A 57,671-nucleotide genomic window follows, 5' to 3' on the forward strand; every position below is an offset into this window, starting at 1 on the left:
CTTCGCCCCATATTCTACATCTTCTACAACCTTATTCCATTCAGCGGTTGTCTGTCACGAAAGAAAAAGGTTCAAAACCTACGAAAACAAGCGAATTTAAGAGAATAACGATTCTCCATAGAGGGAGGATAGTTCCAATATGTGGTATTGTAAATTAGACAGATTAATCGAACCTGATTGCTTTTATAAAAGGAGTAGAAGGCGATAAAAGGAGGGACGGCGGTACGAAACTGGCTTCAGTGAGATCGGAAAATCAAAATCAATGATAAAGGGGATAAAATACAGTGGATGTGCAAGAACTATTTATTGCTATTTTGTGTGGTATTTTTGTTTTGGCCGTTGGGATCATATTATATAGAATCCGTCAAAGTAGACAGCGGCAAGCACTGGATCAAATGTACACAGCGATAGACGCACTGGCTACAGTTGATCTAAGTCTGAGACGATATGTCAACGAAAACCCAGGAAGTAACGTAATAGAGAGTGACATTATTCATTCAGCTTCAAAATACTTGCCTCGGGAAGATGTAGAGTTTTTGAATGCTGTACATATGAAGTCCTCTGATGAAATCCGTCAATTTATAACTAACAGGATTCACCCCCAAGTTTTTAAATTAATTGATACTCGGGATAAATTGCAGCTAAAAGTCCATGGGTCTCGGGGAACTATAGTGTAACAATGAGACAGCAGCTGGCGTACAACGATCGGTTGTTTTTTTATAGAACGAAAGGGCAGGATAGTTCCAATATGTCGTACAATAATTTGTACTAAACAACTCGATTAGCTAAAATCAAAGGAGAGTATATAAGAAGTGAAAAGAAATAAAATGTATGCAAAATTTGTGGCATTTGCCACGGGAATTTGTTTCATTGTATTAATTTGGCTTTGTTGCTCTCGTTTTCACGGAAGTGAAGATAAAATACAAAGAGCAGCAGTGATGGTAGAAAACTATCTATTAGCAGACACGAAATACACTAATAAAGATATTAATAAAATAGTGGGAGCATATACTTGGATAAGTAAAGATTGTAAGTACGGGCATTGGTAACATTTACGGACGAACCTTTGACTCAATATAGTTACTCAGTTTGTCCTGGGAAAGTTATTCAAGATGGTTATATCGGTCAAGATCCAAAACATCTAGAGTAAATGAAAATATACTAAAGATGTATACTTGAATCATTCAACTATTGGGAAATGATAGTTGAATAGCCAAACTGAATGAAGTGCGCAACTTTGTTACGTTAACGGGCAGGATAGTCCAACCCCGTCACGAATATTATTGAAAGGAAAATGAGTTAATGGGAGGAAAAGTATGGGTCCAAGACTTGAAACAAATGGTTTAAACTCCGAGATTGTTTGAGCCTCCGGATGCAAAAACAGTTCATTCCTTAGCTGGAGACGAAACCGTTGCACGGACAACCTTATCAATTCTTTACCCATACCCTGATGGTGCTGAAGCTTGGATAGAACGTATTTGCAACGCATTCCAGAGGGGGATATATATTCATTCGCGATGGTTAAAAAAGAAACTGAAATGCTTATTGATGTGTAAGTTTACGTGTTGCCAAAAGTGAAAAACAGGCGGAGTTAGCCTACTGGGTAGGGAATCCTTTTTGGAGGCAAGAGTATGCCACGGAAACTGCAAGGAAGGTAGTTAAATTCGGACTTGACGAGTTGAACTCGTATTTTTGCTGCAGCAATGAAGAACAATGCAAAAAGGGACACACGCTGAGTTTTTGGCATCCGTGGGCATCTATCAAAACCTTATGCGATCAGTATGAAATTGTTCGTTACAGGTTTACCTTGCTGGAATATCCTCTCGCCTTCTGTCGGATTCCCGGATCCGCTCGAAAAAGAGCGTGAAGGTCTTTCAATTACTATCCTACGAGGAGGGTTATGATGAAAAAGACAATTTTGTTACTTACACTCGTCGTTGTTCTCCTTGGCATTAGCCTCGCTTATTCAATACGATTAAATGTTTTGTACAAAGATGATGACTTTCAAGGAATGATTCTTCGGAAAATGGATCAATCTTCTTTGAGTAGAATGAATACACTCTATGAGAGATTTCTAAATCATAAAGATGATTACTTAATGATTATAGGTCCTAATATAGATAGTGGGCCAATAATAACGAATATCAATTCAAATGGTAAGGATATTGTATGGATAAATGATACTTCTAGAGATGTATTCACAAATGGAAGCGTGGAAGTATATAAGTGTAGACAATTAAACAAATCTGAGGAGAAATCAGGAACTATTTTTTCTGTTTCAAAATGTCAGGGATATTCAGAAGATGAAATAAAGGGATCGATAGAATTTCCAAAAAGTAAATAACAACTTAACTGTCCCAAATATGGTTTTGTCTGTCGAGCGAGGCTATAAGTAAGAAGGACAATATTATGCTTATAGGTTGAGTGTCACGGAAGCATAGAAAATAAGTATAATGTGAAATGAAGCAGGGAGCCGTTCTGACGGCTTCCCCCTTCAAATCTTGACTTCTAGTCACCTTTTATGGACATTATTCGGACAACGTACGCCGTCATTCTTCGGATTTGCATCAGTCGTGGCAACGAGACTCCAAGGAAAACAGTAACAGACTTTTTTAGAGAGTTCTTCCCTAAGGGACCTGAATTTGCACAGTTACCGATCGGAGTTAGCCAGTGCCCTCCACCTCGCCCACAACTGATCCAAGAGATGTTGCCTAGGTAGTCCTTTCACCAATGGTTGGTGGACAAGGTGTCTTATAAAATAATAAAGCCGCGTAATCGCGGCTTTATTACGTTATTCGACATCCTTAATTTTTTTCTTTACTTCATCATAAGATTCGTTTTCCAATTCCTTAAATTCTTTTATTTTGTCGAACATAGGTTTGACCTTTTTATCTACATTAACTCTTAAGTAAGCTGCACGAGGATGCACGTCTATATACTTGCCTATTGTCTTATTGAAATACAAGTTAAAGATTAGTTCATCTCCGATTTTCAGTTCTGGACGGAGGCCAATTTCATCTTCCGATATATACATTATAATTTCCTGATTATCAAGCTGGCCTTTTAATACCTCCGACACAGAAATAGTGTAGTTTGTTCCCGTACGGGTATGAGTTGCCTTTCCACCCTGTGCTTCGGTTGCTGCTCTCTCCGGAGTTCCTTCGATTAGTGGAATTTCTTCTTGAACGTTTTCAATATTAATAATTTTCCCTTTGGTAATCAATGCTGAGTGACTAACCAAATCTTTTAAGTCTCTAGGATCTGTGATTTTGATCAATCTGCCGCTAGTGGTTTCCACAATATGAGATTCTGCTGGCGGCACTTCCACCGCCGTAGTTTTAATATTTGACAGATCAATGTAACTATAAACAGATATAGCCAATGTTGCACAGGCTATTAAAATATATTTTTTCATCCTTCTTCATCCTTCCTTCGTTTAATATCCATACATGGTTTTTACATCATTTACCTCATGATTTTGTGGTAGGTAACTTTTTCCTAAGCTAAAATAATCGTAGCTCATAATTGAAGGGTCTGTACTTGTATTAGCCGGCGAGTATTGAGCTAAGTGAGAATGGCCTAGAGCAAGAATATGTCCCATCTCGTGGGTCATAGTAAACCGATAAGTAAATGCGGATGCAGAATTAGGGCTCGGATTTAAGTATATGTTTGCCCCTTTGAGCTGTTTTGTGGAAGCGCTCGCTGAAGCGTAGGAATTAATAACATAACTATTTGTATCATATAATTCAGTAACTCCCAAAGTTTCCGTGAACGTCCCATCAGGGTACATTGTATCCCAATATTGCTGAGATGCAGTGACCATATAAGTATTTGGTGAAGTGCCGGTAGTTACAGTTACAAATTCTGCAGGAGCTGCAGAAGAGTGCCAAGCTGAACGAGCATCTTCATAATAGGTTGACCAAGATCCTGAAAGACTTTGTTTATCAATTAAGACTTTTAAACGACCAGTGCTCGAGTTTTTTGGAATCCATCTAAGTTTAATCGTGCTAACGGTAGAGCCGCTTCCTGTAAAATACATTTCGTGGGCAAAAGAATACGTACTTGTTATAAACGCAAAAAGTAAGAAAAATGTCAACGAAAAAATTAGTTTCTTTTTCAAGATATACACACATCCTTCGCCTTATAGTTACAAATTGAATGAAATTGAATCAAAAAATACCTTCCAAAGAGGACCTTATTGTTACAGCTTAAAAATTAGCAAAACAGCAAACCGTTTAATATCTAGTATTCTACCGCAACACCATCCTCCAAATTTTTCAATATTTTCTCTCCCAAATAATATAAAAATTTACATATTAATGGATATAGTTCTAAAGATTCAATTTGAATAGATCAAGCTCATTACAGGAGATTTCGAACAGGCGAAAAATTCAAGAAAGAAACAGGCGACTTAAGAAGAAGCAATCGAATCAATTACAGAATGAAATCGAAGTATGAAAAACTTTATAAACCTTCAGGAAATTCTAAAGATGATATTTCTAAACTAGCAGAAGTCACTTGTCCCAAAGGCTATGGGAAAACAACTCGCACTAGTAATAAAGGATTTAGTCTTAAGAATGCCGGGCTAGGTACTCTTTTATTTGAGGCTTTGGAACTGTCACTGCAATAAAGAGAATACGTAATTCAGGCTCGACGAGGATCTCAAGACGAACGATGGCTACGCAAAGATCGTTCGTGTCACTCCTGGCGTCACAGAATCGAAAGAGCATGTATGGTCTTATTCCTATGATGGCCATATAGCGTTGTTTGTCTTGACCACATTGTGGACATTGTCTTAGCGTCTGAACCGGTAGTAACAGAAATAAAACGGCGCTAAAGGATGTTCAACTACCGGGAGACGTTAGTCCAATAATCAAGTGAGGGGTATCTTTAGTGGAGTTACCAAAGTTTAAATATAATCCAGAACCTATTAAGCTAGAGGTTATTAGGAAAGAAGAGTCAGTATGTCCTGTTTGTAGTAAAGAAAGAGAATATATCTATATTGGACCATTCTATTCAATTGAGGATGTCGAGAATATTTGTCCATGGTGTATAGCTGATGGAAAAGCAGCAGAAAAATATGATGGAGAATTCCAAACTCTGCTTTTTGTGAGGCGGTAGCAAGTCTTGAATATTTAGATGAATTGGTTCATAGAACTCCTGGTTTTCTTGGATTTCAACAAGAACAATGGCTTTCATGTTGTGGAGACTTTTGTGCAATTATAGACTATATTAGCTGGAAGCAAATCAAACAGCTTGTTCAGAAATACCCACAACAAGTTCAAGAGGATTACCAACAACTATTGAATGAATATGGTATGACTGAGGCAGAATTCAACAATTCTGATTATGATTATATACAAGGCTATCTGTTCCAATGTCTTCATTGTTCAAAGCAAAGATTTTATACAGATTGTAGTTAATCCATTAAGCTATCTGGGAACTATAGCTTAACAATGCAACAGCAGCCGACGTATAACGTTTGGTTGCTTTTTTTATTGAGCTAAAGGGGAGGTTAGTTGAAGATGAGAATGGGGTTTTTCTGTCGCATTTGAATCATATTGCGCAGTAACATCGGAGTATCTGGAACGTTAGTGACTAATATTGAACAAGATGTAAAGGTTTAATACGAGTGCAATTAAACCAATAATCCGACTCATTAGCAGTTCCATATAGCTTGATTCTTTATTTTCTTGTAACAGGTAGTTGCGAAGCTTCAAACCGGAGGCTGGGAAAAAAATTATAAAAATTGACAAGACAATAAAAATTGAAGTGAAGATAACCATGACAATTCAACTCCTTTTTAAATAATACGCTTTAATGCTAAACAAGTATCTGGATTTTCTTAATTTTCGACGAAAATGTGCAATAAAAGATAAGATGCTTATTCAACTAATGGGAAACGCTAGTTTAATACATCATGCAGATTAAAACCTCTCCGGAGAAGCAAACTAGATTTAATAGCTTCAAAAGGAGGTTTTTTTTTATTAACTTAAGTGACTTATGGAAGTTGTATGAAGCAGATAAACGTATTCAAGGATTCAGTCCGAAAACACTGAAAGCATACTCGCTTCAACACAAAATGTTGATATTGGAACTAGGCGACCTGGCTGTAACGGAAGTAACGTTAGCAATGCTGAAGGAGTACTTAGCAAAACAAGCAGACAGATTGAAGCCAAGCAGCCTAGGCCATCGTATTAGATTTCTTCGATCTCTTTTTCGTTACGCTTATGAAGAAACGTATCTGACCTCGAATCCCTCTCTCAAACTAAGAGAACCAAAATTAGATAAGCGTATCCCTAAGTTCTTAATTGAGGAAGATGTTATACACTTGAAGATATCATGCCAGTCGCTCAGAGAAAGAGCGCTACTTGAGTTTCTTTACTGTACCGGCTGTCGTGTCGGGGAGGTGGAGAAGATCAACATCGAGGATATGAACTGGGAGAACTGCTCAGCAATTGTTAATGGCAAGGGATCGAAACAGAGAGAAGTTTACTTTACGACAGAGTGCAAGGTATGGTTAAAGAAGTATCTGGCCAGCCGTGAGGATTCATGTAAAGCCTTATTTGTAACCGATACTCGTCCAACTAAACGAATGGCAATTCCTACGATTAGATGGGCATTAAAACGCCTTGCAGATCGTGGAGAGATTGAAGCAAATGTATACCCTCATCGCTTTAGGCATACCTATGCGTGCCAATTACTTGATAATGGTGCCCCTCTGGATTTCATCCAAGGTATGCTCGGCCATGAGAAGGCATCAACGACGCAAATCTACGCACAGCTCCGCGGCGAGCGTAGGAGAGAGCTTTATAAGCGCTTTTTTTAATGCCTATTGGAGGCGGATCCCATCAATAATCCGCCTCTATTCAACTAAAGGGCAGATTACTTTAATAGACCGCAACAAATATAGATGATAAACGTCTAAAATATGGAACTTATTTCTAGTATTCAAAGGGGATACGAAATGTCAAAAAAACCAGTCGGAGCAGCTGCTGTAATTATGGATTCAGAAGGGCGAATTCTTCTAGTAAAACATAACTACGGAAAATACAATTGGGAAGTACCAGGAGGGTTATCCGAGCTTAATGAATCCGCAGAGGAAACTGCAAAACGAGAGGTGTTTGAAGAAACTGGTCTTGAAGTTACCGTCGGTCGCTTAACTGGCGTGTATTATGAACCCACTCACGATATGCATCATTTTGCATTCATCTGTAAGGTTGCCGATAATCAGCAACCACAGCCTGATGCTGCAGAGGTAACAGAATGTAAATATTTCAACGTAGATGATTTGCCGAGACCGATTAGTGACTTCACAATTGCACGTATACAGCAAGCTTTGAATACTGACAATAATCAATTATTCCATACTATCGGACCAAGACAGTGGTTTGAATAGTCCTAGAGAATTTAACTTAATACGAATTGTACGGCAGCTCACACTCACTGGGCTGCCGTTTTCTAAAATTCACTGTACTATGCGACATTACACTAACGGCTACTGCAGCATTTGTTGAATTAAGGGCAGGATAGTCCCAATATACGGTAATATTATCTCGATGCAGAGCATGGGGGGATATTGGTGTTAAAAAGAAAATATGGAGATCGTTCAGACTGGCAACGTGTTTTAGTTAGGGAGTATACTCAATCCTTTATCGAATCGGATAACTTCAATGGTTATGTGACCCTTCTACGAATTGTCAAAGTATCAGACCCACTTTACGTTGAGTATAACGGAGAAGAAATTTGTATTGTTAACGATGGCTATCTATGGCTTCAGCAATTCCCTTCAGGTCGAAATCATTCGGTAACGACAATGTTTGATTCGAAAGGTAATATCGTGCAGTGGTACATAGATATATGTTCTCAGAATGGTGTTAGTGAGAATAATGTGCCTTGGATGGACGATTTGTTTCTGGATTTAATTGTATTACCATCTGGGGAAGTAATTAATAAGGACACAGATGAGCTAGAAGGAGCTCTTATCAGCGGAATCATTAATAAAGCACTTTATGATTTAGCTAAGGAAGAATCAGATATGCTCAGTGAATTAATTAAGCATAATGAGTTTACTTTATTGAAGCTATCAGAAGAACACAAAGAATTTTTGCTCCAAAAGATGTAAAGGTAGGACAATTTATTGAGCTAACGGGAGACTATAGTTCAATCATGAAAGCTGCAGCAGATCGTTAGATCCGCTGCAGCTTTTTCAAGTTTGGAAGGATAAATTCGCAGGTTGCCGAATACACTGATTATCCATTTATAGGTGGCTAGATATGGGAGGTATAAATATGTTTGAAAACTTTGATTTCAGACCAGGAGTTGTTAAATGGAACTCTTATAAATTAAGTCCTGAAGATATAACTGATATTAAATGGTTAAGTGAAGATATGTTTATGGTCGAATATCCAAATGGATACTTAGTTGATGTCGGATGGTATGGCAGGTTTTCAACTCTTAACGGCGTTTTTATTATACATATTATCAAGAACACAGAATGGAGTAACCCAGTATTCAAAGAAGAATATCGGTCAGTAACAGATTTGTATGAAGGAATGAAGATAGCAATTCAAAAAGTAAACCAGTTAATAAAGTAATAGTTGCTTGTAAACCGAATATGGAAGTGGCTTCATATAACACCATATTCACGCATAGGGCATTCTCTGCTCGGTCCTCCGATGATTTCGAGATTGAACTACCATGAAAATTCATTGAAGTAACATCAAAAAAAGACAAAACTAAATAAGGGTGCAGTTCTTTAAATTTTTAAAATCTAGCACCTGGTACATACTTTTCAAAATAAGGATCAGGAGACATCCGAAATAGAAACGGAATATCCCAAGCTTTCAAGTCTACGCACCGAATTTCTAACCACTGCAGCATGTTTATGTCGTTCAAAATAGTCTTCGCCCAAATCCACGTACATTTCTTTTCGGGTTAGTAAGTAATAAGCGATTCTAAGCATGGCATGAGCGACTACAATAGCTGCACGTTTTCTACCTTTCTTAGCGAGTGCTCGTCGATACATGGCACCAAGATAGTTCTTGGATGCGCCTACTGAATGTGCTGCTTCTGTTAAAGCAGCTTTCAAGTATTTGTTTCCTTTCTTACCTTTAGCCGATTTGCGTTTGCCAGCACTCTCGTTATGCCCAGGAACTAATGCTGCCCAAGAACACAAATGAGCTGCGCTAGGAAACTGGTTCTCAATGTTTGTTCCAAGCTCAGCTAATATCTGTTCCGCCATGCGTGGGGCAATACCAGGAATGGAATCTAATCGCTCTATGTCTTCCTGAAAAGAGCTCACTCTCTGGGCTATCTCTTGATCTAACAGCTCAATTTGTTCTGTCAGAAAATCGATGTGGTTTAGAATTGTCTTGATCATTAAACGCTGATGAGGGTTCACATAACCACGCAGAGCAAGTTCTAGTTCCGCTTTTTTCTTTTTCAGTGTACGCTGGGCTAAGTTTGCTAGTGTTTCAGGATCCTCTTCACCTTCTGCAATGGCACGAAGCATATTCTTAGAAGAAACGCCCATAATGTCTGAAACAACGGAACCGAGCTTAATATTTGCTCCTTCTAGAACTTTTTGAATTCGGTTGTGTTGTCTAGCACGCTCTTCAATTATGCTGCGACGGTAACGAACCAACTCTCTAAGTTCTCGTTGGGCGCGGTTTGGAATAAAACTAGCTGTGAGAAGCCCATGACGTAGAAGCTGGGCAATCCATTCTGCATCTTTGACATCGGTTTTACGTCCCGGAAGTGCTTTCATATGTTGAGCATTCACGACTAAAAACGTAATGTCTTCCGATTCTAAGAGGTTTACAATTGGTTTCCAAAATACACCTGTACTTTCCATCGCTACATGCGTACAGCCATGGTCTTTAATCCAGTCTATTAATTGCAATAAAAAGACTGTCTTAGTAGGGAAAGTACAAATCTCCTTTCCTTCGGGAGTCATTACACAAGCAGTGATAGAGTCTTTATGAACATCCATTCCGCATGCACGTTCAATGAGAACATCCATTAAAAATTTCCTCTCTACGGCTCATTTATGGAGCTGGTGCAACAACCAAATTAGGATTAATCTACCATGAGTGCTTCCCGAGGGAGCGACATTCTGTGATGCACCGTGATCGTTGGAGTCAGACTAACGGATGGGCTCTAACGCACCATAGTTTATCGACCTTCTTCTCCCAGCCGTAGTAGCATTATTAACGGCATTTCTATTTTCATTCTCTGTGGTGCAGCGCTGTTTGTGCGCTGCATGGATGGCTAACGGGGAACGATAGCTCCGAAGACATGACGGCGACCATCCAATTATGACCGCTGTTTTTTACCAGCTAATGGACAGCCCACTAAAGATAAGGTCGAAATCTTTGTGTAAATTATGGTTAAATATGGATTATGTTTTTTTAGAACGCATGAAACATTTTAGGCTGGTGATGGAATGTGAAGATGTCTAAACTTGGGGAATTGGCCGTTATTGCTATTGTAGTTGTATCCGTTGTTTTATGCATCCAGTATACCAAAGACACCTACTATGGGGAAGATGGGGTAGTCATAGCAGCTGAAAGTAAACCTAAGCTATATGAGGTGCCGTTAGAGGTTAAAGCAACTATTGCAGAAGTTCATGGGATATTAGATGATTTACTCGGCTGGGGTGCGGATGAGGAGTTTCAATTCACGGTTTCTGATAAAGAACAGTTAAAGGATGCCGTGGACAAATTGGAGGGCGTTCCGCCGCTTTCAAGTGACTTTTTAAGAGAGGATTTACAAAATGCTCAAAACCTTCTCAAGTTCGGTGTCATGCGTGAGGACCTGAAAGCTATTCAGTATGCGTACCGTATTCTAAATGATTTAGATATTGCCTTTAATGATTACTTTGGCACTAAAGTTTGGCACTATTCGCTTGCTGGAGTGGGTAATGGAAAGAATGTAGAGAAGGTAAGAAAATATCTGAATTCCACGGATAATGGATAAAGGATTTCATTTATGTGGTATATGGACTCGTTATACTATGGTTTAATTTTGTTATTTCTTCCTTTTCTTTTGCTCCATTACCCGTTTGTTGTTGAAGTAAAGTTAGTTTGTATTATGATTTCGATATCTTCATTAAATGCTGGAGCATCACTTAAGTATTTGATAAAAGAAGCAAATAATAAGATTCAATTAATTGAAGATAGAATGAAGAGGGATAAATGAGATTGCGGTAATTCACGTTCAAGCTCATCCGGTTCCCTGCTCCCAAAAAGCGCTTAAATTAACCGCTACAACTTCAATAACCTCTTCCACCATTGACTCCAGCGTATGAGTTTGAATCTCCCTGCTCCACTGCAGGGCCGACCCAAATATTCCCCAACTGACCACAACAGCCGTAGCTTCCCGCTTTTCTTGCAGGCCGTTCTGTTTAGGCCCCGATTCTAGCCATTGGAGCAGGAGACGATACAATTCCTTTTGCATGGCGTTTTCCAACAGCGGCTCAAATTGCTTGTCTCCCGGCGTGAGGTACTGTCGAAATCGCACTAGAAATTGAAAGACGGTCTGAACAAGAATATACAAATTATCCTTACTGAAGGCTGCATCGTCCGGCAGTCTTTTTTGCAGAATAAGTTGAAACTTCTCTGTCATCCAATAAGCGAGAAAAGCGAATTTGTCTTCAAAATGCGCATAGAAGGTTGCACGGTTGACGGCCGCTATATTCGCAATGTCGTGAACAGAAATGGAATAGATGTTTCTCTTTTCGTCAAGCAGATCGTTAAAGGCCTGAATTAATAACTGGCGGGTTCTCTTTACACGGGGGTCGCTAGGATTTACCGGCATGCTATACCACTCTTTCTTCGGATTTCAAAAACAAACAAAACGGCGATTGTGTTGGGAATGCAACGAAACCGGCCTTTTGCTGATTGTTGCCGGAGCTCCAACCCTTTATCTTTTACTTATGCGATATATGGTTACATAAATCCGTATAGTTAGCAAATTTTTTTACAGAGAAGAAAGGGTGAGAGTAACATGCTGATCGTTACTGGAGCGAATGGGAGATTAGGCAGAGGCGTGGTCGAGCAGCTGCTTAAACGCCTCCCGGCTGAGCAGATTGGTGTCAGTGTTCGGGATGTGAGCCAGGCGCAGGATTTACAGGAGCGCGGCGTACGTGTTCGTCATGGCGATTTTACTGAAGATGAGAGCTTGCTGAATGCTTTTGAAGGCGCGTCACAAGTTCTCCTTGTTTCAACCGGTATTTTGGGAGATGCGGGGATCCGTCAGCACCAAACCGCGATTGAAACAGCAAAGAAATCCGGTGCCAGACGGGTTCTATACACGAGTCATATGGGCTCTTCTTCGACGTCGTATTTTCCGCCTATGGTTCACCATGGAGCTACAGAAGATTTGCTTAAAGAGTCGGGTATGCGCCACACGTCTCTTCGCAACGGTTTTTACGTCTCTTCATTAGTTGGATTAATAGGCGATGCCGTCAAAACGGGCGAGTTGATGGTTCCCGAGGACGGTCCGATTGCTTGGACAACGCATTCGGATTTGGCCCAAGCTACTGCAGTGATCTTAACCGAGAAGAACTGGGATGGTCCATCTCCGAATCTAACGGCCTCTGAAGCGATCGATATGGAGGGGGTTGCGGCGATGGTATCGGATATCATCGGCCGGCCTATCTATCGTAAGGTCGTAACGGACGAAGCGTATCGGGCGCATCTGACTGCACAAGGTTTTCCGGAAGCGCGCATTGCAATCACCTTAGGTTTATTCCGTGCGAGCCGTAACGGGGACTTTGCGCAAACAAGTAACGCTTTAGCTGACCTGATCGGGCGACCTCCGTTGACGTTGAGAGACTTTTTAAAAGTGTCTTTACGTCTATAGACGCATTGGGGGCTTCTTGAGACGTGTTCCAATGAAGCCGTTTGAAATCTCTTAGAAAGTGCTCAGCTGGATATCGGAGAGATGTAAAAATGCTGAAATGCCATTCGCGCGCGAATGGCATTTCAGCATTTTGTGCATGTTTGGTGTTAGTTTCTTCATTACTATGAGGTGCATGGAGAGGTTCTGAGGCGTAAGCTTGGACACCCCTTACCTAACGATATAACAGAATTTATACAAGTTTAATTAATAAGTAATTGGTGTTTTATTTAATTAACTTATAAACTACAATTCATGCGGTAGTTGCTCATTAAACATGTTAGTTGCATTTCCGTTTGTTGTTACAAAACAGAATGGAGGATAAAACGAGGAGGAAATTGATGATGATCATTTTGTTGCTGGTGCACTTAATCGCGGTTTGTGCCTGGGTAGGCGGTGGAATTTACGAGCGTTTCTTCGTCTTGGGAGCAATCAATCATGCGAAGGGAACGAACTATGAAGTCCGCATGGTACAAATCATGCTTAAAGCTGTACCATATTTTAAAGTTGTTACTGCCTTGCTTATTTTGTCTGGTCTTGCGATGACATTAATTAGCTCTCAGGGATCATTCAACTGGCTCCTTCAATGGAGCTGGCTATCTCTTAAAGTGTATATCATGATTGTGATCATGGTGTTTGGGTATGCCTTTATTAATCCGCTTCTCAACAAAGTCACCGAGCAGATTAAATTGGCCATTGAGCATGATCAAATAGTTAAGGATGAAACGCGCGCTGGTGTCCGCCGAATTGGGGTCTTGCTGGACATCGCTCACCTTGGAGTAATTGTCAACTTGATTCTGGGAGTAACGAAGTTCTTTTGATTATCCGCACCTGATTGGCAACACTATCTTTTTTTTTCTTGAGGTCTAACTACTTACAGGCAAACATTCCATAGCTAAAGTAATAGTCTTTCAGTGAAGCTATTACATGACTAGAAAGGGTACCCATTCATGAGCAAAATAATCATTATTCACGATAAACCTAAAGATATTGAAAATTTCGAGAAACATTATTATAACATTCATATTCCGCTTGCTAAAAAACTCCCGAAGTTGATAGGAGCATCCGTGCATCGTGTCGTTAGCGCCCAGCATACGGACAATGAGCCATACTTGGTTGTGGAGGTTGAATTTAACAACAGCGAGGATCTTCACGCAGCGATGGCAAGCTCGGAAGGGAAAGCGGTTTCCGAAGATGTCAAGAATTTAATTCCTTTTCTGAATCGTCGTCCCGCTATACTTATTTTAGAATAGATATGATTTTCCCTTAATGAAATTACTAGCACTCGTCGCGCGTAGTAAAAAGCAGCCTCTATAGGCTGCTTTTAGTGGTAAGTTTTTTCGGAAAATTCCGCAGCAGGCTTGTAACGGAAGAACTTTAGCTCCATAAGACAGCAAGGCAGCTCACACAGGATGAGCCGCCGCTTTCTTAACGAAAGTTATTTTTTTACCACTGGCACCCAAAATTCACCGTAGAATGTACCCTCGCCGTTATCTTTGCGATAGGTGGCGTTTGGACCGCCGATGTAAGCATAATCAGTGATTTGGGCCAACACTTCGCCAAAAGCCAGGTAAGTCAACTGATCAAACAAAGTTTCCTTTTCACCATTTCCAGCGACTACGATGTACTCGCTCTCCGGAAACTCGATGAGACGCGTTGCGTCCGCCACTAGCTTTCCAGCTTCTACCGCGAAATAATTCCACGGCTTGCCTTGATATACCTCGTTCACCGACCATTCACGATCATCTTTTGCAGCGTCTTTGAGCCTAGCAAACCGCCCGTCAGCCTTGAGTTTGCCCCAAAACTCGGCTTTTTCCTGCTGTAAAGCTGCCATGTCTTGAAAATTGGACTGGATTGAAAAACCGTATGCGGTTAATGTGAATGATTTTTTATGCTCAATTGTATATTCTGCTGCCATGGGAGCTCCTTTCAAATTTCAAAAAGATTAGTTCTCGACTTTTTTCACGCGAAGACACATTTCCCCGTAGAATTCACCGTTTTCAGCTGCTTTGACGAATGTTGAGTTACCGGGACCTACGTATTTGTAGTCTGTTATTTCCTGCAGCATGCCGCCGAAAACTTTGCCTGTGATTTCATCGGCAAGGCTGTCTTTATCAGAGCCCGTGCCCGGCACAACGAGGTAATCGCCAGCGAGGAAATCGAGGACGACCGCGTCTTCCGCATTGAAATCACCCATTACGCCGAAGCCGCGCCAAGCCTTGCCGTCGATCACATAATTGATCTGGTATTCTTGCCCGTCAGCCAGCGCCAGAAGCTCGGCAAGCTTGCCGTTTTCAGTAATTTCAGCCTTTTTCGCTGCCGTTTTTGCCGCATTGCCTGCCCAATCGTTGAAGTCCTCAAATGAAACACCGAAAGCCGTCATTTTGTAGTTTTCCGAGATTGTTTTGATGGAATAGTTAGACATTTTTATTATCTCCTTTGTGTGTTTGCTTTTACAAGATTGATTCTATTGGCCGAATGTATCAAAAAATGATACTTTTTTGATACAATAAAATCATGAAGAAAACAGAGCGAGTAAACCTAATCATGCGCTATATCAATAACCGCGCGCATTTTACGATTGCCGAGATTCAGCGGGAGTTCAAGATTTCCCGCGCCACGGCGATCCGCGACATTAACGAGATTCAAGCGATGGGTTTTCCACTGACGACGGAGCTGGGGCGGGGTGGAGGCTACCATGTCCTGAAAAATCAGTATTTGCCCGCAGCGCGTTTCACGCCGGATGAGCTGAAGGCGATTTTTATCAGTTTTATCGCTTCGAAAAACTCGCAGCTGCCCTATCTGCAAAATCGCCGCTCCATCACTGAAAAACTTATCGGCATCGCTTCGCAAACGCAGCAAGACGAGCTAATCGAGCTAAATCATATTTTGCTATTTGAAAATACGAATCCTGCTAATCCGAATCTTTTGGAGCTCGACGATGCAGCGCCTGCAGAGTTAAACCAATTGATTTCGCTTGCCGTGCGAGATAAGCATTTGCGCGTGACGTATGAGCCGAGTCCTGGCCGGCCGCAATTGCTGGACGTTTTTTTGCTTCATATTTTCAACTCGAACGCCCAGTGGCTAGTCGAGGTTTATGATTTTGATACGGATGAGTTTCGTTATTTGCCTGTAGATTTGCTGCGGGATTCCGCGTTTTCTGAGGATAAGATGAAGTACTCCGAGCAAGAGATTTTAAGCAAAAAACGAATGGGTGCACGTCAGTCCAATCTTGTTGTGAAGCTTGATGCGACCGGGATTCAACGCTTTAAACGCATACATCCGCCGGGGATTATTCTGTCCTTTACCGGAATGTTTCAATCGAGCGGGATATTTAATGTGCAGTTGGATGTGACCGATGTTGAGGCGCTCTCTTATTACGCGGACTGGCTTTTGTTTTTGGGAAAAGGAGTCGTGTTTGAGCGCATTCCCGAAGAGTTGCGCTTGATTTTGGAGGATCGCTTAATCAATTTAAGATTTTCTTGATTTATAACAGCAATCCGGGATTTAGGTGATTCAATGCAGAAACTTTACCAGAGGATGTGAAGGATATGGATAAAAAGGGATGGATTCTTGTAACCGCGATTACTGCTGCGTTAATTTCCATATTCTTTGCGCAAAACAAGAAAATCGAAATCCTGCGGTTACAAATTGACGAGTCGAACCAGGAATTAAAAAAGATAAAGGACGAAATCGGCACGGCCAACAGCGAAATGGAGGCTAAGAAGAAAGAGCTTCTGAAGATAACTTACCATTTAGAATTGGAAAGAAAGGCGTATGCAGAAAAAAGTAAGTTGTTAAGCGAAGAATTAAAACAAGCGGATTCAACGGTGTTTGCTAATGAAACGCTGTTGTTTGGTGATAGAACGCCTGTAGTTGACAGCTCCGTCCCAACAGATATTTTATCAACAATTACCAGTTGTTCGAAGCTATGGAGAAGAACGATGAGGCAAAATTCGCTGAACTGGATAAAAAGGGCGTTCTAGCCTCTTTTTATAAGAAGCGAGATAAGGTTGATAAAATTTTATGGATACAAAACGACCCCGATCATAGAGCTGAAGCCGTAGAAGAATGGTTAGAAGTCAAAAAGGAATTGAAATTGTTAAAAGTGTTCTACTTCATGAAGGACGGCTCCATTATTGACCCTAACTATGCCATGGTGCAAGAGAATGGCAAGTGGGTTATCCTTAGCGTAGATTAATTGCTGCAAAAAGGATTAAGCAGGAAGGATTTTCTCGGTGAGGCTGGGGTATATCGAATGAGTGTAAAGAAAAACAAGAACTAAAAAGCATCCGCCAAATGACTAGACGCTTAATAACTCTTGCTGCTGCTCTAATCTTGCCACCTCATCATCATATAAAGCCGCTCGACGTTTTAGGAGTTCATATGTCTCGCTCCACTCGTCAGGGTATCTTGTCCATTGAATTCGCTTATTCAGCTCTTCAAGGGCATGCTCTACTCTATTTCTAAATTGTTTCCATGCCTTCTTGGCTTTGTAATAGTCACCGTTATTACGATTAGCATTCACCAGGTCAAAGCAGAGTTTGTCTTTTCTCGAAATCTCCAAGCTGATTTCATCAACTTTAAAAAGAATCTCCTTCTTGAGTTTGGCGTCATTCTCCATCGTTGCGATCATTTCTGCCATTATAGAAATTACTTTGTGGTTCTTTTGAGCTTCAGCGAGCTGGATATTCATAGATATTCCCTCCTAGTAACGGGCTACCATTGCGGTGCATATCATACTGTTCGTTAGAAGGGACTTTTTTTAGTCACAAGCAGGTGATTAAGATTATTTCATTTTCCCGGATTTTGTTGTATTACTCAATTAAAGGCGAATAATAGAAAAGAAGCTTGCCTAATGGCAGCTCCTTTTCATTTCAGTCTGTGTCCGTCAATAACGTCTACCGCTGAACCTTTTAATCGCTTCTTCAGTCACCGGCGAAAATAAATTAATCAGGTTACCGTCGGGATCGCGAAACAACATAGAACGGTTCCCCCAGGGCATCGTGGTTGGTTCCTTAACCCACTCGTCGACTAATGGCTTCAAGCGCTCGTATTCGGCATCGACATCTTGGACATGGAACTCAATGAGGATAGTATGATTGTCGGCCGCCACTGCGGAATCAGCACCGAATAATTGCACCGTCTGGGAGTGGCCAATCGCTAAGGTGCACGATGGCATAACGAATTCGGCAAAGACCGGCGCGGGACGTTCCGCCGAAACGCCAATAATCTTCTCATAGAACTTGACGAGCCGATCCACGTCGTCGGTAATGATACGTACAGAAGCAAAATTCATGAAATACCATCCTTCCTAAAATAAACGATACAATATTCAGAAAAACTATTTTGCATATATCTCTTCTCCTTTCGGTTACTCATTCCGATTATAAAGAACCCTTACTGACAACAGTATGTCAGTAGTGGTTTAGTTTTTTTGTCTACCTTCGCAGAACTGATCAGATACGATAGAAGAAGTTGTGAGGTACTATAATCGGTTCTATGGAGGGTTAAGATGAGTAGAGTTGTTTGGGAAAATCCATCTAGCATGATAACATTAGATAGGATTAGAGGATTGAACAATTCATTGGTGTAAAGTACAAGTTAAAGTTAAAAGTTAAAGTATTCGTTGCTGTACACTTAACCTTGGGGAATATAATTGTTATAACTGGATGAAACGTAGTGCGTCAAAAATCGTTATACAGAATAAAGTAAGATACGGAGGTGTACCGATGGATTTGCTGAAGGGAATTGGAAAGCTGGCGGGCGATGTCACAGGCAGAGTACTTGGAGGTACTGTGCGGGTTGCCGGGGAGCTTGTTCGTAGTGATTACATTAAAGAGATCGGTAACGATGTGGAAAGAGTGACGGCAAAGACAGGTGAACTGGCAGGCCAAGCAGCGAGCGGTGTATGGGATGTTGGCGCCGGATTAATAACGGCGGATAAGCAGCAGGCGAAGACCGGCTTCGATGATCTTGGAGATGCGGTCACGACTACCGTTAGAGGTGCTGGCCAAGGAATTGAATACGTGGTCGAAAGCGGAAAAGATGTTGTGACAGGCATTAAGGAAAATGATAAGCAACGAATTAAAGATGGTGCTAAGAAACTTGGTAAAGCAGCTGCAGTAACCGTAATTGCTGTCGGTGTAATTGACATCGTTGATGGCCCGGACGGAATGGATACGTCAGAGCCAACCTAATAAACTAATGAAATACTTCAAAACGGCAGCTGACGGCTGCCGTTTTTTTTGTGCGGCAAAAAAATATTTCAGAAAGCTATGGTCATCGGAAAATTTTCAGCACATGTTGGCGACAACTCTTGGTATGATAATTGGCATAAATCTCGACTTCTGGGGCTTAGGGAATTACTGAATACATTCAAAAGTCTCAACTTTCAATCAGTTATTGAACTATCGAGGAGCAGTTTGCCGCAATGACAACTGCTCTGTTTTGCGGCGTTATTAAGTCTTAAGATCCCCCGTCGTCCGGGTAGACGGTACCGCTATTTCCGACCTGCAGGTACTGCAAATGAACATCAATCAGTCATATATTATGTTGAACGACATGCACCATTTAATAGCTGCCATATCGACCTCATCAACGTAGCCGATATCATCAGATAAATTCCAAAATAATATTTTGTCTGTTTCGTTATTTTCTTTAAACTGGGCTATGTAATCCAACTCAGCAAAGTACACGGGATTATATTTTATCACTCCATTTGGCTTCTTAACCTTTAGTAAGCCTTTAAAATCCATGTCGCGAACAACTTGTGTTGTTTCCTCAAAAAGTTCCCGTATGGCGCATTCTTTAGGAGTTTCCCCATCTGCCCTTCCTCCGGCTGGTACTTCCCAGTGTTTCCTCAACGTATTAAAACATAATAGATACTTATCATTAAAATTAACCACGGCATATGAACCTGCTAGTGGCTCGTAACTTTTTAGTTCATCTTCTTTCAAAGTAATACATTCTAACAACTCATAACCATCTTTATTGGTAGCGATCATTAGCAAAGCCCCCCATAAAACTGCTCATTAGTTGAGAAAATGGCAGCTCATCAGTGTGAACTGCCGTCTGTCATCATTGAGCTAAAGTTTCAAGTTAATTCAAGTCCACGCTTTTTTCTTGACTGACACTTCACTCACTTGCCCTTTCTGAAATTAGTTAATAAGTATAGAAGATTAAGTACATACCGATAGCAGCAATTACAAGCGGAAGCCATGGATGTATGTGCAGAGTCTCACTATCTGTTAAGACAGTTATTTCATAATTAGAGTAGGTTATTTCCTATATAGGTACATTAAAATAATGAACGCGGTCTAGCACACTCCTTACATCTCCATACAAACTCTGGCATGCAACAAACAAAGCAGACATTAGAAGGAGATTAGTAACAATGATATCCTTCTTAATATTTACCATATTGTACCTTCTTTCGTTCTTACCATATTTTATTGAAACTCTGAAATAGTTTTATATATAGTATGTAGAAGACCTTCAATGGGCTTTAATTCAGCTATAGTCCCTACGATAGCTAAATTAAGATTCCACTAATTTATGAACTTCCCCTAAATAGAAGGTATCATTTTTTCGTGCCTGGTGACCAAAGTACAGCACTGGCAACAGAAACATTCGAAGGGCAATAAGACTTTCGTCATCATAAAAGTTAATGTCGGATGTGAGTTGAATGTAAGCACCGATTTGTCCATTAACAGTAATGAAATCGGTTTTGTAACAAGGGGAATAATTCAAGACGTAGTCTCTCCCCCCCAAGTGCTCAATATGTGAACTAGATAACCAATTTGCCCAGAAATATCCACGGAGCTTATCATTGAAATTAGAGTAATGGTATGGATGTATATCGTAATATCTCTCCAAATATGAAGAGCTATTTGGAGCAACAACACTTGTGTCAAATGAAATAGAACCAGTAACAGCGTTAAGTATACTAACTATGTTTTTAAAGACAGAAGTTATTTGATTTTGAATCTCTAATGGAATATTTCCTTGGAAGAGTTTTTCGCTTAATAAAAAGGTCAATTCATTATATCTTTTTATTTCCCCTCCCTCAGGTATTGGTTCGGCATCAAAGCACGAAATACCAAGACTAATAAGAGGCATTACCTCAATAATTCTATCGTTATCTTTTATTTTGTCTCTCATGTAAATTGACAAAGTTTCCCCCTTAACCAAAAGGGAATATACCTTTTCTAAATTCTTATCGTTCAGTTTAAATTTTTTCCAATTTAAATACTTATTCTGAATATCAAAAGTTATTTCGAGGTCATGAGGCTTAAGGAACGTATCCAATAACTCTTTGATGATTGCATAAATGAGTTCACCTTTATCCGCCAATTTTTCGTAAGTTAACACTCTAAAATTTATGGATTTATTAAAAATAAGTTTCATAGTTATACTATCACCTCTATATAATTCTTCATTTCTATCTACATTTAACTCACTCACAATAATACCACATATTGGAACTAACCTGGATAGCATCTGGGATAAGTTTCCTCATTGTGGTATGATTTCCTTTAATCTATCATTGTGAGGTATACCCTATGTTCCAGCAGATTTTATTAGTATCCATTTGCACGTTCATTGTTCACTTTTCAGAAACGCTAACTTATTCATTGCGTTTGGCGGGTGTACGATTAGGTAAATTAGCTGTTGCCATTTCTTTAACCGGAATCATCTTATTGATATCAAGAACCGCAAATATGCTTCAAGCGCCTCTTACGGGGAAAATCGTTGATGTTTCAAAGGACTCGCCAGGCGACTTAGTAATGCAATTTCGGATGATTATTTCCGCTGCTTCCTTGGGAACTCTTGCAGCAATATTACTGTTTCCGTCAGCCGTGTTTCTTTCAAAGAGAATCATAGCTCACTTAGAAGTGACCGGTTCACTGCCTCAATTATTAATACAGTCCGTAAGCATACGGAAATTGAAGAATGCCCGGTTTCATCTGCGGGTTCCGAAGAAGGATATGCTGTCTCGTCTACGTATAGGAGGCATTCCTAAGAGACTATTCTTATTAAATATTATCGTTACAGCAATCTATACAGTGGGTGTATTAGCAGCATTACTGGCAGCCACTTATAGTACGGGTTCATCTATTGCAGCATCACAGTCTTCAGGGCTCATTAATGGCATGGCAACAATCCTTCTGACCATACTCATCGATCCTCAAATTGGACTGCTCACCGATAAGGTGTTAAAAGGCGAAAAAGAAATAGCCGCGTTGAATAAAGTATTTGGACTTTTAATGATATCTCGTTTATTAGGGACAATTTTGGCGCAGCTCCTTTTGGTTCCGTCCGCACATTGGATTAATCTAATGGTTCAGTATATATAAGGAATTGTAGCGAAATGGAATGTCCATGGTGCAACCATAAATATGTAGCTTAATATAAACATGTTTATCATTTATACTCTATTCGAGTCGATGGGGAGTTAGCGGGAGAAAGCAAGCTGCCATATATGCGTTTGATTTATTCATAGGGAAATGGAGAGTCAGTCAATTCGATTGGAATACCCCGGCTCAAATTTTTTGGAGGATAGTTATTAAGAAATATACAAACAATCAGTATCAGGAGATTAGGAGAAAGGATAACAAAGGTCCGGCACAAGAGTTTACAAAGCGGACATGATGCTTAAAGTAACCATGCTTTGGAATGGCGGTTGATCGGGGGATCAGCTGCCATTTTTATTGAGAATCCTATTTCTTTCTCGAATTATTGTTTGAGTTTGTAGTGACATACATAATAAACTGAACGATATATAATAAGCAGGGATAAATGAACAATGGAGGTATTATGACTAAACGAGAACAAATTAAAACAATTTTTTTATATGGTATTTTTATTTTTTACCTCTTTTTTATTATTAAAATATTTCTCTTATCAAGAATTTCGATTACGGAGATCTTTAACAGTCAGAGGGTTATAAATAGGTCTATCAATCTTATTCCTTTCTACAGTATAAAAGATTATCTATTTAGCGATTCTGCGACTCTAAAAAGATTCTCTTTTAGCAATGTGGCAGGTAATATCATTATTCTTATTCCTCTTGGTACCTATTTGTCTTTATTCAGAAAGAACAAAAGAGTAATTACCAATCTGTTGTTCATATTCTTAGCGAGTTTATCTGTTGAAATCATTCAGGGGCTTCTAGGCATCGGAACATCAGACATTGACGACATAATATTAAATGTTTTGGGTGGATGGATAGGGATATTCGTTTATAAGTTGTTGGCATTAATATGGCGAGAAGAGAAGAAAATAAGTACCGTAATCACCGTATTATCTGCTTTAGGATTACCCGTTATATGGTATTTATTATTCATGGTGACATTGAGACTGTGAGTGGCGCTAACGCAACACGTTAATCAGACAGCAAAATGGCAGCTGATCAGAGGATCAGCTGCCATTCTAATTACAGTAAAGTTTAACAAAACGAAGCGAGGCCAGTTCAATCCTCTTTCATTATTTATTGCTTACCAAGGGACGGGCTTTTTGCCTGTCCGCCAAGGTGACGCCGTGACAACAGCAGGGAAAAAGCCAGATATACAATTGCGATAAAACCATACAACAGGACATAGCCGCCGATTTGGTAGAACAGGCTGCCGATTAACGGGCTGAGAGCCATTCCCATATACCGGAAAAAGTTATAGGCTCCAACGGCGGTCGCGCGGTTACGCGTGAATGCGCCGGTCAACAGTGTCGTCTGCACGGGGAGCGAGAGTCCCAGGGATAGGCCAAAGAAAATAATTCCGGCGAGCAGCCAAGGTAAAGAGATCGAGTAGAAGATGATGAAAAACAACACCGAAATGGCATTTAGAAAACTCGTCAATACGAGCAGCTTTTCTCCTCCTATTCGTGATTGGATTTTTCCGCCCAAGTAACTACCGACAACGATGCCAAGCGACATCGGCAGAAATACCAGTCCCTTTTGCTCGCCCGATAAACCGTAACGATCGGTTAGAATGTTCGGCAGGAAAACAAGGAAATAATAAAACACGTAATATTGAATAAACCCAAGAGAAATAATGGACGACCCGATCCGGTTGTGGAGAATGGCCGCAAAACCCCTGGGATGAAAGCTTCCTGCTTTGACGTTGTCCGGCTTCGTTTCCTTCAAATACAAAAAGTTGAACACCAGCACAATCATGCCCGTTGCTGCAAGAGCGAGAAACACGGAGTGGAAATTGAACAACCCGCTAAGGAAGCCGCCGATGACCGGCCCGAGCACGGGGCCAAGCGAAACCAACATTTGAAAGGTTCCCATCGCTTCGCCTCGTTCTTTGCCCTCGAACAAATCACTGATAACCGTAACGGCAACGACGGATCCCGCAGCGATTCCGATCGCCTGCATCGCTCGGAAGACCAGCAGAAGCGTTATCGTATCGGAGAAAAAACATCCCACCGAAGCGATGACATAAAGCGAGATTCCGACAAGCAGGACCTTACGGCGGCCCTTTAAGTCCGTGAGCGGACCATAGATGATCTGCATGATGGCAAGAAATAAGGTAAAGATTGAGATCGTCAAGTTCACGACAAATGAGGTCGTATGGAGTTGACTGGCAACCTCCGGTAATATGGGGGTGTAAATGGTCTGCGTGAACGGCCCAAAGAATGCGGCAAACGCGACAATGTAAAGAACGAATTTACGATTCATGATTGTTTATCCCTCATTTCTTTTGGTTGCTCGAATTTTAATAATGCCATCTTACTTGATATCGATTATTTATTCCAATGCATTTCATGTTATAATCTCATCGATTAGAGGGAATGAGTGAGGTGCGCAAAATTGGAACTTTTACAGCTGCAATATTTTCTCGCGGTAGCTCGCCTGGAACATGTGACCGAGGCAGCCCGGAGTCTGCACGTTACGCAATCGTCGTTAAGCAGAACGATTCAACGCCTTGAAGAGGATTTAGGGGTCTCTCTATTCGATCGAGTAGGCAGGAAGCTGGAATTAAATGAGTTCGGAAGAAGATTCCTGCGTCGTGCCGAAAGGGCTTTGTTCGAATTGGAACAGGGGAAGCTGGAGCTTAGCGAATTATCCAGCCCCGATCATGGCAGGCTTGAATTAGGAGTGACCAGCGCAAGCGTATTGCACCACATTCTTCGGGAATTCCGAAAGAAGCGGCCTAATATACAATTTCATGTACAAATGCTGACGACGCAGGAAATGATATCTCTTCTGGAGAGAGGCGAGGTCGATTATTGTTTGTCCTCTCCTCCTGTCAAGCGAGATGACATCGAAAGTCAAATCGTATTCATCGACCCGATCCTTGTCGCCGTTCCAATGGGGCATCGGCTTGCGGATCGAAGCAGCGTGTCCTTAATCGAGCTGAAGGATGAATGGTTTGTCGGAGTTAAGGCCGGATACGGTACCCGTGATTTGATGGACGAGGTATGCAGATCGGTTGGATTTGTCCCTCGTTTTGTGTACGAAGGGGATGAGCCGGCAAGGCTGGTCAATCTGGTGGAAGCGGAGATTGGCATTGCCTTTATACCAAGCACGGCAAGGAATGAACGAGCACAAATCAAATATCTCCAGGTGGAGACTCACGAAGTGGTGCGGGAAATCGCATTATTGTGGCACAAGAGTCGATACATATCGCCGGCTGCTTTGGAATTCCGCGGGGTCGTTTTAGACTATTTTCAGGAATTATCCAAGCAGACATTTGAAAGCGGAGGGCAATAGTAGTGTTTTCCGTGCTGCCCGGTTCTATCCTCGCGCCGGGCTTCATGTATTTGTTGGATGATAAGCAGAAAAAGCACAAAAAGCCGCCTTTTGACGGCTTTTTGTGCTTGTTCGATAAAAGTATTAAGCCGATGTTTTGGGTATGATAAAAACCGAAATCCGCATGAATGGGATGCAGTGATTTTAATCTTAAGTGTTCACGGCTGGCATTGTAGATTTACTTTGGTTCATAAATTGATTGGAGGGAAATGGATGAAAATTCTGGTTATTATTACTCACCCCAATATGGAGAACTCACGAATAAACAAGGCATGGCGCGATGAATTGCAAACCCAAAAAGACATTACAATCCATGAACTATACGCAACTTACCCTGATGGAAAAATAGATGTTGCAAATGAACAAAAGCTAATAGAATCCCACGACAGAATTATATTGCAATACCCGTTTTACTGGTACAATACGCCGCCGCTGTTAAAGAAATGGATGGATGACGTGCTGCAATACGGGTGGGCATACGGACCGGACGGCAGTAAAATAGCCGGGAAGGAATTCGGTGTGGCCATTTCGACTTATGGTACCGCGGAGTCCTACCAGCCCACCGGGTTTAATCGTTTTACCCTTCAAGAGCTATTGCGCCCAATTGAAGCATCGGCTCACTTTATCAGTGCGGAATACCTGCCTCATTTTTCATTGAACGACTCCTCCAATCTTACGGATGAACGACTTGCGCAGAGCAAGATCGATTATATTCAACATATTCGCAGCGTGAAGCCTTCACTGGTCCACAGCTAAACAATAGCAAGGAAAGAACCCTTCACATGCGTGAAGGGTTCTTTGATTTAGAAAGGATAACTCGTTTTTCAATTAAACGAGGTATTTATTGCTCGCTAATTATCCTCGCGTTATATTGGATATTATATTCATTTTATTGATCATACGTCTGGAGGATCCAAGTTGAACAAAAAGAATGAAAATAGGCTCTATCTGATATCTGGTCCTCTTGGGGTCGGCAAATCAACAACTTCAAAGCTGCTTGCGCGTCATGTTGAACGATGCGTGCTTATTGAGGGTGATATCCTTCTGCATATGTTAAATGACGATCTATCGCTTTCTTGGGAAGAACGCCTACGACTTACATGGGATAATATACTGGCACTTACAAGGAACTACATACAACACGATTTAAATGTTGTTATTGATTTTGTAGTGGAGGAAGAGCTTGCATGGTTTTGCAAACATCTATCCGACTTCGAGAATGTGAGTTTAAAATATGTTGTCCTAAAAGCAGATAAAGAAAAAATAGTCGAACGGCTGACTACTCGAGGGGATATTGAATCCTTAGAACGCTCTTTGTTCTTATTAGACAAAATGGAGCGTTCGGATTCTACGAACCCATTTAGTTATGACACCACGCTAAAACAACCCTCCGAAACGGTCAAAGAAATCATCGCAAGCACTCGTTTCCTTGTGCCTATTGAACCCATTTAATATTCAGCAGCAGTTCATACCAGGTTAGCCGTTTTTTTGACTTTCAGGCCCCAAGCCCGAGTTTATGTAGGCTGCGTCAAGGGCAGCGTGATGAAATAAGTAGTCCCGGCACCTTCTTTGCTGCGTACTTCGATCTTGCCGTTCATGCCCCGAATAACGCTGAAGATGACCATGGTCCCGAGACCGGTGCCCTTGTCCTTGGTGGTATAATATGGCGCCCCCAGCCGGTTAAGCTGCTCTTCGTTCATGCCGATGCCGGTATCGGCAATCGTGATGGTAACGGTTCGGTTCGGCTCGTTAACCGTATATTTCAAGGTCAACATTCCCCCGGCGGGCATTGCCTCAATGGCGTTTTTGCCGATATTGATGATGGCTTGCCTGAACTTGGACTTGCTGCCGTATACTGTAGCGGGCTGATTTATGTCCGTGGCGATCTCGACGTTCTGCAAATTCGCGTAAGAGCTCAGGATTTGGGACGCTTTGGTTAATGCCTCCCCCAGGTCGATCGGTTCGAGCGTCTCGATCTGCGGCTTGGCGAGCGATAAGTAATCGGAAATGATCGATTCCGCCCGGTCCAGCTCCTCCAGTGTAATGGCGGAGAATTCTTGACGCTTCCGGTCGCTGAGCGCCGGATCGGACAACAGCTGGATGAAGCCTCGGACGGACGTTAACGGGTTGCGGACCTCATGCGCGACGGAGGCTGCAATTTCGCTGACGACCTTCATTTTTTCCGCTTGGATGATTTCCTCTTGCATCCGATTTTGCGTGCGGATCATTTCAATCATGAACACAAGCATTACCGCCATGATGCACTGCACGAAGATGATCGGCAGACTCGGAACAAACGACGCCATAAAAAAGGAAGCTTTGCCTTCGAGCAAGGCGTACAGATTAACGACCGTCACGCGCATAAAGAAGCACATGCCTAATACAAGCAGCATTCTTTTCTTGGCGGCGGCTTTTTCGTACGTCCTGAAGAGAAACAGCAGCAGAAAGATCGTTGGCAGCAGCGAGAGAGAGTAATGAAACAGATCGATTCCGCCCAAAATTTCCCGGTACGCCAGCAGGCTGCCGAATAAGAGCAGCGTCGTATAGAAGCCGCCGTAGAGGGAGCCGATCACGAGCGGAATTGCTCTTAGGTCAAGCACTGAGTCGAAGAGTTTGACGGGAAAGGACATCGTAATGATCAGGGGAATCAAAAACAAAACGTACACAAAGAGCGGATGCTTGCGTTTATAGAAAGGGCGGTAGAAAATCAAAGGCAAGAAAATGATAAACGCGTTGAGGATAAAGTCGGAATGTGAGAGCATGGAGTAATTCCTTTCGTGAGTGCTTGCCTTTGTTTTCGAGAAGGGGGCCGTCATTTCCTTCAAACCGGGAAGTTAATTTTTCATTTGTTCCTGATGGTGCATTGATTTTATATTAGGGAAATAGACCTATAATCTCCAGTTAATTTTACCGATAATAGTAGTACATAGATTTGAAAAGGGGTATTATCCGTATGAAAGCTATGGCTATTTTAAGAGAATGCAGCTTTGAAAGCACGCAGGATCAGAGGCGCAGCATTACCTCTTATGCTCGATCCGAAGGCATTGATGTAGCTTACTGGTATCAAATCTTTGAGGACAATTACAAAGATATTTATGAGAAACTGCCCAAGTTAGGCGCAGTAATCGTAACTAAGGTATCCAGAATCTCGAAAGAGGTAGCAACGCTTGATGAATTTAAGGTCATGCTTCATAACCATAGTGTTGAGTTAATATCCATGTACAGCTAAGGGGTATTGATGTGCGGCAGCCGGTCTACAGTGACCGGTTGCCGTTTTTGCTGTATATGGAGTTTTTTTATTGTAACAGGTGGGAAAAATAACGCATGAACAACCTTGCTTTCTATAATCCGTTGAAGCTGTTCCATATTCATAATGAAGGAGGTAGAATTTTTTGAAAAGAATCCTATTCTGTATCTGTTTCGTATCCGTTCTGATCGGTCAGCAGCATGTTTATGCAAAGCCTCAGCTGGATTTAGCGGAAAACGCGATTCAGACCATAGAATTTTCCTCTTCCTATATTAAGGAAATGCCATTGCGGCATGATGAACAAGAGAGGCATATTGCTGAATTAATGGCTCCCGATACGAAGTTTTCTCGGAATCTTATATTGAAAATAGACGGTAAGATTGTTAAGCGAGATATATTTTGGAACAGCAGGTTGATGATCGGGGATGTGGATAATGATCATCTCCCTGAAGTTTTCGTGTACGAATATTCAATCGGAAGCTCAGGGGCCATGGGGCTGTCGGTCTTCCGTATGATGGGGAAGAGATGGACGAGTATTTTTAGTGACCCAGAGGATATATCGCAGCCTAACGAAGAACAACGTTTCACCGGTAAGCTTGCAGGTCATAACCGGATTACATTCTATGATAACGTAACTCAGCTATCGGGTGAGCTAGATCTGGCGGGATCGCGTTTCTCCGAAAAGCAATTAGAAAATATGAGCTTTCAAACGGATCCTATTTCAGAATATATTATTCATTTTGAAAACATCGGTTGTCAAATGGAGACGGTTAGATGGATTTTTGCGTTTTCGCATCCAAACGCCGTTCTTTCCGTACATGATAGTTATTTGTATGATTTTAAAGAAAAGGTTTTTAGGCTTTATGAAACCAAAATCCGGAGCAATGAACAAACCTTAGCACATAGGAGCTATTATTAATAGCGTTGGTTAACGGCTCCGCATTGTTGAACGAACAGAAGAGCGCATACAGGGAGGGATTAATGGAGCGATGCCTCATTCACCGAGGATTTCGGAGGAAAGCCTTCGAACGTGTCTAAAGGAGCAATATGATTTAACTTCTGCCACACTGGAGTATCTTCCCTTGGGCCTTGATTACAGCTCCGCCGTGTATCATGCGGTTAGCGAGAAGGGAACGGACTATCTGCTCAAAGTCACGTCCAGGCCGTTATACGAATCGCAATATCTGGTTCCCCAATATCTCAACAGCCAGGGGATTACATGTGTGGTGGCTCCCGTTTCTACCCGGTCCGGTGCACTGTGGGCTCATCTGGAGGATTGGAGAGTTGTCGTCTATCCCTTTATCAACGGGGAGTCCAGCTTCAAGGGCATGTCTGCCGGGCAGTGGGAGAAGCTCGGGACCATCTTTAAACGAATCCACCGGATCCAACTGCCGCCAGAAGGATTTAATTCGCTTCGACAAGAGACCTTTGATTCGTCGGAATATGTTCGTTGGATACAAATCTTTGAGGATCAACTGACGCTTTTTGAAGGCGGGAATACATTAGAGCGTACACTTCATGCTTCTTGGATAGAGCATGAGTCATCGATACGGATGAAGTTGGCTTCATTGGAAAAGCTGGCGGTATTGCTCCAAGCTCGAACAATTCCGCATGTCATCTGTCACGCGGATCTGCATCCGGCCAATGTGATCCGAGATGACGCTGGGCGAGTGTTTATCATTGATTGGGACGAGGTGATGCTTGCTCCCAAAGAGCGAGATTTCATCTTTGTCAGTCATCCGCATGCTCATGCCTTTTTTCAGGGGTACGGAGCTGCAGAGGTGGATGATGAGGTGCTCGCCTATTACCGCTTGGAAAGGGTTCTTCAGGATGTAATTGAATGTGCCCGTAACGTCTGGCTCAGGGAGGACTTGGACGAAGATGCCAAGGCGGATGCCATCAAGTTGTTTCAGGTTATTCTGGCGGAAGAAAAATAGAGAGCAGCAGATCGGCTAGGAAGGTCCTCCGGAATTCCCCGGTGCACGGATAAACCTATAAGGAAGCTGGAGGTGTAATGCTTGCCCGACGAAATCCCGGATAAGAATATATTTATGATGTGTCCGGCTCTGGATCCTGCGGCACTCCGCGATCTTCCGGCGGGGTATCGTATACGAAGGTGCCGTAAAAGCGAACTGGAAACCTGGATGGAGTTTCCATTCGACGATCCAAATGAGGCTAAGGCATACAGGGGCTTCATGGAATCGTTTTTTCAAAATGTTTATGCCCCAAAAGAGGCTCTGTTTTATGAAAAATGTCTCTTCGTATGCGATTCGCAGGATCGCCCGGTGGCAACCTGCTTTGCCTGGAAGGCGTACGATCGGATTACGACGATCCATTGGTATAAGGTATTAAAATCCTGCGAAGGAAACGGAATTGGGAGAGCGCTGCTGTCTGCCGTTATGCAAAGCCTGAGCAAAGACGACTATCCGGTGTTTCTTCATACGCAGCCTGGAAGTTACCGGGCGATCAAGCTGTATTCGGATTTCGGGTTTTGCCTGCTAAGTGATCCGGTGATTGGCAATCGAACAAATGACTTGGAGGAATGTCTCCCGATTTTACGCCAATACATGCCCTTGCAGGCTTATCAGGCACTGAAGATAACCGAAGCACCGGCGTTCTTTTTAGAGGCAGTGAATTCATCCTCTAACGTAGAATTTTAGTTCATGAAGTCCCTTTTGACGCAGCCCGTTTCGGGTTGCGTTTTTTATTTGGCGAAGGACAAGAGGGGGACCAACGGGAGAAATAAAACATTACTTTGACAGATAGAGTAATCTAGAGTAGTATTACTCTATCAGATAGAATAGTTCGGCAAGGAGGGCTCGGTATCATTAGGAGCGACATCATTCGCGGGCATTTGGACCCCATTATTTTACGCCTGATTATGGAGAAGGATAGATACGGCTATGAAATCTCCAAAGAGATAAGCCTGCGTACCAAGGACAGATTCCAAATCAAAGAGGCTACATTGTATGCGGTATTTCAGAGGCTGGAAAACAAGGAGCTTATTGAGTCCTATTACGGTGATGTCTCTCACGGCGGACAGAGGAAATATTATCGGATTACCACGCTAGGCAAGGCTTATCTGCGGGAAACGGTGCAAGAATGGCAAGAAATCAAGGAAATTATCGACGTGTTCATGGAGGGATTGTAATTGAAATCAATCAAGCAGCATGTAGACGAATTGTTCAAGGGTATTCCGGATAGCGAGAAGAAGAAGGTCATCAAGCAGGAAATTGTGGCCAATCTTCAGGAGAAGGTATTCGACCTCATGGAGCAGGGGAAGGAAGAGGAGGATGCCATCAACAAAGCGATCGTTGAGTTCGGGGACGTTGAGGAAATCAAGCAGCAGCTTGGGCACAAGCTTCCTACAAGAAGAAGCAACGCCAAATTGAATCTCGGCTTTTCGATCTGGGGCAGCCTGCTGATCATCGCGCTTGTTGTATTCGTGAATTTCTATTATACGCCGGATGTGATCTGGTTCGTTTACCCGACATTTGCTGTTCTCTGGTGGCCGTTGTCCATGGTTTTCAGTTGGTTGCGCTTAAGATGAGGAGGCCAAGTGATGGATAGGCAGCAAGTTGGTTTTGCGGCGGTTGGCAGTCTAATGAGTATCTTGTTCTTTATGATTGTGAATTACTTAACGTCGCCAAGCGAGATCTGGTTTATATACCCCGCCTTTGTGTTATTGTTCTGGCCGCTCAGCTTGGCTTCCGTAAGAAAAGGCTACTACAAGCTGTATTCCATACTCGGCGGCTTACTCGTCATCGTCTTTCTGCTAACGATTAATTACATGCAATTCCCTGAGTATCCGTGGTTCTTCTATGCCGTATTTCCGGTACTCTGGTGGCCAATTGTGACGTACAGCGGGTCAAAGGCAAAGACATTAACCTTCGCCGTTATCGCGAGCGTTAGTACGATTGCGTACTATTCGATCTTAAATGCCGCTATGTCATCCGGTTATCCTTGGGCGATCTACCCTGCCTTTGTTGTGTTATGGTGGCCGCTTGCTCTGTATTATGCCCGAAAGAAGGAGTATTATCGATTTTCCATATCAGCCAGCGTACTGGCGGCGGTGTTCTTTATCATTGTAAACGCGGTTTCTTCGCCGGATACCATATGGGCGATCTACCCCGTCTTTGCTATTCTGTGGTGGCCGCTCAGCATGTACTATTTTGGAGTCAAAAGAATAAAGGATTAGTCGCTCACAACAAATAGAAGTCCACAGGGACAGAGGGAAACAATATGCCTACTCCAACAGTACGTCAATTGAAGCAAGACATCGCTCCTTACGAGAAATCGCTTGCAAGGAAAAGCATCATGCAAATCATAAATACAATCCTGCCGTTTGTGCTGCTTTGGTATTTTGCCTTTCTGTCGCTCTCGGTATCTTATTGGCTTACACTAGCAATTGCCGTTGCTGCGGCCGGATTCGTCATTCGGATATTCATCCTTTTTCACGATTGCTGTCATCAGTCCTTATTCAAAAGCAAGAGATTAAACGAAATAGTCGGAACGATTACGGGCATTCTTACTTTCCATCCTTATCATCAGTGGAAGCATGCGCACTCCATTCACCATGCCACAAGCAGCAACCTGAATAAAAGGGGGACGGGGGATGTCTGGATCCTTACGGTGGAAGAATATTTGCAATCCTCCCTCTGGAAGCGTTTGAGTTACAGGCTGTACAGAAATCCTTTCGTTATGTTCGTGCTTGGACCTTTCTATACCATGCTTATCGAAAATCGCTTCAACCGGAAAAACGCCAAAGCCAAAGAACGCATCAATTTGTATTTAACGAATTTGGGTATTGTGGTATTGGCAGGCCTGGTTTGTTGGGCTGTTGGATGGCAGGCCTTTCTGCTGATTCAGCTTCCGATCTTCTATCTCTCCGGCGCGGCCGGTATCTGGCTCTTTTACGTGCAGCACCAATTCGAAGACAGCTATTTCGAGAAGGAAGAGAATTGGGACTATGTGAAGGCCGCGATAGACGGAAGCTCGTATTACAAGCTGCCTAAGCTGCTGCAATGGCTGACCGGAAATATCGGTTTTCACCATGTTCATCACTTGAGCCCAAGAGTACCGAACTATTACTTGGAAGAAGCTCATGACAAGACGCCGGCTCTGCACAATGTGACGACGATCACGATTGCCTCCAGTCTGCAAGCCATTCGCTTTCGTCTATGGGATGAGAGCAACAAGAGATTTATCGGCTTCAAAGAGTTAAAACAGTGGGCCAAACAGAAGTAGATGCACTCCTTTTGGTTATATAAAACCGCCCTCTTCATCAACGAAGAGGGCGGTTCTTATTTATCTCAGTTATGGCTAATCCGATCTTTCAAATAAGCGTAAATACCAATTATGATAATGCCAACAGCAGTGCCTAGTAGTGAATACATGTTGTCTCTCTCCTTTTGTCTCTCACGCAGCGATCTCGGATAACCATACGATTGCATGGTTTACGCCCTCGAACTCATGATGCTTCAATCTTGCCGTATCTTCGGTGGTTCCCCTATTTGAATCCCTGTTTGTTGCGGATATCGTTGGATTAACAGTAGCCGTGTATTGAATGCCGGCATTCAGCAGTCTCGGAAGCCATTCCTCGGACAACCATTTCATGTCTTCTTCCAGGACCAAGATATGACTGTTATCGAATAAAGCTTTCTTTGCCTTCTTCAAGACAGCCAATTCAATCAATTTATCTAAAGGCTCGCGCAGCTCATCTCCAACGGCAAAGGAATTCCACCGAATCACGACAGATTCAATCACGTCATCCCAAAAAATGTGAGCTTTTTTATAATCGTATCCCATCATAATTCTTCCCTTCATAAATGAATGTCTTTCTGATACCTTCACTATAATACGAAAATCGATCATACATGTAATTAATATATTTTAGATTTGCTATAGATACGGTATATACCCTTCGCATGATCGGCATATGGACAGAAAATCCAGCGGAGAGTAGAATGGATGAAATGATTTTGACCGAGCTTGAATGCGCTTCCATCTTTTTCATTACATAAAGATCCGTAAGGAGATTATTGTTCATCTGGAGGTAACGAACCGGGTGTTGTTTGATCAGTTATCCATTCCTTTGGAATTTGAGGAGAACGGTAGAATATTGACTGATTTGACGGACAAGCAGGCGGGAGACAACATCAAGCAAATCAGTTATTTAGATAAAGTGTTCGAATCCAAACGCGGCTGGTATCGGGCAAAAATCAACGGGAAGCAAAGCATGGTCGTATACGAGTCAAACAGGCTTGGCTGGAAGATTGTCACGGGCGTCAGTCAGGACCGTGGACACCTTGACCAAGTTTTATAGGCTGGCATGGTCACTCAATATGACATAGAGGATGAAGCTCTGTCATGGGAGATTATCAAGATCACTCTTCAGCCTATTATTAAAAATGTATGCCATCATGCGTTTGTTCATACGGGCGGAAGAGGAATTGGTGAAATTTGCCCAGTAGGCTAACTTCAATTCATAAGATGGAAGACGGTGACGTGGTTGTCAATGACGAGGTGTTCAGAGGACCTGACTTTTTGGGGGGGGGGGAGAGGCCGGCTGCATGGCGAGTGTAACCAAGAATGGCTTCTGGTGGTGGAAAACCTTCGCAAGCGTAGGCAATACGCATATCAAAACGTTGGAATCGCCAGGGCAGGCTTATAATGAAACCGATTAGGAGTTTGATAACGCATTTAATCAGTTCCTTAACGAAATGAAGGTCCGCGGCCAAGCTGACTCCCGCGCTTCGATGGGGTCAGCTTGTTTTTCTGTTTAATTTACCTTATGAATCTCGGAAATTTGCTGCTTCCGGTATTCTCCGGGCGACAGACCGACCTGCTTCTTAAACATCCGGTTAAAGGATGTGATGTTGGCATATCCGACCTGCATGCTGATGTCTTGAATGGACAGCTCGGAGACAACGAGCAGCTCCTTTGCCTTGCGGATGCGAATCTCGTTCAGATGGTCGCTAAAGTTGGCCCCTGTCTTTTCTTTAATAAAGACGGACAAATACGCAGGGGACATGTTTAGCAATTGGGCCAAATAAGCAAGCGACAGATCCTGAGAGAAGCGGGTGTGCAAAATATCCATAATAAGACCCGCGATTGGTTCTTGCTGCTTCTGAGCGTCATTGGTGAAGGCGGCAACCTGTTCAAGAAGCTCTGTAAACGTATCCAAATAGTCCTGGACCGTTCCGCATGCATCTAATTGCTTGATAACGGAGTAGATTTTCTCGACGGCTTCGGCTTCCAGATGCAAGGGTTCGAGATGAACCCACACTTTGGCGGCCGTAAGGATCGATAAGTGCCGGTAGGCTTGAATGGTTGCGCCGCTTTTGGCAAAATGGTCAATCAATTGGGACACCAACTGCAGGGCACCCTCGGCATTGGCCGATTGCAAAAAAGAGCCAAGAGCCTGCTCGTGCTTAGGACTTAATAAAAGGGGAGGAGCTGTCTTCAGCTTGTCGACTACTTGAATTTCCTCGGTCAGGTTCGCTTGCTTGGCCATCTCTTGCACTTGCAGATAGGCGGAGCCAAGCTCTTTGTAACGAACGGTCTGCATACCGACTGCTATCGTGATATAGCAGCGGTTATTCTTCCCTATCAACATCTGTTTCAACGTATGCATAAAGGAGGCAATTTTCTCGCGATCAGCTCCATAGAAGATGGTGACAACGCGATCGGTCTCAATCTGGAACATATCCGTGTCGTTGAATCGTTCGCTTATCCTAATCTGGAGCGATTCGGCGATGCTGTGAAGGAGAACCTGCTGTTCATCGCTAACGCAAGCTGCTTTTGGAAATCGGAAATGAAAGAGCACAACATGACAGCTTCGGTTGGCAGGCAGCCGATTGCTCCCGTCTGCGCTGGGAATGCCGTTAATATTTCTCAGCCGGTTTAAGCATTCCAAGCGAGACAGGGCAGAGAATTCGGTTGAGTTCGAACCTAACTTCTTAAAGCTGTGGGAAGGCCCTTTCCGCATAGACATTCTCATGAAAGGAACCCCGCTTTCCAGTTGTATTTGTCCATTTATTCATATTAATTCCATTAGGTGAGGCTTGGATTAAGATAATGTTATCGCAATGTCAAATAAAAGACAGACCCGATTTAAGAAACTATGCAGCAATTACTGACTTTCCGGGAATCCCGCTAATCTTCTAAAGAGCTGTATGGTATCCAATGAAATGTGAATAGGCATTCCGCATCCGCTGGATTAAACTGTCTGTGAATTAGGCAGCAGCAATCTTAATAGAAGCGGAGTGTGTGAGGAATGAACAGGTTGTTCAAACAAGCGCGGAGGCGGTTCATCGCGGGAACGATGACGGTAGCGCTTGTCGTAACGGGATTGCCGATTGGCGCATCCGGAACGGCTAACGCGGAGGCGGTACCACTTGAACCGGAGTTGCTCATTACGGAAATCGTGGCAAATTCTCCAAACTATACGCCTCCGGGCGGGAGCGGTACTGACGATAACGCATGGGAATATGTCGAGCTGTACAATAACAGCGATTCTGCTCTCTCTCTTAATGACTACGTGATTACTCGCGACAGCTATAACGGCGGTGCTCATTACGAGTATCTAATGGAAGCGGGCCGCGTGCTTGAGCCTCATCAGACCATGGTTGTAAAAGGACAAAGCAACGCTTCCGATCAGGCGACAGCAGCCGACCATAACACGCTTGCCTCGTTCAACTCGGTCTACCATACCGAACTGCCCGAATCCCAAGTCGCCTATATGGACCAGTCCAGCGGAGGCAATCTTCCAAACACGGGCACGCAGACGGTATCCGTGAAACGTTCTTCGAATAAAGAAACGGTTGTCTCCGCGAGATATAACGACGTTGACGCGTCCGGAGCGCCGTTGATCAACTCTTCTAACAACATTGACGACAGCAATGGCAAGAGCATCGTATTCGCCTATAATCCGCTGACGGGAGCAACCGCCATGACGAAGCTTGCATCTAAGCAAGCGCCAACGCCGGGAAGCTTAATCGCAGGTCAGCCGGTTGTGGATACGGATGTTCCGGCGACGGTGCCTCCCGTGTTAACTCATACTCCGCAGGCGACGCCGATTGAGCCGCAAAATTATTCCGTGACGGCTGATGTGGTCAGCGACGGGACTCTGCTGTCCGCCAAGCTCTATTATAAAAAAGCGGAAGAATCCGCTTATACCTCGGTCCCTATCAGCTTCAAGGATGGTGAAAGCGCGATTACGGGCGTTATTCCGGAAAACGCGATGCAGGGAACCGGCAAGGTGAATTACTATATCGAAGCTTCTAATTCGGCCGGCACGACAAGGAGCCCGTCTGCGGCAGACAGCTTCTACGAGCTGCAGATCGCGCAGCCGGAACAGCCCGAAGAACCCGAGCCTGGGCAGCCTCCCGTTCTGCTCATTTCGGAAATCGTGTTTAACACTCCCAATATCGGCAGCGGCGACGTAAACGCTTGGGAATACTTCGAGATTTACAACAACAGCCACGAGCCGATTGCGCTGCAGGACTACCAAATCCATTATTTTAACGGCTCTGCATTGGCGTATCAGTGGACATTCAGAGACAACAAGACGATTCAGCCGAACAAGACGATGGTTGTGCGGGCTTATTACGGCGATGAGCAAAACGGCTCGCTGGACAAGTTTAACGGTGCCTATAATGTGTCGCTTACCGACAGTGACATAGTCTCTTTTGACCATCCGTCCGGCAATCTCATCAACGCAAACGAACATACGGTATCGATCGTGAAGAAGACGGGCGACGCGGTCGACACGATCGTATCCGCCAAATACAATGACGGTTGTCCGGCCGAAGCGGCGACCAATTGCGATGACTTGAATAATACTTCCGTCATCTACAAGGTGGACGGGCAAACAACAAAGCAAATGGAGAAGGTAGGAAGCAAGGTTGCCCCGACTCCGGGTTCCCTGGTTGCCGATCAGCTCTCGCCTCATATCGAGCATGCGCTGGCAGCGGGTTCTACTTTGGAGAAGGATCTTCCGATCTCCGCCGTCATTACGAGTGCGGCAGGCTCTATTCAAGGAGCGAAGCTTTACTTCAAGACGGATAAAGATGCGGACTATACCTCCGTCAATATGAACGCGGGGACAGAAGACCGTTATAGCGCGGTTATTCCCAAGGAAGCAATCGGCAAGGAATCCGAGTTCCTCTATTACTATATCGAGGCAACGGATGGCGTCCATGCGAGAAAGAATCCTTTCTCCGGCGATCCTTATAAAATCAAGGTGTTCCACTCGGTATCGGATGACGCGCCTTCGCTTCTCATCACGGAGCTCGTGCCGGATGACAAGGGCAGCGACATGTACGAATATATCGAAGTGTACAACAACGCGAACCGCAGCGTTAATCTGAAGGACTATACGATCTACTACGAATTTTCCCATGGCGCTACGATTAGGTGGGATTTGACGGAGGACTTTGTTCTGCCTTCCGAGCAAGCGGCGATTATTTGGGTCAAGTCCGATTTGAGCCTCGACAAGTCGCTGGCAGACTTTAATGCGCATTGGAGCTCGGTGACGGGTTCAGCCGTGAATCTGACCACCTCTCAATTGACGTCTCTTTATTCGATCGGGATGGATAATACCGCCGAGGGACGGATCTTGATTGCGCCGGATGCGGCGGATTGGGTGGGCCATTGGGGAGGCGCTATTTCCCAGGCTTGGTATAATGTTGCCAAGGACGAAGTGAATGACGACGGGAAAAGCGTTGTGTATGAATATCCGAAAGGCGATCCGAACCCGCAATTCCTGAACCGGATGTTCGAGCGTTCCGCGGGACAAACGGCTACGCCGGGAGCGATTGTCGAAGGACAGGTACCTGCGTTGTCCATCGAAATTCCGGAGGATACCGCAAAGCCGGTGATTTCCCATGAAGCGCCATCAGGCAGCCAGCCTTTCGGCAGCTTGACTATTACGGCCAATATTACGGACGACGTTAAAGTAGACCGGGCAACACTCCTGTTCAAAAGAACGGGCGATTCCGCTTACCAGGAAGTTAACCTGCTTCGTTCGTTAACGAATCCAAATGAATACAGCACTGCGATAGCCGCGGATAAAATGCTCGGAGCTGGCGCAATCGAATATTTCATCGAAGCGGCGGACGGACAGAACGTTGCCCGTTCGACAGACGGCGGTACCGCCTTATATAAAGTAACGTTTGAACCAAAGAGCGGGCTTTGGCTCGATGTTGCTCCTAACAGCTTCCTGAAAGGCAATGCCCGCATTCAAGGCAATGCCCTCGAAGCGGGACGAGCGCTCGATTTGAAAGCGGACAGCCAGACGCTTGCCGGTGAGAAAGCGTTAAGTGACAATGCTTATCTGACGTTTAACGCCGACAATATGGAGAAGAGCTTTAACGACGGCTTGTACGTAAACGGGCAGCTGGTCTCGACGTTCCCTAACGTATCCTATTTGGCGCCTCACGTCGCAACGGTGCCGAAGAGTCTGCTGAAGCCGGGCAGCAACGTGCTGCTCGTAACGGCGGGCAACAAGCTTGATCCGCTTGGCAAGGAAGGCAATAACGATGATTATAGGATCGAGAACATTAAGTTTTTACTCGGGAGCGGCGAGCAAGCAGCCATTACGGCAAGAGGCAAGGTGCTCGACAAAGACCAATACACGGTCGTTGATCCGGCAAAACGGCAAAAGGTCGGCGACAGCTCCGGCTACTTCGAATATCTCGAATTGACCGTCAACCTGCCTGAATCGATGTTCTACGGCAAAGCCGCAACAATCGATACAAAGACACTCTCGGACGGCGAGCATCTGTTTGAGGTATCCGACGCCGAAGCGGGAACAAAAGCGAGCGTATCGGCGATCGTCGACAACACTATCCCGGTGTTCGAGGAGTTCTCGGTCAAGGACGGCGAAACGTACAGCGGCAATATTACGCTGAACATCAAAGCAACGGATGCGACCTCCGGTATTGGCACGACTACGGCAACGCTTGACGGCAAAGCCGTGACACTGCCTTCCCAAGTGAAAGCTTCCGGGCTTTCAACAGGCGAGCATATCTTCCGCGTTACGGTCAAGGACAATGCCGGCAATGAAGCGGTTCGCGCGGCAACGTTCAGCGTGGGCAACGAAATACCAAGCAAGTCCTTTGAGCCAACGCCAAAGGATAACGCAACAAACGTTAGTCAAAACGCGCAGCTCAGCGTGAAAGTCAGCGACCCGAACGGGGATGCGATGGATGTCAGCTTCCGCGAGGCATTCCGTTACAACTACAGCAATCGCAGCGATATCGAAGGCTTCTCCAATTCGACGGACCGTGAGCCTCCGCTCGAGCTGAGCCCGGCCGGCGAAACGGCGATTACTGCAGAAGCGGTCAATCAGGTGAAGGCCGTTGACGGCACTTATTTCGTAACAAACGCGGACGGCTTGTTCCCGTATCAGCGCTACGACTTCAAGCTTGATCAAGAGCCAGTCGATATCGCGAACGTTGAAGTGGTCTGGACAGGACATTCGCTGCCGGACCGCCAAGTCACGTTATATACGTGGAACTACAACACGAGCAAGTGGGTAAGAGCCGCATCGGGCGTTGGAGCTGAAGACTTCGAGCTGAAGGCGACGGTCAGCGTTCAGGACATGGTCAAAGACAACACGATTCACGTGCTTGTACAGGATCTCGTTCCGACAGCCGAAGACGGAGTAGACTTCAGCTTCGCATGGGCGAGCGACACGCAATATTACTCCGACTCTTATCCGGAGATTTACGACAAAGAGATGAAATACGTGGCGGATATGAAGGACGAGAAGAAGATCTCCTATCTCATTCATACCGGCGATTTGGTCGACGACTTCAACCGCCCGGACGAGTGGAAGGTTGCAAGCGACAGCATGAAGCGCCTCGAGGATGCCGGTGTTCCATATGGCGTCGTGACGGGCAACCATGACGTCAATCATGATGAATCCAATTACACGGAATATTGGAAGTATTTCGGCCGCGAGCGTTTCGAAGACCAGCCATATTACGGCGATGATCTGAACAACAACCGCGACCACTATGACTTGATCTCGGTGAAGGGACAAGATTTCCTGATCATGTACCTGGGCTGGAATATCCAGGACAACACGGTGGAATGGGCAAACGAGGTGCTCAAGAAGTACCCGGATCGCTATGTTATCATCGGTACCCACGAGTATATTTCGCCAACCGGTGCTTATTCCGGGCAAGGCGAGATGATCTGGAACGAAATCGTGGCGAAGAATGACAATGTCAAGATGGTGCTCTGCGGACACTTGCATGGCGTTGCCTATAACGTCAAGCATGTCGAAAACAGCGACCGCGTCGTTATCGAGATGCTGGCGGATTATCAATCCGGACCGCAAGGCGGGCAAGGCTACATGAGATTCCTGGAGTTCAATCTGGCCGCTAACCAAATCCACGTGACAACTTACTCGGCTTATATGAACGACAGCAATTTCTTCGAGGAAGAGGGCAAAGACGACTTCCTGCTGCCATACAAGACGCAAGATCCGAGCAAGCAGGTTGCCACTGATTTTGTCGGAGTGAACGTCTATGGCAGCAAGGAGATTGGCAGCCAAGCTAATGTGGCAAGCGGAGGAGCGGCTGCCGCAAGCTGGCCGAATCGCTCGGGCAACACGATTTACAATTGGTATGCGATTGCGACGGATAGGAACGGGGACAGCGCAGCTTCGGATATTTGGAGCTTCTCTACCGGCAGCTCAACCGTACCGCCGACAAGTCCAACCAATCCGACTCCTCCGTCGAGTCCTGATCCTAACCCTGATGTTACGGTTATTTCCCCGAATGCGATTCCAGCAACGGGAGAGGTTACATTAAAGCCTGACGCAGGCAAGAAAGGGATCGCGCTTAGCGGCGATACGCTTGCCAAGATTGGCAGCCGCGAAGTCAGAATCGAAACGGGCAACAACGGTATCGTAACCATCCCGTCCGAGGTTCTGAAGTCTCTAGGCGGAAAGCTGGGCGACGGAGGCCAATTGGTTGTTCAACTGAATGAAATCGCTCAGACATTGGTCGATCAAGCAGAAAATGCGGCGGGAGCGGAACGGAAAGCAGTGATGGAAGCAAAAGGCGCTACTTTGCAGCTTTCATTTGGCTTGCGCGATAAATCCGGCAAGCTTACGGATATTGGCGCGCTGCCAAGCCAGATCAAGATCGAGCTGAAGGCTGATGCGATCGACAACGTCAAGCTCGCGGGCATTTACCGTATCGACGAGAGCGGCAAGGCCGTCTGGATTGGCGGCGAGTACGCAAACGGCAGCTTTACGGCTTCGGTTAATCAACCCGGCAAGTATATCGTCTTGGCATACAACAAGCCTTATTCGGACGTGTCTTCAACCAACTGGGCGTACGATTACGTACAGGAGCTTTCGTTCCGAGGCATCGTAAATGGCATCAGCGAGGTTAAATTCGGAGCAAATCAGCCAACGACGCGCGCGGAATTCGTGACCCTGCTCGCTAGAGCTCTTGGTCTTGCCGGCTCCGCTCCGACGGCTTCCAAGTTCAAGGACGTTAAAGCGGGAAGCTGGTATGCGGATGCCGTAGCCGCGGCCGTACAGGCGGGAATCGTGACAGGCATTACCGCCGACCGCTTCGAGCCGGACAAACGAATCAGCCGCGAGGAAATGGCGGTCCTGATCATTCGCGCTCTCGAGTACAAGGAAGGCACTTCTATTCCGGACTCCGGCGAGGTTTCGTTCAAGGATGCCGGCAAGATCAGCGCATGGGCACAAGAAGCGATCGAGAAAGCGAACGCGCTAGGCATCATGACGGGCCGCGAGAACGGGCAATTCGCTCCGCAAGCGAATGCAACCCGTCTGGAAAGCGCTAAGGTCATCTACGAAATATTGGAACAATTGAAATAACCGGCAGCTATCGCCGAGCCGGCGCATAGGGACTCTAGTCTCCTTTGCTCCGGCTCGGGTTTTACCTAAATATAAGGAAGTATAATTTTTCTCGATACGGGGCTTATATTTCAATCGCGAAACGTATGCTGCTCCTCCTAAGGCCGGCGCAACCGTTTACGCTAGTCCAAGGAGGTTTGTTCCATTTATGAAAAAGGCGACTGCGCTATTGGCCGTCTGTCTGTTCCTGTTTGGCATTGTTCCGCATGCGTACGCGCATATGAACACCTACGGCTATTCGGACATTAACGTGAATGGCGGGCAGATTGAATACGATTTGTATTTGGATATTACGGAAGTATCCCAGTGGATGGATATGCGCTCCGGCGGAGTGTTCATTATCGATCCCGGTAAATCTTCGCCGGCTGAAGGGGAAGTGTCGTGGACGGAAGAGGATTTGCGCCCGCTTATTGCGGAATCGCTTGTGCTGAAGGCTGGCGACGAAGCTCTGGAGCCGAAGATCAGCGATATTGCCGCCAAGGATAGAAACAACGGCTTATGCTTGTTCATGAAGCTTACCTATGAGCTCCCAAGCGGTGCTTCCGAGTATAGGATCGATTATAACTTTTTCTTCGATACCGATCCGGCACATCAGAACTTCGCGACAATCCGAGAAGCGGATTCCTCCAAGGATATCGTATTTAACAGCAGCAACAAGACGGTGACCGAGAAGCTTGGGGCATCGGCCGCGGATGCGTCCAGTACGACGGTTGAAGTACCGAACTGGCTCATGTCGATGTGGGAGTATATGCGGATTGGCTTTGAGCATATCTTGAGCGGAATCGATCATCTGCTCTTTATTGCCGCACTTGTCATCGCGAAGCAGCGCAAACGGGATTACGTGAAGGTGCTGACGGCGTTTACGATCGGGCACAGCTTGACGATCGCGCTTTCGGCCCTTGAGCTTGTAAATCTGCCTCCCGCATTCGTTGAGCCCGTAATTGCGCTAAGCATCGCTTATGTGGCGGTCGAGAATATTTGGCTCAAAAAGGTGAAGCGCCGCTGGATCATTGCCATGGGCTTTGGCCTGATCCATGGCTTCGGGTTCGCCGAGGTGCTGCGCGGCGCAATGAGCGACCGATTCCTGTTGACCTTGTTCTCCTTTAACGTTGGCGTCGAAGTCGGTCAATTGGCGGTTCTGGCCGTGTTGCTTCCGCTGCTCATTTGGGTCGGCCGCTTCAAAGCTTACAAGTACGCGAATTACGCGGCCTCCTCGTTTGTCGCCATAATCGGACTCTATTGGTTTGTAACGCGGATTATTGAAGGCTAATCTCTGAACCATTGGACGAACGTTCTCCCTTTTAAGAAAAACTTAATGTTTTCCCTAGGTATTATTAAATAGTTTTTCTTATCCTATTGTTTAGATGGTACAGGAGGAGAAGGGAGAACGTTTCTCTATGGACTGGCAGATCAAGATCTCTATCTTGCGGCGATATGAGACCTATTGTTATCAGATTTGTTATTACCTTATCCAGAACGAGTCTAATGCTTCCCAGGCAGCTAAGGAGGCGTTGCTCAGCATCGCCGTCGATGCTTTCTTCTTTACGGATTCGGACGAGACGCGCAGGGAAAAGATCCGTCGCATCAGTATCGACAAGTCGTTGTTGTGGCAAGGAAATGGACTCAGAAACAATACAGTGGTATAGGCTGTCCCCCAAATAAAAAACCTCTTCTTCCGTTATACGGAGAAGAGGTTTTGCTGATTATTATCCCTTTAGTCTTAAATGCCCTGTGCGATCATCGCATCAGCGACCTTGACAAAGCCGGCGATGTTCGCGCCGATTACCAGGTTGCCGGGAACGCCGTACGCCTCGGAAGCCTTCACGCTTTCGCTGTAGATGCTGTGCATGATCAGCTGCAGCTTGGCGTCAACTTCCTCGAGCGTCCAGGACAATCTTGCGCTGTTTTGAGCCATTTCCAAAGCGGATACGGACACGCCGCCCGCGTTAGCCGCTTTTGCCGGAGCAAACAGCACCTTGTTATCGAGGAAGACATCAATCGCATCCAGTGTGGAAGGCATGTTGGCACCTTCGCCAACCGCTTTAACGCCATTGCGAACAAGCAGCTCGGCGGATGCTTTGTCGATTTCGTTTTGCGTTGCGCAAGGAAGAGCGATATCGCAGGCAACCGTCCAGATGCCGGAACAGCCTTCTACATAGATCGCATCAGGGTGCTCAACGACATAATCCTTGCATCTGCGGTTCTCGACTTCTTTTAATCGTTTAATGGTATCGAGGTTAATGCCGGCTTCGTGATAGATGTAACCGCCGGAGTCGCTGCACGCTACAACCTTAGCGCCAAGCTGAATCGCTTTTTCCATCGCGTATATGGATACGTTGCCGGAGCCCGATACAACCACCGTGCTGCCATTAAAGCCTCGTCCCGCACTCTTCAGCATTTCTTCAACAAAGTAGACAGCTCCGTAACCCGTTGCTTCTTTGCGGCCGAGGCTGCCCCCGTAACCGAGTCCTTTACCTGTCAAAACGCCGGCTTCGTACGCGCCGACCAGCTTTTTGTATTGGCCGAACATAAAGCCGATTTCTCTTGCGCCAACGCCGATATCGCCTGCCGGCACGTCTGTATCCGGTCCGATATGCTTGCTCAATTCAGTCATAAAGCTTTGGCAGAAACGCATAATCTCCAAATCCGATTTACCTTTTGGATCGAAATCAGCGCCGCCTTTGCCGCCGCCGATAGACTGCCCGGTCAACGAGTTTTTGAAGATTTGCTCAAACCCGAGGAATTTGATGATGCTGGCATTAACGGAAGGATGGAAGCGCAAGCCGCCTTTATAAGGGCCGATCGCATTATTGAATTGAACGCGGAAGCCGCGGTTTACTCTTACCTTGCCCTTGTCATCTGTCCACGGAACCCGGAACGAAATGATCCGGTCAGGCTCGACCAACCGGTCCAGTACGGCATGCTCGATATATTTCGGATTTTTGGCGAGCACGGGAATTAAGGAGAGGAAGACTTCTTTTACAGCTTGATGGAATTCGGTTTCACCGGGATTGCGCTGCTGAACGACTTCAAATAACTGATCGATGTAGTTATGCGCGCCTTGCGTGTGCGTTTGTTCAACTTCCTGTACGAGACTCATGATAACAACACTCCTTATTTTGGATGAATGACAATAGTTATTTCACTTTTTAAATTAGTAGTTTAATATTAATATCAAATAATTAATCGCAACAATATTCAGATAAGATAAAGTTGATGCGTTTTGCGCATGAGGGATAGGGGATTTACTGTGGAAATTAGACAAATGCGATATTTTGTGGAAGTTGCGAAGAGAGAGCATGTGACAGAAGCCGCCAACGTCCTGCATGTTGCACAATCCTCTGTCAGCCGGCAGCTGGCGCAATTGGAAAGCGAATTAGGGGTGGATTTGTTTATTCGCAAGGGACGGAGAGTCAAGCTCACTCCGATAGGCAAGATCCTTCTGCAGCGCGTCGAGCAGATGCTGAACATGATGAACGAGGCCGAAAGAGAAGTGAAGGAATATTTGGATCCGGAAAAAGGGGTCGTTCGGATTGCCTTTCCGATCAGCCTGGCCGCGCATGTACTGCCCAAAGCCATCTATGCTTTCCGCAAGCGGTATCCGGAGGCCAAATTTCAGATGAGGCAAGCCCTCTATCATGATCTGGTTGACGGGGTGATGAACGGCGAATACAATCTGGCGATGATTGCCCCGCTGCCAAGCGAAGATAAACATATCAAGCAAAAGCTGCTGTTTAAAGAACAGATTGTGTCGCTTTTGCCCGTTCATCATCCGCTTGCCAACCGGCCTAGCATACAGCTGTCGGAGATTAGGAATGAATCCTTTGTCACCCTCCCCGAAGGAACTATTTTCCGGGAAATTGTATTAAAGGCTTGCAGTGAAATAGGCTTCACGCCCCATATTGCCTTTGAAGGGGATGATATTGATGCGCTCAAAGGGCTGGTGTCGGCGGGACTTGGAATCGCCCTGATGCCGGAAGTCACCTTGGTTGAGAGCATTCCGCAATCGACCGTAAAAGTTCCTTTGGCAGATCCGGCCGTAACTCGAAGCATCGGAATCATCTGCCCGGCAGAGCGCAAGCTGCTTCCGACGGAGCAATTGTTTTACCGTTTTGTTTCGGAATTTTATACGGAGGACTATAAACTATAGAACGAGCGAAACTCCTTGATCATCAAGGAGTTTTTTGTTGCCCAAACGCCGCGCTTTAATCTTCCGCTGAGAATAATTGGGAGGCCAATAGCGAAAGATACGGTTAACTAAAATGCCGATTCGAGGAAACGACACATGACGGTCAATAAAAAAACAGACCCTAAGGAAATTGTGCAATTGCTGCAGCAATTGAAGCAGTCCAGCGATTTTCAGACGATTCAACCCGCTGTTGGGGACAAACAGTTGAGTATCTCCTATTTTAAAACCATGATTGACGAAAGGCTGCTTCAGTCGAATGTCATTCTCTCCTTGCAAGATCGCGCGCTGGATTCAGATTTCAAGCAGCTTGAGGATTTAAAAACCTGGATTCCGATTGAGGATATAGAAATCACGGATCAGGTTGACCGCATTCAAGCCAAGCTATTGAGAGGCTGCGCAATTGCTTCTCTTGATCAGGATGCCGGCAGATATGCGTTGATCCATTTGGGAAGTATAGAGGGCTTGCGGAAAAACAACGATACGGAGAACGAATTCAGCGTTGTTGGTCCGAAGGTAGGACTTGTAGAGGATCTCGACATCAACATCGGCTTGTTGCGCTCACAGATCAATATCCCGACCTTGGTTGTCAAAGAGATAATAGTCGGCACGACCTCGAAAACAAGAGTGGCCATCGTTTATATAGATGACGTGACCAATAAGAAATACGTCCAGACGGTACAGCAAAGGCTGGAGCGAATCGACTATGACGTCATTTTTGATACATCCCAATTAGACCAGCTTATCTCGGACAACTCCCTGACACCGTTTCCATTATTTTTATCGACGGAACGCCGGGACCGGGTTGTATACGCGCTGATCACCGGCCAAGTTGCGGTTATTAGCGACGGATCGCCTTATTCCATTACGGGCCCTTCAACCTTGTTCGATTTCTTCCTTTCGCCGGAAGACTACTATCTGCCTTGGGTTTTGGGCTCCTTTTTCAGAATGATTCGTATTTTTGGCGTTATTTTTTCGTTATTTGCAACCTCCATGTATATCGCCGTTACTACTTTTCATTACGAGGTTATTCCGAGGGATTTACTCGAGCCGTTGATATTCTCGAGAAGAAACGTACCGTTTCCGCCGCTCCTTGAAGTGCTTTTTCTGGAGATTACGATTGAATTTCTCCGGGAGGCGGGAGCCAGGCTTCCAACAAAGATTGGCCAGACCTTGGGCATCGTAGGCGGTATCGTTATTGGTCAAGCGACGGTTCTGGCAGGCCTGACAAGCAATATTCTGGTCATTATCGTAGCCTTCTCGGCGCTGGCTTCGTTTGCGACGCCAATCTATAAGATGTCTAATGCGATTCGATTTCTGCGGTTCCCGATGATTTTTGCCTCATCGATTTGGGGAGCGCTCGGAATGTTTATCGGGATCGGATTTCTGCTTGTCCACCTTTCCCGTCTGACCTCATTAGGCATGCCGTATCTCGTGCCTATTCACCCTTTGAGAGTTAGGGACCTCAGAGACAGCTTTATACGTCCGTCGTATCAGTTCATTAACAAGCGGCCGGGCTATTTAAGAACGGAATCTACCGTGAAGTACAAGCCCGGGAAGGTAAAGAGAAGGAACGATCTTGATCGAGAATGATGGAAGAAAGCAGGAATGATGGAGTTGAGAAGCAGGACCCTCCTGATTGTCGCGTTATGCATGCTGCTTGCGGCATGCGGCGATACCAACGTTGTAAACAGCATTAAATTTGTCCAAACCATAGGCTACGATGCCGCCAAGAACGGGGTTACCAGCAGCGCGGTTATAGCCAACTACGAAGAACAAGGAAAGTTGAAGCTGGAATTTTACGTGACGGAATCCAAGTCCGTCTATGACACCATGCCCAAGCTTAACATGAAGCTGGACTTCCCGATCGAATACGGGCAGCTGAGGATGGCGTTATTCGGAGACAGCTTCGCGCGCAGAGGGATAGCGACGGCAATCGAAAGTTTGATCCGTGATCCCAAAATTTCCGCGAGAGCGCATATAGGCGTTGCGGATAGAGATGCCTTGGAGATGCTTAACATTGCCGAGAATAAGCGCGATCCCTATTTTTTGTCCGATTTGCTGGAACAGAATATGAAGTTTGGGAATTTGCCGAGGATGAATCTTCACTCGACGTTTTTTAATTATTATGGCAGCGGAAGGGATTTCTTTTTGCCGCATTTCACCATTGAACGAGATGAAATCAAACTTGACGGCTTAGCCTTGTTTAAAGGCGATAAATATAAAGTCAAAATTGGCGTTACAGATTCCTTCTTGCTGAAATTGCTGCTGGAAGACTCCTTGAACGGGAGCATCATGGTTCCCGTGGCAGGCGGGAATCAAACCCGCCAGGAGTATTTCCTGATGAACAGCATCAAATCCAAACCAACCTATAAGGTGATCCGTGCCGGTTATCCGGCCTCCATTGCTATTCACGTGAATCTTAAAGCCCAAGTTAAGGATGTTCCTCAATGGATTGATCTTACTTCGGAGGATGAGCTTGCCTTGCTTGAAAAAAGCATTGAGGACTACTGCGTGAAGGAAATACAGAATTTGATCTCCTTATGCAAGAGCAACGAAGTGGATCCGCTGGGCTTGGGAGACCTGATAAGAAGCCGTTCGAAGAATTGGGATTCACGGCAATTTGATAAGCATTATAAGGAATTAACAACGACGGTAGTCGTGAAAGCGCGCATTATCCGGACCGGCGCTAGCGGGTAGGACGTAAAGCCATTCTCTTTGGGAGGTGACAACAGATTGAGCCAGGTAACCAGCGAACAGTATACAATATCTCCCTACTTAATTATTTTTCCCCTTTATGTGGGCATGGTGGGAGTTGGAATACTGACTTACCAAAGAAGAGTAATGGAGCACGCCGGTTATAATTCATGGGTCTCCCTAATAATAACGGGGCTTAGCATGCACCTCCTCCTATGGATGCTTTACAAAATCTTATCATCCATCGAGGACTCGCGTGATATCGTGGCCATTAATCATAAGCTCTTCGGAAAATGGCTGGGGAACCTGATCAACCTGGCTATTGTGCTCTATTTTGTTCTTGGGGCATTTGTGAAATTTAAAGTTTATGTCGAAATGATTCAAGTTTGGTTGTTTCCCAGCATGAACTTTCTACCCGTCAGTATCGTTATTCTTTTGATCGTATACTATGCGGTCTCGGGAGGTCTCCGGTCCGTTACGGGAATCGCGGTTTGGGCGACGATGATTTCATGCCTTTCTATAGTCCCGCAGGTATCGCTTACCTTTCCGTATTTGCATCCGATGAACCTGCTTCCGCTGTTCAATCATTCGGCTACGGATATTCTGCTCTCCTCCAAAGATATGGGATTCGAGTACCTGGGGTTTGAGACGCTCCTATTTATCTATCCGTTTGTGAAGACGCCGGAAAAGTCGCAAAAATGGGCGCATTTGATCATGATCCTGGTTACCTTATTGTACTTAATGATCCTGATTCTGGCCTTTATGTTTTTCACCGAGGAACAGCTGCTGCATACCATTTGGCCAACGCTCAATATGATAGGCATCTTTGAAGTTCCGCTGCTCCAAAGGCTGGAGTATATGGCTGTATCGCTATGGTTTATCAAGATTATTGCCGGCATTTCCATTTTTATATGGGCGGCATGCCGGGGTATGAAGCTCGCCTTTCACTTTAGACCGCGGATTAGCTTGATTGTTTTTCTCGCCGCCATTACCGTTTCAAGCTATTTCATCATCGATCACAGAACGGTTGAATGGGTTTCCAAGATGTACGCCAATGTTGGTCTCTATTTCATATACGCCTACATTCCGTTTATATTTCTATGCGTGATGGTTCGGAAAAGATTGGCATCCAGAGCAACGCCCGCTAACGAATGATGGGCAATGATCCGATACAACATGATGGGGGTCTAATTATTTATTAGGCAGGAGGATGATGATGGATATTCCGGCACTTTCCGTTTCCATGTCCCACAGCCAGCTGATGAACGATGTTGGAATCAGCTTGTTCAAAATGGCTAAGGAACAAGCGACGCAGCAGTCGCAGCAGTTCGTGCAAATGATGGCTCAAAGCGTGCAGCCCCACCTGGGCGGCAACATCGATTTGCGCGCGTAATAACGATAGGAGAGAGGCCGCCTTATGCGTCGACGAGACGCTGAGGCGGTTTTTTATGGATATTTTTATTCTGAAAAAAGTGCTTTACAGGACACCAAACGGTGTTATATTATAAAGATAGAAAAGGACACCAAACGGTGTCTGATAAAACGAGAATAATTATAGGGAGAGGTTTAAACATGCATATTCTTGCAATCATTCTTCAGAGCTGGCTGCTGTTCTCCATGGCATTCTTTGGGGGAAGCAAGCTTGCGGGAGCTAAGCATCAGGTCGATTTGTTCAACGAGATCAGATTTCCCCAGTGGTTCCGAGTCGTTACGGGGATCGTTCAAATTGCGGCATGCGCGGGACTCATTATCGGCTATTGGACAGCCGGGATTGCAGCATGGACCGCGGTATTTGTAGGCCTCATGATGGTCGTCGCAATTATTTCTCATCTTAGAGTGAAGCATCCATTCGGAAAAGTATTTCCGGCGATTTTGAATCTCGTGATCGCCGCAGCGGTAGTATTGTTATACGCGGACAATCTCTTATCATAAGAATTCATGACAAAAACCGGTACAACTGACGCGTTCAGTGTACCGGTTTTTGTATGAAATAGCCGCGTATTGTGAATGTTTTTTTACAATTATTAGGTCTAACCTTGCGCTAAAATAGTAAGATAATCACTATTTTTCATTAACATAATAACCTAAGCTATTATTGATTATTAAAAATCACTTGCTTATGTACACGATTCATTTCGAAGCATAACGGTGATTAAGTATAGTCAGGTTTATTTTGGACGAAATCAAATCAAGCGAGGAGTGGTATGAAATGACAGAGAAAACCGTAAACAAGAAGCTTGTGCTGGAACCGGAAGCCTTGAAATTTACGCAGGATACGGCAAACCCGCCGTACTTGTTCGATCTTGGACCGGTAAAAGGACGGGAAACGGTAGATGAAGTTCAAGCAGGAGATATTCCGAAGCTGCCTGTCGACATAACCGATCTGAAGATTGATGGAGGAGCAAGCGGGCAGGTATCGGTTCGCATTCTCCGCGCTCCAAATACGACGAAGAAGCTGCCGGCAATACTATATATCCACGGTGCCGGATGGGTGTTCGGCAACGCGCATACCCATGACCGTCTTATCCGCGAGCTCGCGGTTGGCGCGGAAGCGGCCGTGGTCTTCCCGAATTACAGCTTGTCGCCGGAAGCGAAGTATCCGACGGCTATCGAAGAAATTTACGCAACGTTGCAGTGGATCGCTCAGAACGGGGAAGAGCATGGCCTGGATACGAGCCGCTTGTATGTTGCCGGCGACAGTGTCGGAGGCAACATGACGGCGGCGATTACGCTGCTTGCCAAAGAGCGGAAGGGCCCGGAGATCCATAAGCAGCTGCTGTTCTACCCGGTTACGGATGCGGGGAATGAGACCGATTCCTACAAGGAATTCGCGACCGGCTATTTTCTCCGCAGGGACGCGATGGCTTGGTTCTGGGATCAATATACGACGAAGGCCAGCGAGCGCGAAGAAATTTACGCTTCTCCCCTCCGCGCAACGGCCGAGCAGCTTACGGACTTGCCGCCTGCACTAATCATAACGGCAGAGGCCGATGTTCTTCGTGACGAAGGAGAGGCTTATGCGAATAAGCTTCGCGAAGCGGGCGTGCGCGTAACGCAAGCGCGTTTCCAAGGAACGATTCATGATTTCGTCATGCTTAACGCCTTGGCGGATACTTCCGCGGCACGCGGGGCGATTTTGCTTGCCAACGCCTGGCTGAAGGAATAGAGACGTTAACGATCATTAATAAATCAGAATAAGCGTAACGAAACGCGTGAGGAGTATAAAATGAACAATATCGCTATATTTGGATTCGGACGCATCGGAAGACAGCTGCTTCGCGTGGCTTTGCAGGATCGGCTCTTTGTGCCGGTATCCATCTCGGATATTAAAGACGAAGCTTCGCTTGCAGCCTTGTTCGAGGTAGACACGAATTACAAGCGTTGGCCGGAGTCTGTAACCGGCACGGAAGGAAAGATTACGATCGGCGACCGTTCCATCCTTTATCTCAATTCCTCGCAGGAAATCCCGAATTGGAGCGAGCTGGGCGTCGGTCTTGTTATCGACTGTACGGGCCGCGCCGTGACGAGACAGGTGGCGGAGCTTCATCTGGAGCGCGGAGCGAAGCGCGTACTTGTCAGCGGGCCAAGCAAATCGCTTGATGACTGCGACGCGGTTCTGCTGAAAGGAATCAATCTCGACAGCTATGATCCGGAGAAGCATAAAATTATTAGTATGGCTAGCTGCACGACCAACGCATTGGCCCCGGTCGTCAAGCTGGTACGCGAAAACTACGGTATTCAGTATGGCCTGTTCTCGACGGTTCATTCCTATACGAATACGCAATCGCTGACCGATCAGCCGATGAGAGACCGCAGGGATTCATGGGCAGCCGCGGAAAACATCATTCCTTCTTCTTCAGGTGCAGCGAAGGCGCTCAAGTTTATTTGGCCGGATCTGCAAATTACGGGGAAGGCTTACCGGATCCCGACGCGTACCGGAAGCATTGCGGAGCTGAATCTGGTTACCGAGAAGCCGTGTACGGCAGAGGCCATTAACGATATGTTCCGTCAGGCTGCACAGGAAGGACCGCTGAACGGGGTTCTTGATGTGCTGGAAGGGGAGTGGGCATCCTCGCGTATTGTGGGCGATTCCCATTCTTCCATTATTGATCTTCCGCTGACGCATGTACAAGGCGGACTCTTATCGGTAGCTGCCTGGTACGATAATGAGTGGGGTTATGCATCGCGCCTCGCCGAAGTTGCCGCATTTTTAAGCCGGAGCTAATCGCAAAACAGAACCAACCCGCTTTCTCTAACGAGAAGGCGGTTTTTTTGTTTCGTATAAACTTATCGCTGCCTATATTACTTTTTAGTACCTATGGTACTTAATAGTGCGTACTGTTCGCTTTATGGGATATGCACTATTATAAATCTCGTAAGAAAAAACGAGCGATGATGGTGCTGCATCGTACCTCATCCGTTCAATTAGGAGGATTTAATAAGCGATGAAGGACAATATATGGCAAGGCAAACTTGGTTTTGGCACGGCTCCGCTCGGCAATATGTTCCGGGACATTCCGGAAGCCGAAGCGATGGCAACGGTGGATGCCGCTTGGGATAACGGTATTCGTTATTTCGACAGTGCTCCGTTCTACGGAGCCGGCCTGGCAGAGATTCGTCTGGGCGAAGCGCTCTCGAAGCGCCGTCGAGACGATTATGTGTTAAGCACAAAAGTAGGTCGTTTAATTCTGGACGAGCTGGAAGACCCGGCATTGCGCGATTTGGGCGAAAAAGGCGGTTTATTTGAATTTGGACGCAAGAATAAGCTCGTGAATGACTATAGCGCGGACGCTACCCTTCGCTCGATCGAGCAGAGCCTGAAGCGGTTGCAAACGGATCGCCTGGACATTGTTTACGTTCATGATATCGCGCAGGACTTTTATGGCGACGAGTGGCTTTCCCAATTTGAGATCGCCCGGACCGGAGCATTCCGCGTGCTGACCCAATTGCGTGAAGAAGGAGTCATTAAGTCTTGGGGGCTTGGGGTGAACCGCGTAGAGCCGATTGAAATCGCGTTGGAATTGGATGAAGCGAAGCCGGATACTTTCCTGCTAGCCGGTCGTTACACCCTGCTTGATCATGAACGCGCCCTGCAACGATTAATGCCAGCTGCTGCAGAGAAGAATGCCAATATTATTGTTGGCGGACCTTATAGCTCGGGCGTTCTTGCTGGCGGCACCCACTTTGAATATCAGAAAGCATCTCCGGAGATTCTTGCGAAAGTCGAACGGATGAAAAACATTGCGCAGAACCATCAGATCAGCATCAAGTCCGCTGCTCTGCAGTTTGCGCTGGCGAATCCTGCAGTTGCTGCCGTTATCCCGGGGGCTAGTCGTCCTGAGCGGATCACGGAAGACCAGGAGGCATTAAATACCGTTATTCCAGCAGCGTTTTGGGAAGAAATGCGCGAACAGAAGCTGGTGGCGCCTCATGCGCCGCTTCCAATCCATTCCGAAATGGGGCAGCATGAATGACGCAGACTATGGCAACCATTGAGATCCCGGCTTCTCCCGGGCAAGTATGGGCTTTAATTGGCGGGTTTAACTCACTGCCAGACTGGCTGCCCTATATCCCTAACAGTGAATTAGGCGAAGGCGGGCGCGTACGTCGTCTGGTTAATCCTGATGGTGACGTAATTGTGGAACGGCTCGAAGCATTTAATGAGAAGGATCGTTCCTACACCTATTCCATTATGGAAGCTCCATTTCCGGTCACTGATTACAAATCCACGATTCGCGTCCGGGAGCTGGAGGACAGCCAAGCATCGCTTGTGGAATGGTCTGGCAGCTTTACCCCTGTGGGCGTAAGCGACCAGGAGGCTGCGGAGCTATTCCACGGAATTTACAAGGATGGCCTGCAGGCGTTGGGACAAGCTTTCCTTAAATAACTGAAACATGTAAAAAGCCTGATCGATTATGATCAGGCTTTTTGGTTTTTGCTCCATCGATTGTCGCGAAATGATAAGTGGTCTGTCGCGAACGTTCATTGAAAAGGAGCGAAAAACGAGTACAATCAAGATCAATAATGAAAATCATTATCATATAATTAAAAAAGAGGAGATAGTAAATTGAAAAGGTCTTATAAATTAGGTCAAATCGCAACATGGTTCATTTGTCTCGCGCTCTTGCTGACGGCATGCACGGCAGGAGGAAATAACGCGAATGAGCCAAGCGGCACGCCTCCGCCATCCCCGTCAACGGAGGTGCAGGAAAGCTCGGAGCCAACTGCTTATCCCGTGACCATTAAGCATCTGAAAGGGGAATACGCGCTGGAGAAGAAGCCGGAAGTTATCGCAGTTATGGACGCGAAATTCGCCGACCAGCTCGTTGCGCTTAACGAGAAGCCCGCGGGTAGCGTAAAAGCAGCCGGATCGGATACGGATTTCCCGGAGTATTTGAGAGATCGGCTGACAGACGTGAAGCTATTAGGCACGCGGGATGAGCCTAACCTGGAAGCGGTGCTCGCCCTGCAGCCGGATTTGATTCTGATGACGGACTTTCAAGAGGAAGCTTACGAGAACATTAGTAAAATTGCTCCAACCCTGATGCTTGATTTTGATGAAGATTGGCGCGTGACTTTGGATACGATGGGTAAAATAATGGGCAAGCAAGCAGAAGCGAAAGCCGTCGAGCAAGCCTACGAGGAGAAAGCCTCCAAGCTTAAGGAGCAGATCGCCGCAAAGCTTGGCAAGGAGACGGTTGCCCTTATTCGGCCAAGAACAGAAGGAATCCGCGTCCACGCTCCGGATCATCGCACGGGAGCCATCCTTTATAAGGATTTGGGCTTGAATGTTCCGGCATTTGTTGCAAAGGCTGAAGATTCTTCTTATGAAATTTCGCTCGAAGCCGTCAGCGAGATTGGCGCAGATTATTACTTCTTATTATCGGATGCGATGTTCGCGGACTCGGTTAAGGAGCTGGAAACCACGAATATATGGAAGTCCCTGGAGCCTGTGAAAAATGATCGGGTTTAT

59 protein-coding genes and 1 pseudogene (1 of these 60 running past the window's edge) are annotated in these 57,671 nt (G+C 45.2%); 45 read left to right on the top strand and 15 right to left on the bottom strand.

What is annotated here, in order from left to right; translation table 11 throughout:
• The first annotated feature begins 284 nt into the window (after positions 1 to 284).
• The 4 genes and pseudogenes from M3194_RS05200 (at position 285) to M3194_RS05210 (ending at position 2,344) form a co-directional block, all read left to right on the top strand.
• The gene (locus M3194_RS05200) at positions 285 to 677 is read left to right on the top strand and encodes a hypothetical protein (RefSeq protein ID WP_251652177.1); all 393 of its coding nucleotides are present in this window, start codon (positions 285 to 287) and stop codon (positions 675 to 677) included.
• A 135-nt stretch (positions 678 to 812) separates the two neighbouring features.
• Positions 813 to 1,049 carry a hypothetical protein gene (locus M3194_RS05205; RefSeq protein WP_251652179.1) on the top strand — a complete coding sequence of 79 codons (237 nt, stop codon included), beginning with the start codon at positions 813 to 815 and terminating at the stop codon, positions 1,047 to 1,049.
• A 518-nt stretch (positions 1,050 to 1,567) separates the two neighbouring features.
• Positions 1,568 to 1,867, top strand: a pseudogene (locus tag M3194_RS31620) (GNAT family N-acetyltransferase); the annotation flags it as partial.
• Positions 1,868 to 1,903: 36 nt separating this feature from the next.
• Positions 1,904 to 2,344: a DUF4362 domain-containing protein gene (locus tag M3194_RS05210; RefSeq protein WP_251652181.1), complete on the top strand. Its 441-nt coding sequence runs from the start codon at positions 1,904 to 1,906 to the stop codon at positions 2,342 to 2,344.
• A gap of 447 nt (positions 2,345 to 2,791) precedes the next feature.
• Here M3194_RS05210 and M3194_RS05215 read toward each other — a convergent pair whose 3' ends face one another.
• Together M3194_RS05215 and M3194_RS05220 are read right to left on the bottom strand one after the other, a co-directional pair.
• Positions 2,792 to 3,415, bottom strand: coding sequence for a hypothetical protein (locus M3194_RS05215; protein WP_251652183.1), 624 nt, complete (start codon positions 3,413 to 3,415; stop codon positions 2,792 to 2,794).
• Between the two features lie 21 nt (positions 3,416 to 3,436).
• Complete coding sequence (locus tag M3194_RS05220) at positions 3,437 to 4,120, bottom strand: zinc metalloprotease (RefSeq protein ID WP_251652185.1); 684 nt, start codon at positions 4,118 to 4,120, stop codon at positions 3,437 to 3,439.
• Between the two features lie 773 nt (positions 4,121 to 4,893).
• Here M3194_RS05220 and M3194_RS05225 point away from each other — a divergent pair.
• The 6 genes from M3194_RS05225 to M3194_RS05250 all read left to right on the top strand — a co-directional run bounded on the left by M3194_RS05225 (position 4,894) and on the right by M3194_RS05250 (position 8,597).
• Positions 4,894 to 5,121 carry a CbrC family protein gene (locus tag M3194_RS05225; RefSeq protein WP_251652187.1) on the top strand — a complete coding sequence of 76 codons (228 nt, stop codon included), beginning with the start codon at positions 4,894 to 4,896 and terminating at the stop codon, positions 5,119 to 5,121.
• A 23-nt stretch (positions 5,122 to 5,144) separates the two neighbouring features.
• The gene (locus M3194_RS05230; RefSeq protein WP_251652189.1) at positions 5,145 to 5,423 is read left to right on the top strand and encodes a CbrC family protein; all 279 of its coding nucleotides are present in this window, start codon (positions 5,145 to 5,147) and stop codon (positions 5,421 to 5,423) included.
• Positions 5,424 to 6,010: 587 nt separating this feature from the next.
• On the top strand, positions 6,011 to 6,829 hold the full coding sequence (locus tag M3194_RS05235; RefSeq protein ID WP_285889145.1) for a tyrosine-type recombinase/integrase: 819 nt from the start codon (positions 6,011 to 6,013) through the stop codon (positions 6,827 to 6,829).
• A 138-nt stretch (positions 6,830 to 6,967) separates the two neighbouring features.
• A complete protein-coding gene (locus tag M3194_RS05240; RefSeq protein ID WP_251652191.1) occupies positions 6,968 to 7,399 on the top strand; it encodes an NUDIX hydrolase in 432 nt (143 codons plus the stop codon).
• Between the two features lie 183 nt (positions 7,400 to 7,582).
• Positions 7,583 to 8,125, top strand: coding sequence for a ribonuclease FAU-1 family protein (locus M3194_RS05245; protein ID WP_251652192.1), 543 nt, complete (start codon positions 7,583 to 7,585; stop codon positions 8,123 to 8,125).
• A gap of 166 nt (positions 8,126 to 8,291) precedes the next feature.
• Entirely contained in the window at positions 8,292 to 8,597 is a 306-nt protein-coding gene (locus tag M3194_RS05250) for a hypothetical protein (RefSeq protein WP_251652194.1), read from the top strand.
• A gap of 209 nt (positions 8,598 to 8,806) precedes the next feature.
• Here M3194_RS05250 and M3194_RS05255 read toward each other — a convergent pair whose 3' ends face one another.
• Positions 8,807 to 10,024 (bottom strand): IS110 family RNA-guided transposase, encoded by a 1,218-nt coding sequence (locus M3194_RS05255; protein WP_251652196.1) that lies wholly within the window; start codon positions 10,022 to 10,024, stop codon positions 8,807 to 8,809.
• 431 nt (positions 10,025 to 10,455) lie between these two features.
• On the opposite strand from M3194_RS05255, the gene M3194_RS05260 reads away from it, so the two are divergent.
• On the top strand, positions 10,456 to 10,980 hold the full coding sequence (locus M3194_RS05260) for a hypothetical protein (protein WP_251652198.1): 525 nt from the start codon (positions 10,456 to 10,458) through the stop codon (positions 10,978 to 10,980).
• 246 nt (positions 10,981 to 11,226) lie between these two features.
• Here M3194_RS05260 and M3194_RS05265 read toward each other — a convergent pair whose 3' ends face one another.
• Positions 11,227 to 11,820 carry a TetR/AcrR family transcriptional regulator gene (locus M3194_RS05265; RefSeq protein WP_251652200.1) on the bottom strand — a complete coding sequence of 198 codons (594 nt, stop codon included), beginning with the start codon at positions 11,818 to 11,820 and terminating at the stop codon, positions 11,227 to 11,229.
• A gap of 189 nt (positions 11,821 to 12,009) precedes the next feature.
• Here M3194_RS05265 and M3194_RS05270 point away from each other — a divergent pair, with 189 nt between their 5' ends.
• From M3194_RS05270 to M3194_RS05280, 3 genes are all read left to right on the top strand, one after another.
• A complete protein-coding gene (locus M3194_RS05270) occupies positions 12,010 to 12,867 on the top strand; it encodes an SDR family oxidoreductase (protein WP_251652201.1) in 858 nt (285 codons plus the stop codon).
• A 377-nt stretch (positions 12,868 to 13,244) separates the two neighbouring features.
• Positions 13,245 to 13,724: a hypothetical protein gene (locus M3194_RS05275; protein WP_251652203.1), complete on the top strand. Its 480-nt coding sequence runs from the start codon at positions 13,245 to 13,247 to the stop codon at positions 13,722 to 13,724.
• A 129-nt stretch (positions 13,725 to 13,853) separates the two neighbouring features.
• Complete coding sequence (locus M3194_RS05280; protein WP_251652204.1) at positions 13,854 to 14,156, top strand: EthD family reductase; 303 nt, start codon at positions 13,854 to 13,856, stop codon at positions 14,154 to 14,156.
• A 185-nt stretch (positions 14,157 to 14,341) separates the two neighbouring features.
• Here the strand turns inward: M3194_RS05280 and M3194_RS05285 are convergent, their stop codons facing one another.
• Together M3194_RS05285 and M3194_RS05290 are read right to left on the bottom strand one after the other, a co-directional pair.
• Complete coding sequence (locus tag M3194_RS05285; RefSeq protein WP_251652206.1) at positions 14,342 to 14,821, bottom strand: GyrI-like domain-containing protein; 480 nt, start codon at positions 14,819 to 14,821, stop codon at positions 14,342 to 14,344.
• A gap of 27 nt (positions 14,822 to 14,848) precedes the next feature.
• Positions 14,849 to 15,328: a hypothetical protein gene (locus tag M3194_RS05290; protein ID WP_251652208.1), complete on the bottom strand. Its 480-nt coding sequence runs from the start codon at positions 15,326 to 15,328 to the stop codon at positions 14,849 to 14,851.
• A gap of 92 nt (positions 15,329 to 15,420) precedes the next feature.
• Here M3194_RS05290 and M3194_RS05295 point away from each other — a divergent pair, with 92 nt between their 5' ends.
• Positions 15,421 to 16,389 carry a helix-turn-helix transcriptional regulator gene (locus tag M3194_RS05295; RefSeq protein WP_285889147.1) on the top strand — a complete coding sequence of 323 codons (969 nt, stop codon included), beginning with the start codon at positions 15,421 to 15,423 and terminating at the stop codon, positions 16,387 to 16,389.
• Between the two features lie 65 nt (positions 16,390 to 16,454).
• Positions 16,455 to 16,889, top strand: a complete 435-nt coding sequence (locus tag M3194_RS05300; RefSeq protein ID WP_251652212.1) for a nucleotide exchange factor GrpE — start codon at positions 16,455 to 16,457, stop codon at positions 16,887 to 16,889.
• 317 nt (positions 16,890 to 17,206) lie between these two features.
• Here M3194_RS05300 and M3194_RS05305 read toward each other — a convergent pair whose 3' ends face one another.
• Together M3194_RS05305 and M3194_RS05310 are read right to left on the bottom strand one after the other, a co-directional pair.
• Positions 17,207 to 17,599: a hypothetical protein gene (locus M3194_RS05305; protein ID WP_251652214.1), complete on the bottom strand. Its 393-nt coding sequence runs from the start codon at positions 17,597 to 17,599 to the stop codon at positions 17,207 to 17,209.
• A 195-nt stretch (positions 17,600 to 17,794) separates the two neighbouring features.
• Entirely contained in the window at positions 17,795 to 18,202 is a 408-nt protein-coding gene (locus M3194_RS05310; protein WP_251652215.1) for a VOC family protein, read from the bottom strand.
• 433 nt (positions 18,203 to 18,635) lie between these two features.
• On the opposite strand from M3194_RS05310, the gene M3194_RS05315 reads away from it, so the two are divergent.
• Positions 18,636 to 19,103, top strand: a complete 468-nt coding sequence (locus M3194_RS05315) for a hypothetical protein (protein ID WP_251652216.1) — start codon at positions 18,636 to 18,638, stop codon at positions 19,101 to 19,103.
• 339 nt (positions 19,104 to 19,442) lie between these two features.
• Here M3194_RS05315 and M3194_RS05320 read toward each other — a convergent pair whose 3' ends face one another.
• Both M3194_RS05320 and M3194_RS05325 read right to left on the bottom strand, forming a co-directional pair.
• Complete coding sequence (locus M3194_RS05320; RefSeq protein ID WP_251652218.1) at positions 19,443 to 19,910, bottom strand: NUDIX domain-containing protein; 468 nt, start codon at positions 19,908 to 19,910, stop codon at positions 19,443 to 19,445.
• A 532-nt stretch (positions 19,911 to 20,442) separates the two neighbouring features.
• Positions 20,443 to 21,369 (bottom strand): hypothetical protein, encoded by a 927-nt coding sequence (locus M3194_RS05325; RefSeq protein WP_251652220.1) that lies wholly within the window; start codon positions 21,367 to 21,369, stop codon positions 20,443 to 20,445.
• Between the two features lie 98 nt (positions 21,370 to 21,467).
• Here M3194_RS05325 and M3194_RS05330 point away from each other — a divergent pair, with 98 nt between their 5' ends.
• Positions 21,468 to 22,262: a lipid II flippase Amj family protein gene (locus M3194_RS05330; RefSeq protein ID WP_251652222.1), complete on the top strand. Its 795-nt coding sequence runs from the start codon at positions 21,468 to 21,470 to the stop codon at positions 22,260 to 22,262.
• A gap of 460 nt (positions 22,263 to 22,722) precedes the next feature.
• On the top strand, positions 22,723 to 23,271 hold the full coding sequence (locus M3194_RS05335; protein ID WP_251652224.1) for a VanZ family protein: 549 nt from the start codon (positions 22,723 to 22,725) through the stop codon (positions 23,269 to 23,271).
• Between the two features lie 124 nt (positions 23,272 to 23,395).
• On the opposite strand, the gene M3194_RS05340 is transcribed toward M3194_RS05335, so the two are convergent.
• Positions 23,396 to 24,583 (bottom strand): MFS transporter, encoded by a 1,188-nt coding sequence (locus M3194_RS05340; RefSeq protein WP_251652226.1) that lies wholly within the window; start codon positions 24,581 to 24,583, stop codon positions 23,396 to 23,398.
• A 132-nt stretch (positions 24,584 to 24,715) separates the two neighbouring features.
• On the opposite strand from M3194_RS05340, the gene M3194_RS05345 reads away from it, so the two are divergent.
• From M3194_RS05345 to M3194_RS05355, 3 genes are all read left to right on the top strand, one after another.
• Positions 24,716 to 25,618, top strand: coding sequence for a LysR family transcriptional regulator (locus M3194_RS05345; RefSeq protein WP_251652228.1), 903 nt, complete (start codon positions 24,716 to 24,718; stop codon positions 25,616 to 25,618).
• A gap of 252 nt (positions 25,619 to 25,870) precedes the next feature.
• Positions 25,871 to 26,413, top strand: a complete 543-nt coding sequence (locus M3194_RS05350; protein ID WP_251652230.1) for an NAD(P)H-dependent oxidoreductase — start codon at positions 25,871 to 25,873, stop codon at positions 26,411 to 26,413.
• A gap of 162 nt (positions 26,414 to 26,575) precedes the next feature.
• A complete protein-coding gene (locus M3194_RS05355) occupies positions 26,576 to 27,109 on the top strand; it encodes a P-loop nucleotide/nucleoside kinase family protein (protein WP_251652232.1) in 534 nt (177 codons plus the stop codon).
• Positions 27,110 to 27,171: 62 nt separating this feature from the next.
• Here the strand turns inward: M3194_RS05355 and M3194_RS05360 are convergent, their stop codons facing one another.
• The gene (locus M3194_RS05360; RefSeq protein ID WP_311289740.1) at positions 27,172 to 28,473 is read right to left on the bottom strand and encodes an ATP-binding protein; all 1,302 of its coding nucleotides are present in this window, start codon (positions 28,471 to 28,473) and stop codon (positions 27,172 to 27,174) included.
• 137 nt (positions 28,474 to 28,610) lie between these two features.
• Between M3194_RS05360 and M3194_RS05365 the strand changes: the two genes are divergently transcribed.
• The 8 genes from M3194_RS05365 (at position 28,611) to desA (ending at position 34,151) form a co-directional block, all read left to right on the top strand.
• A complete protein-coding gene (locus tag M3194_RS05365; protein WP_251652234.1) occupies positions 28,611 to 28,886 on the top strand; it encodes a recombinase family protein in 276 nt (91 codons plus the stop codon).
• Positions 28,887 to 29,049: 163 nt separating this feature from the next.
• Positions 29,050 to 29,823: a hypothetical protein gene (locus tag M3194_RS05370; protein WP_251652236.1), complete on the top strand. Its 774-nt coding sequence runs from the start codon at positions 29,050 to 29,052 to the stop codon at positions 29,821 to 29,823.
• Positions 29,824 to 29,986: 163 nt separating this feature from the next.
• The gene (locus M3194_RS05375) at positions 29,987 to 30,841 is read left to right on the top strand and encodes a phosphotransferase enzyme family protein (protein WP_251652238.1); all 855 of its coding nucleotides are present in this window, start codon (positions 29,987 to 29,989) and stop codon (positions 30,839 to 30,841) included.
• 258 nt (positions 30,842 to 31,099) lie between these two features.
• Entirely contained in the window at positions 31,100 to 31,564 is a 465-nt protein-coding gene (locus M3194_RS05380) for a GNAT family N-acetyltransferase (RefSeq protein ID WP_251653175.1), read from the top strand.
• A gap of 164 nt (positions 31,565 to 31,728) precedes the next feature.
• Positions 31,729 to 32,055, top strand: coding sequence for a PadR family transcriptional regulator (locus M3194_RS05385; protein ID WP_251653176.1), 327 nt, complete (start codon positions 31,729 to 31,731; stop codon positions 32,053 to 32,055).
• Complete coding sequence (locus M3194_RS05390) at positions 32,056 to 32,454, top strand: permease prefix domain 1-containing protein (RefSeq protein WP_251652240.1); 399 nt, start codon at positions 32,056 to 32,058, stop codon at positions 32,452 to 32,454.
• Between the two features lie 12 nt (positions 32,455 to 32,466).
• Entirely contained in the window at positions 32,467 to 33,102 is a 636-nt protein-coding gene (locus M3194_RS05395) for a hypothetical protein (RefSeq protein ID WP_251652242.1), read from the top strand.
• A 44-nt stretch (positions 33,103 to 33,146) separates the two neighbouring features.
• Positions 33,147 to 34,151, top strand: a complete 1,005-nt coding sequence (gene desA, locus M3194_RS05400) for a Delta(5) desaturase DesA (RefSeq protein ID WP_251652244.1) — start codon at positions 33,147 to 33,149, stop codon at positions 34,149 to 34,151.
• Between the two features lie 171 nt (positions 34,152 to 34,322).
• On the opposite strand, the gene M3194_RS05405 is transcribed toward desA, so the two are convergent.
• The gene (locus M3194_RS05405; protein WP_251652246.1) at positions 34,323 to 34,715 is read right to left on the bottom strand and encodes a hypothetical protein; all 393 of its coding nucleotides are present in this window, start codon (positions 34,713 to 34,715) and stop codon (positions 34,323 to 34,325) included.
• A gap of 310 nt (positions 34,716 to 35,025) precedes the next feature.
• On the opposite strand from M3194_RS05405, the gene M3194_RS05410 reads away from it, so the two are divergent.
• The gene (locus tag M3194_RS05410; RefSeq protein WP_251652248.1) at positions 35,026 to 35,229 is read left to right on the top strand and encodes a hypothetical protein; all 204 of its coding nucleotides are present in this window, start codon (positions 35,026 to 35,028) and stop codon (positions 35,227 to 35,229) included.
• A 456-nt stretch (positions 35,230 to 35,685) separates the two neighbouring features.
• Here M3194_RS05410 and M3194_RS05415 read toward each other — a convergent pair whose 3' ends face one another.
• Entirely contained in the window at positions 35,686 to 36,906 is a 1,221-nt protein-coding gene (locus M3194_RS05415) for a helix-turn-helix domain-containing protein (protein ID WP_251652250.1), read from the bottom strand.
• Positions 36,907 to 37,182: 276 nt separating this feature from the next.
• Here M3194_RS05415 and M3194_RS05420 point away from each other — a divergent pair, with 276 nt between their 5' ends.
• The 3 genes from M3194_RS05420 to M3194_RS05430 all read left to right on the top strand — a co-directional run bounded on the left by M3194_RS05420 (position 37,183) and on the right by M3194_RS05430 (position 45,461).
• Positions 37,183 to 43,776 carry an S-layer homology domain-containing protein gene (locus M3194_RS05420; protein WP_251652252.1) on the top strand — a complete coding sequence of 2,198 codons (6,594 nt, stop codon included), beginning with the start codon at positions 37,183 to 37,185 and terminating at the stop codon, positions 43,774 to 43,776.
• 187 nt (positions 43,777 to 43,963) lie between these two features.
• Positions 43,964 to 45,085 (top strand): HupE/UreJ family protein, encoded by a 1,122-nt coding sequence (locus M3194_RS05425; RefSeq protein ID WP_251652254.1) that lies wholly within the window; start codon positions 43,964 to 43,966, stop codon positions 45,083 to 45,085.
• A gap of 127 nt (positions 45,086 to 45,212) precedes the next feature.
• Complete coding sequence (locus M3194_RS05430; protein WP_251652256.1) at positions 45,213 to 45,461, top strand: hypothetical protein; 249 nt, start codon at positions 45,213 to 45,215, stop codon at positions 45,459 to 45,461.
• 74 nt (positions 45,462 to 45,535) lie between these two features.
• Here M3194_RS05430 and gdhA read toward each other — a convergent pair whose 3' ends face one another.
• Positions 45,536 to 46,915, bottom strand: a complete 1,380-nt coding sequence (gdhA, locus tag M3194_RS05435; RefSeq protein ID WP_251652258.1) for an NADP-specific glutamate dehydrogenase — start codon at positions 46,913 to 46,915, stop codon at positions 45,536 to 45,538.
• 150 nt (positions 46,916 to 47,065) lie between these two features.
• On the opposite strand from gdhA, the gene M3194_RS05440 reads away from it, so the two are divergent.
• The 11 genes from M3194_RS05440 to M3194_RS05490 form a co-directional block, all read left to right on the top strand.
• On the top strand, positions 47,066 to 47,965 hold the full coding sequence (locus M3194_RS05440) for a LysR family transcriptional regulator (protein ID WP_251652259.1): 900 nt from the start codon (positions 47,066 to 47,068) through the stop codon (positions 47,963 to 47,965).
• Between the two features lie 135 nt (positions 47,966 to 48,100).
• The gene (locus tag M3194_RS05445; RefSeq protein ID WP_251652261.1) at positions 48,101 to 49,594 is read left to right on the top strand and encodes a spore germination protein; all 1,494 of its coding nucleotides are present in this window, start codon (positions 48,101 to 48,103) and stop codon (positions 49,592 to 49,594) included.
• Positions 49,595 to 49,609: 15 nt separating this feature from the next.
• Complete coding sequence (locus M3194_RS05450; protein WP_251652263.1) at positions 49,610 to 50,701, top strand: Ger(x)C family spore germination protein; 1,092 nt, start codon at positions 49,610 to 49,612, stop codon at positions 50,699 to 50,701.
• Between the two features lie 36 nt (positions 50,702 to 50,737).
• On the top strand, positions 50,738 to 51,853 hold the full coding sequence (locus M3194_RS05455; protein ID WP_285889150.1) for a GerAB/ArcD/ProY family transporter: 1,116 nt from the start codon (positions 50,738 to 50,740) through the stop codon (positions 51,851 to 51,853).
• A gap of 55 nt (positions 51,854 to 51,908) precedes the next feature.
• Positions 51,909 to 52,091, top strand: coding sequence for a YjfB family protein (locus M3194_RS05460; protein ID WP_311289750.1), 183 nt, complete (start codon positions 51,909 to 51,911; stop codon positions 52,089 to 52,091).
• Between the two features lie 179 nt (positions 52,092 to 52,270).
• The gene (locus tag M3194_RS05465; RefSeq protein ID WP_251652265.1) at positions 52,271 to 52,630 is read left to right on the top strand and encodes a DoxX family protein; all 360 of its coding nucleotides are present in this window, start codon (positions 52,271 to 52,273) and stop codon (positions 52,628 to 52,630) included.
• A 277-nt stretch (positions 52,631 to 52,907) separates the two neighbouring features.
• Positions 52,908 to 53,864 (top strand): alpha/beta hydrolase, encoded by a 957-nt coding sequence (locus M3194_RS05470; RefSeq protein ID WP_251652267.1) that lies wholly within the window; start codon positions 52,908 to 52,910, stop codon positions 53,862 to 53,864.
• A 60-nt stretch (positions 53,865 to 53,924) separates the two neighbouring features.
• Entirely contained in the window at positions 53,925 to 54,923 is a 999-nt protein-coding gene (locus M3194_RS05475; protein WP_251652269.1) for a type I glyceraldehyde-3-phosphate dehydrogenase, read from the top strand.
• Between the two features lie 220 nt (positions 54,924 to 55,143).
• On the top strand, positions 55,144 to 56,172 hold the full coding sequence (locus tag M3194_RS05480) for an aldo/keto reductase (protein WP_251652271.1): 1,029 nt from the start codon (positions 55,144 to 55,146) through the stop codon (positions 56,170 to 56,172).
• The gene (locus tag M3194_RS05485; protein WP_251652273.1) at positions 56,169 to 56,585 is read left to right on the top strand and encodes an SRPBCC family protein; all 417 of its coding nucleotides are present in this window, start codon (positions 56,169 to 56,171) and stop codon (positions 56,583 to 56,585) included. Before M3194_RS05480 ends, M3194_RS05485 begins: the two co-directional genes overlap by 4 nt.
• Before the next feature lie 180 nt (positions 56,586 to 56,765).
• Positions 56,766 to 57,671: the 5' portion of an ABC transporter substrate-binding protein gene (locus tag M3194_RS05490; protein ID WP_251652275.1), read on the top strand. The gene runs 96 nt beyond the window's last position; only the first 906 of its 1,002 coding nucleotides appear in the window; it begins with the start codon at positions 56,766 to 56,768; the stop codon falls past the right edge of the window.

The organism is Paenibacillus glycanilyticus (assembly GCF_023715145.1).
GTDB lineage: Bacteria > Bacillota > Bacilli > Paenibacillales > Paenibacillaceae > Pristimantibacillus > Pristimantibacillus glycanilyticus_A.

What these genes read in the sequence shown, in the direction of transcription:
- M3194_RS05480 (WP_251652271.1), top strand. Translation starts at nt 55,144, where the DNA reads ATGAAGGACAATATATGGCAAGGCAAACTTGGTTTTGGCACGGCTCCG.
- gdhA (WP_251652258.1), bottom strand. Translation starts at nt 46,915, where the DNA reads ATGAGTCTCGTACAGGAAGTTGAACAAACGCACACGCAAGGCGCGCAT.
- M3194_RS05430 (WP_251652256.1), top strand. Translation starts at nt 45,213, where the DNA reads ATGGACTGGCAGATCAAGATCTCTATCTTGCGGCGATATGAGACCTAT.
- M3194_RS05485 (WP_251652273.1), top strand. Translation starts at nt 56,169, where the DNA reads ATGACGCAGACTATGGCAACCATTGAGATCCCGGCTTCTCCCGGGCAA.
- M3194_RS05210 (WP_251652181.1), top strand. Translation starts at nt 1,904, where the DNA reads ATGAAAAAGACAATTTTGTTACTTACACTCGTCGTTGTTCTCCTTGGC.
- M3194_RS05265 (WP_251652200.1), bottom strand. Translation starts at nt 11,820, where the DNA reads ATGCCGGTAAATCCTAGCGACCCCCGTGTAAAGAGAACCCGCCAGTTA.
- M3194_RS05335 (WP_251652224.1), top strand. Translation starts at nt 22,723, where the DNA reads ATGACTAAACGAGAACAAATTAAAACAATTTTTTTATATGGTATTTTT.
- M3194_RS05465 (WP_251652265.1), top strand. Translation starts at nt 52,271, where the DNA reads ATGCATATTCTTGCAATCATTCTTCAGAGCTGGCTGCTGTTCTCCATG.
- M3194_RS05380 (WP_251653175.1), top strand. Translation starts at nt 31,100, where the DNA reads ATGGAATCGTTTTTTCAAAATGTTTATGCCCCAAAAGAGGCTCTGTTT.
- M3194_RS05300 (WP_251652212.1), top strand. Translation starts at nt 16,455, where the DNA reads ATGGATAAAAAGGGATGGATTCTTGTAACCGCGATTACTGCTGCGTTA.
- M3194_RS05460 (WP_311289750.1), top strand. Translation starts at nt 51,909, where the DNA reads ATGATGATGGATATTCCGGCACTTTCCGTTTCCATGTCCCACAGCCAG.
- M3194_RS05260 (WP_251652198.1), top strand. Translation starts at nt 10,456, where the DNA reads ATGTCTAAACTTGGGGAATTGGCCGTTATTGCTATTGTAGTTGTATCC.
- M3194_RS05360 (WP_311289740.1), bottom strand. Translation starts at nt 28,473, where the DNA reads ATGACGGCCCCCTTCTCGAAAACAAAGGCAAGCACTCACGAAAGGAAT.
- M3194_RS05340 (WP_251652226.1), bottom strand. Translation starts at nt 24,583, where the DNA reads ATGAATCGTAAATTCGTTCTTTACATTGTCGCGTTTGCCGCATTCTTT.
- M3194_RS05280 (WP_251652204.1), top strand. Translation starts at nt 13,854, where the DNA reads ATGAGCAAAATAATCATTATTCACGATAAACCTAAAGATATTGAAAAT.
- M3194_RS05275 (WP_251652203.1), top strand. Translation starts at nt 13,245, where the DNA reads ATGATGATCATTTTGTTGCTGGTGCACTTAATCGCGGTTTGTGCCTGG.
- M3194_RS05350 (WP_251652230.1), top strand. Translation starts at nt 25,871, where the DNA reads ATGAAAATTCTGGTTATTATTACTCACCCCAATATGGAGAACTCACGA.
- M3194_RS05215 (WP_251652183.1), bottom strand. Translation starts at nt 3,415, where the DNA reads ATGAAAAAATATATTTTAATAGCCTGTGCAACATTGGCTATATCTGTT.
- M3194_RS05470 (WP_251652267.1), top strand. Translation starts at nt 52,908, where the DNA reads ATGACAGAGAAAACCGTAAACAAGAAGCTTGTGCTGGAACCGGAAGCC.
- M3194_RS05310 (WP_251652215.1), bottom strand. Translation starts at nt 18,202, where the DNA reads ATGAATTTTGCTTCTGTACGTATCATTACCGACGACGTGGATCGGCTC.
- M3194_RS05240 (WP_251652191.1), top strand. Translation starts at nt 6,968, where the DNA reads ATGTCAAAAAAACCAGTCGGAGCAGCTGCTGTAATTATGGATTCAGAA.
- M3194_RS05320 (WP_251652218.1), bottom strand. Translation starts at nt 19,910, where the DNA reads ATGATCGCTACCAATAAAGATGGTTATGAGTTGTTAGAATGTATTACT.
- M3194_RS05255 (WP_251652196.1), bottom strand. Translation starts at nt 10,024, where the DNA reads ATGGATGTTCTCATTGAACGTGCATGCGGAATGGATGTTCATAAAGAC.
- M3194_RS05290 (WP_251652208.1), bottom strand. Translation starts at nt 15,328, where the DNA reads ATGTCTAACTATTCCATCAAAACAATCTCGGAAAACTACAAAATGACG.
- M3194_RS05315 (WP_251652216.1), top strand. Translation starts at nt 18,636, where the DNA reads ATGGATTTGCTGAAGGGAATTGGAAAGCTGGCGGGCGATGTCACAGGC.
- desA (WP_251652244.1), top strand. Translation starts at nt 33,147, where the DNA reads ATGCCTACTCCAACAGTACGTCAATTGAAGCAAGACATCGCTCCTTAC.
- M3194_RS05295 (WP_285889147.1), top strand. Translation starts at nt 15,421, where the DNA reads ATGAAGAAAACAGAGCGAGTAAACCTAATCATGCGCTATATCAATAAC.
- M3194_RS05250 (WP_251652194.1), top strand. Translation starts at nt 8,292, where the DNA reads ATGTTTGAAAACTTTGATTTCAGACCAGGAGTTGTTAAATGGAACTCT.
- M3194_RS05445 (WP_251652261.1), top strand. Translation starts at nt 48,101, where the DNA reads ATGACGGTCAATAAAAAAACAGACCCTAAGGAAATTGTGCAATTGCTG.
- M3194_RS05405 (WP_251652246.1), bottom strand. Translation starts at nt 34,715, where the DNA reads ATGATGGGATACGATTATAAAAAAGCTCACATTTTTTGGGATGACGTG.
- M3194_RS05270 (WP_251652201.1), top strand. Translation starts at nt 12,010, where the DNA reads ATGCTGATCGTTACTGGAGCGAATGGGAGATTAGGCAGAGGCGTGGTC.
- M3194_RS05450 (WP_251652263.1), top strand. Translation starts at nt 49,610, where the DNA reads ATGATGGAGTTGAGAAGCAGGACCCTCCTGATTGTCGCGTTATGCATG.
- M3194_RS05395 (WP_251652242.1), top strand. Translation starts at nt 32,467, where the DNA reads ATGGATAGGCAGCAAGTTGGTTTTGCGGCGGTTGGCAGTCTAATGAGT.
- M3194_RS05415 (WP_251652250.1), bottom strand. Translation starts at nt 36,906, where the DNA reads ATGAGAATGTCTATGCGGAAAGGGCCTTCCCACAGCTTTAAGAAGTTA.
- M3194_RS05475 (WP_251652269.1), top strand. Translation starts at nt 53,925, where the DNA reads ATGAACAATATCGCTATATTTGGATTCGGACGCATCGGAAGACAGCTG.
- M3194_RS05285 (WP_251652206.1), bottom strand. Translation starts at nt 14,821, where the DNA reads ATGGCAGCAGAATATACAATTGAGCATAAAAAATCATTCACATTAACC.
- M3194_RS05305 (WP_251652214.1), bottom strand. Translation starts at nt 17,599, where the DNA reads ATGAATATCCAGCTCGCTGAAGCTCAAAAGAACCACAAAGTAATTTCT.
- M3194_RS05330 (WP_251652222.1), top strand. Translation starts at nt 21,468, where the DNA reads ATGTTCCAGCAGATTTTATTAGTATCCATTTGCACGTTCATTGTTCAC.
- M3194_RS05420 (WP_251652252.1), top strand. Translation starts at nt 37,183, where the DNA reads ATGAACAGGTTGTTCAAACAAGCGCGGAGGCGGTTCATCGCGGGAACG.
- M3194_RS05425 (WP_251652254.1), top strand. Translation starts at nt 43,964, where the DNA reads ATGAAAAAGGCGACTGCGCTATTGGCCGTCTGTCTGTTCCTGTTTGGC.
- M3194_RS05365 (WP_251652234.1), top strand. Translation starts at nt 28,611, where the DNA reads ATGAAAGCTATGGCTATTTTAAGAGAATGCAGCTTTGAAAGCACGCAG.